The following is a 57671-nucleotide window of genomic DNA, read 5'->3' as shown; positions in this document are numbered from 1 at the left end:
GAAGTAGCTCAAGGACAAGCAGAAATTGGAGTAGAATTTGGAAATCTAGTTGAAGCAGCAGATAATGTTCAAATTTACAAATATATTGTAAAGATGGTCGCTCATCTAAATGGAAAAACTGCTACTTTCATGCCAAAACCTTTATATGGTGATAATGGAAGTGGTATGCATGTGCATATGAGTCTTTGGAAAGATGGGATAAATTTATTTTATGATAAAGATGGGTATGGGAAATTAAGTCAATGTGCTATTAATTACATAGGTGGTATTTTAGCCAATGCTAGGAGCGTTGCTGCCTTTACAAATCCAAGTTCAAATTCATATAAAAGAATAGTCCCTGGCTTTGAGGCTCCTTGTATTTTAACCTATTCTTACCAAAATCGCTCGGCAAGCTGTCGCGTGCCTTATGGGATCAATGAAAAAAGCGCTAGAGTAGAAATAAGATTTCCAGATAATACTGCAAATCCTTATCTCGCTTTTACAAGCTTACTTATGGCAGGACTTGATGGTATTAAAAATCAAACAAAACCTGTCGGGCCAATGGATGAAAATCTCTTTGCTTTAACCTTAGATGAAATTAGAGAAAAAGGTATAGAACAACTCCCTCATACTTTAAGAGGCTCACTTGAAGCACTAATTCGTAAAAATACCTTCTTAAAACCTGTAATGAGCGATGTTTTTATAGATGATTATCAACATATGAAATTTGAAACTCAAGTTTGGCCAGTAGAAGCTAGACCTACTGCTTATGAATTTAAAACTTGCTATTCTTGTTAAATTGATGCCAATTTAGGCATCAATTTAAAATACTATTGTTTTATTGTTATAAATAAAAATCCTATCATCAAAGACAAAATCTAAAGCTTTTGATAAAACATTTTTTTCGACATTACGGCCCGCTTGCTGCATCATCTGCCAAGAATACTCATGTGTTACAGGAATGACATCTTGAGTGATGATTGGACCTTCATCTAAATCATTATTCACAAAATGCGCAGTTGCTCCAATAATCTTAACACCTCGCTCATAAGCTTGTTTGTATGGATTTGCTCCTATAAAAGCTGGTAAAAAAGAATGATGGATGTTAATGATTTTTCCTTCAAAATGCTGCACAAAAGAAGAAGATAAAATTCTCATATATTTAGCTAACACTATATAGTCAAATTCATATTGATTTAAACATTCAAGTATTTTTTCCTCATGGTTTTCTCTAGTTAAATTTTGAGCTTCTATAGTATGAAAAGGGATATTAAATTTATCCACTAAAGGCTTTAAAATATCATAATTTGCTATTACAGCTTTAATATTAGCATTAAATTCATTGCTAAAATGACGAATTAATAATTCTCCAAGACAATGTGTTTCTTTAGTAGCAAAAATAATAATATCTTTTTTTCTTTTTTCGCAAATTTCTACCAAAGAATCACTTGGTAAAACTGCTTCTAAAGTTCCTTTAAAAGCTTGTAAGTCAAGCTCTCCTTCTAAGTGAGCTCTAAAGAAAAATCTTTCCTCGCCGACAAATTCATCATTTTTAACAATATTTATCCTATATTTAAAAATCACATCTGAAATTCTATAAATCAAACCTTTTTCATCACTACAAGAAATTTTTAAAATATACTCTTTCACACTAACTCCTTTAAATATTTTTTAATTTCTTCAAGCTTGCTCTCATGAAGCTTTACTCCAAGATCTTTTCCAATATAACCTTGTTTTATTAAATCTTTAGCACAAATTTTATTTTCAAATTTTTTATTAAATAGGTTTATTTTTTTAGCTTGTTTAATGCGTTCATCATTCCAAAGACCTAGCCAATCACAAAGTCTAAATTCTAAAGCAATTGTAGCCAAATCAAAATCACTTATTTTATCTAAAATAAATTTTTGTTCGCTTTTTTTTAAAAATTCTTTTTTAATTTTAGTTTTTTTAAAAAAATCATCTTTTGAAATTTGAAAAAAATTTAAATATAAATATAAAAACAAAGCCTCATCTTTGACGTATTTTTGACTCATACTAAGTAATGTTTTAAAATTTTGATCATTATAACTTTTATAATAAAAAATTTTATCTTCTAAATTTAAAATTTGAAAAAATTCATAAGCTTTGTCTAAATTTGAAGTTTTAAAAATTTTATAAAGCTCTTCATTGATTCTTTCTCTTGAAAGATCGCTAATATCCATATTTTGCATTAAAGCTAAAGTAGTATCAGCTATATTTAAATCAAAACGACACGCAAAAGAAATAGCACGCAAAATTCTCAAACTATCTTCTATAAAGCTTTCATCATTAATATGTCTTAATATTTTTAAATTCAAATCTTTCAAGCCATCATAAAAATCATAAAATTTATAATCAAAAATATTGATCATCAAAGCATTAATAGTAAAATCTCTTCTTTTTGCACCATCTTTTTCATCATTACAAATTTTAACTTCAAAACCTTTATGACCTATAGAAGTTTTATTTTCATATCTTGCAAGCGCAAGATCAAAATTTTTATATTTATATACAAAAAAACTTTTTCCAAAACCTTTTGCGCCAAGTTGTGCCATTAATTGATCAAATTTTAAAGGGTCTATATCGTAAATTTCTATATCATAATCATTACTAGGTAAATTTAAAAAAGAATTTCTTACACAACCTCCTACCAAATATGCTCTTTTAGTATGAGGTTGTAAAATTTTTTTGATACTTAAAAAATCGTTGTTATTTTTTAAGTCTATCTTCAATTTTTGCAAGCAAAAACTCTAAAAAAGTTATAGTTATATCTAATCTCTTTTCTAAATGTTCATCTTTTGTGTTTTTTAAACCTTCAAATAATACTAAAATTCTTTCTCTAAGATTTTTTAGAAAAAACTCTTCATTATTTTGTACAAATTCTTCTTCTTTAGCAAGCTCTTCAATTTTTAAGATAGATTTTTCTTCAGCAATTTTTACTTCCAATTGATCAAGTTCTTGCATAAGTTCTTGTGTTACTTTGTTAAGTTCTTCTTTGATTTGCAATTCTTGTCTTTTTGGCTCTTCTTTAATTGAAGAAATTTCTTCCACCATAGGAGTAAATTCATCATTTTTGATGTTTTTATTATCAAGTTCTAAATTTACTTCACTAATTGCTTTTTTTGCTAAATCTTCAATATTCATAGTTTTATTAACCACCTTTTAAATTCATTGATTTCTTCTTCACTTTTCATATTTACAAAAAAATCAAGCATTTCATAATTTAAATCTTCATGATTAGAACGCAATCCACTCAATCTTCTAATCGCATCAATGGCATTTTTATTTTGCGGATCTTGTTTTAAAATATTTTTATAAATCTCCAAAGCTTCGTCTTTTAAACCTTGCGCCTCATATATAGAAGCTTCTGTTACTGTATATCTCATGTAAAAAACCTATAAAATTATAAAAATTTATAAATCTTATCTAAAAAGTATTTAATATAATTTTAATTTTACTTGATCATCTTTGCATTGTAAGCTAAAAATATAAAAACATTTAGCAAAATTCCAACAAAAATCAGCAATAACAAACTAAGATCAAAATTCCCAAATTTATCATGAAAAACACCTATAATCCAAGGTGCTTGGGCTGCTATTAAATATCCTATTCCTTGTGACATCGCAGAAAGTTTTGCCGCTATAATAGAATTTGCACTTTTGGTCGTAATAAATAATAATATTATGGTAAAAACTCCACTAGAAGCGCAGCCTATAAAAACAGCCACTATATATAACATTATTTTTGCATCAAAAAAGAAAATAATAATAAAACTCAAAAGATACGAAAAACTTAATAAAATAATATATTTTTTATCATGGAATTTTAATTTATTCAAAATCATAGGTGAAAACAAAGCTATGGGCAAACCAATAATTTGTGATAATAATAAAATATTTGAACCAAAGCCAATATCATAACCTTTTTGACTAATCATCACACTAAGCCAAGCAAAAAGACTATAAGATAAAAAACTCTGTAAACCCATACAAATAGTAATTTTCCAAGCCGTAGAATTTAAAAAAACATTTGTTTTATTATTTTTTTTCTTTTTAGAGCGTAATAATCTCTTATTTTTTAAATGTGGAATACAAAAAAATAAAGCAACAAAAGCCAAAATACTCCAAGAAAACATAGCTTGAGGAATATTAAAAATTTGAAGCAATGGTAAAGAAAATGCTACTCCTATAATAGAAGAAAAACCCAAAAAAAGACCATATAATCCCATTATATTAGAAGATTTTCTAGGAAATTTTTCTTTAATAAAACTAGGCAATAATACATTAGCAATAGCAATGCCGCTACCAAGCAAAAATACTCCAGAAAATAAACCAAAAATTCCACCATGACTTCTAATTATTTCACCAAATATGATTAAAATTAATGCGTAAAACAAAGCTTTGATTTGAGAAAAAAATGTTGCACAAAATGATATAAATCCAAATGCTATCAAAGGCAAAGCCGTAAGCATACCTGCCAAAGCTGAATTAATGTTATAATATTCTTTGATATATTCGATCATAGGGCCTATAGAAGTTATAGGTGCTCTTAAATTTAAAGCAATGGCTATTACAACCAAAATATTAATCCAAAAGATTTTTTTATAAGAAATTTGCATTGTTAGATTAAAAATTAGTTATGGTGATTAAGAATATTTTTGATATATTTTTGTTTTTCATTTTTCAAATCATCCTTTGTTTTTTGCTGGTGGTTAGTTTTAGCAATCTCATTTTCTTTGGCAAAATAAACATAATCGATGATAAAAATGGAAGCTATAATCACAAATATAGGAATTAAAAATACCATGCATTAAAACTTTTTATAAATACTACCATAATACTCTAGCTTATCTTTTTTAAGTTTTTCATTAAAATCATCTGCTTGAAAATTTGCTTTTAAAATTTTTTCTCTTTCTTCATCTAAGTCTTGATAGGAAAAAACCATATTAATGCTTATAATATCATCAAGTTTTTCTAAATTTTTATAAGCACTTAATTCGTCTTCTAAATTTTCACTTTCTATTATCACAATAATTTTATCATCTTGAACTAATTCTACACTACAAAATGAAACTTTTTCAATTTTTTCTTTAATTTTTTCGATTTTTTCTTTTTTACTTACAATCAAAACACTAGAAAGATTCATTTATACTCCAAAATATTATTGTATTTTCATAACCTGCACTAATAAATTCATAATCATTTAAAAATATAAGATATTCTAACAAAAAATCCTTATTTTGAAATGTTTTTATAGTTTGTAAGGTATTTGTATCAACAAGTTCTATAGTATTTTTTTCATTATCTCCAAAAATAGCCATACTAGCATTTAAATTTAAAGCACAAGTATATATCAAAAAATCCTTCTCTAGGCTTTTTTCTTCACCATTTTTTATAATACCTAATTTTCTATCAGTCCCACAGCTAACTATGGTGTTATTTTTAAAATCTAATTGATAAATATTATCTTTATGTATATTTTTATAATTTTTCACAATTTGAAATTTTTTTAAGTCAAAAACTATAACTTGACCACTTTCAAAACCAGCAACCAAAGTATTTTTATCGTCATTTAAAACAATATCACTTAAACTTGAAGTAGAAAAAGTAAATGTTTTAATAGTCTTTTTTGTTTTTAAATCTAAGATTTCAATACCAGATGCTAATAAAGCCAATAAAATAGTATCTTCATCTAAAAACAAAGCTTTTTTGACTCCATCATTTAAGAGTTTGAAACTTTCCAATTGATTGTCTTTATAAATATTTATATTTTTACTACCAAAATTTCCTTCACTTAAAATCAATATACTATCGTTTAAAAAATCTATACTATAAATTCTAGCATCAACATTTTCTTCATAAAAATTTTTAATCTTAGCTAATTGAGCAATGGTGTGAATTTTTTTATCTTTAATGGAGAAATTCAAAATTTCTCCATTATCAAGTCCTATAAGTAATTTTCCATCTATTAATTTTAAAGCGTTTAAATTGGAATTTAATTTTAATTCATATGAAAACGCATAAATACAAACTAAAAAGAGGAAAAATACTACTCTCATGAAAATTATTTTACTCCTTCATTTAATACATCTAAAAGATTAGATTTTTTCTTTGATTCTTCATTTTTAAATTGAGCTTTAAAACTATTTCCTACTAAAGATTTTGCATCGCTTTGTGGTACATGACATTGAGTGCAATTAAACCTAGCTTCGCTTATCATATCTTTAGTAGATTTGTTTTTTCTAAAATCAAAATAATGACTCTTAGGAAGAGGCGTAGCGCCGACATCTTGAGCAACTGATCTATCATGACAACTCAAACAAATATTGTTGTCTTTGGTAATTGGAAGCATATCCTCTAAAGTATGTGGAATCAAAGGAGGTGCATTTTCAAATGATCTTTCTATTAAAATAGCTTCTCCTGCAGATGCTTGAGAGTATTTTGCATCTAATAATTTCACATTCTCACTTTCCAAACTCGTTCTTCTTAAACCCAAATCTTTTGAATCAATACTATTAACAGCAAATCCACATGCGCTTATAAAAACAGCTGCTGCTAAGGACAAAAAGATTTTATTTTTCATTTTCTCTCCTTAAATTTATTATACTAAAACCTAAAGCATCATCACTACAAACATCAATACATCTTCCGCATCTTATACACTCGCCTAATGTTATATCTTGATCTTTTTTACCTATCATCCAAAGCACTTGTTTTTCAGGACACACACTGATACACTTATAACACTTTGTGCATTTTTGCAAACTATATCTTACTTTTAAAAGTGAAAAACGAGATATCAAGGCCCAAAAAGCACCCAAAGGACAAAAATAAGAACATGTAAATCTAGGACTTAAAAAAGCATCGATGCAAAAAATAATCAATGCCATAAATATCCAAGAAATTCCACCAAATATAATCCCTCTTTGAATAATGCCTATATAAGAAAATTCTTCAAATACAGGAAAAGATAAAATAAAAGAAAAAAGCAATACTAAAAACAATATATAATAACGCAAATTTTTATTTACATTGATCGTTTTTATCGGAGTAAGCTTAAATTTTATTCTAACAAAATTTGCAAAATCTGTTATGATATTTACAGGACAAACCCAAGCACAATATGCTCTTCCAGCAAAAATAGCATAAAAACAAAATATCACCAAAGCTCCACTTAAAACTGCTAAATCTACTTGCAAACTTGCCAACATAAGTTGCAAAAGTGCAAAAGGATCACTAAGTGGTATGGTTGAAAATAAAACCGAAGAGCTTAAATTTCCTTTTAAGATAAAACTACATGCACTTAAAGAAAATAAAATCAAAATAGAAAATTGCACCATTCTTCTTAAAATAAGATATTTCATAACAATTCTCCATCATTGAGATAATCTTTAGCTTTATTTTTATCAAATTTTTTCTCTGTATTTACATCTTGCAAACGCTTCTCATCCTTTTCATCCCAACCTTTAATGTAGTTATTTCCAGCTTCCCCTAAAACAAATTCTCTAGGTAAAATTTTAATAGCTGGTTTTTGAGTAATGCAAACTTTTTCACAAAATCCACACCCTACGCAAACTTCATGATCAACAACAGGAAGTAAAAATGCATGCTTTGCTGTCCTATCATTACGCTTTGATTCTAATTTTAAAGCTTTATCTATCAAAGGACAGGCTCTATAACAAGCATCACATTGAATTCCCCAATAAGCTACACAACTTGCACTATCAATAATAGCTATACCCATTTTTGTTTTATAAATTCCATCTTTTTGCTCTAAATATTTATGATCTAGTGCATCAGTAGGACAATCCCTAATACAAGGGATATCTTCGCACAACCTACATGGATTTTCCCTAGCTATAAAATAAGGCGTACCATTTGCAGGTTTTTCTTGCAAAGTAGCTAATTTTAAAATATCATAAGGACAAGCTTTCACACAAAGGCCACATCTTATACATTTTGACAAGAATTTCCTCTCATCATCTGCTCCAGGAGGTCTTAAAAAATATCCTTGAACAGAGCTGATAGCTAAACTTGCTAAAAATGCACTGCCGCTGCCTATGCATAAAAGTTTAAAGCTAAAAGCTAAAAATTCTCTTCTACTGCTCATTATTATGCTTTAGTAATTTTTACTGCACACTTTTTAAAATCAGTTTGCTTAGATAACGGACAAGTTGCATCAAGCGTAACCTTGTTTATATACACATTCTCATCAAACCAAGGCACATACACAAGTCCTTTAGAAGGCCTATTTCTACCGCGTAAATCCACTCTTGCCTTTACTTTGCCACGGCGTGATTGCACCCATACTATATCACCTTGAGCAATTTGCATTTTTTCAGCATCATCTTCATTCATATAGCAAAGCGCTTCAGGAACTGCACGGAAAAGTTCAGGAACTCTCATAGTCATTGTCCCACTATGCCAATGCTCTAACACCCTACCAGTACATAACCAAAATGGATATTCTTCGCTCGGTCTTTCTGGTGCTTTCATAAATGGTCTAAAGAAAATTTTTGCTTTATTTTTTAAACTATATTTTTCTTGAGTTTGTGGAGCTAGCAAATCGCCTTTTGATAATTCTTTAGCAAATTCACCATAAAAAGCAAAATCTGAATTTGGAGCAGCTTTTTTCGCATAATAATCAAATTTTGTATTAAATCTCCATTGAGTTTCTTTGCCATTTACAACAGGCCATCTTAACCCCCTTACTTTATGGTAAGTATCAAAATCGGCTAAATCATGTCCATGACCTAAACCAAATTTGCGATATTCTTCCCATAGATATTTTTGAACAAAAAATCCATATCCATCAAATTCTTTACCATCACTTCCGATAACTTTTCTCTCATCGCCATTTACTTCACTATTGTCAAATCCTTTTGCGATAGGATCTTTTGCTTTGAAAGATTTTGCTTCTTCATTGGCGAATAATACATCATATAAGGTATCATCTTCACTATAACCCATAGCTTTAGCTTCTTCTAATACACTTGGTAAAGTCAATTTATCATTTACCTTAGTCTCATCCCAAATTTCTTTTAATTTAAAGCGTTTAGAAAATTCCATTAATTGCCACAAATCACTCATAGCTTCACCTACTGGTAAAACTTGTTGTTTCCAATGCTGAGTTCTTCTTTCAGCATTACCATAAGCACCCCATTTTTCATAAATCATAGCACTAGGTAAAATTAAATCAGCAACTTTTGCACTAATACCTGGATAACAATCACTTACAACTATAAAATTATCCATATTTCTAGCGGCATTAATCCAGTGATTTGCATTTGCAGTATTTTGCCATGGGTTATTTACTTGAACCCATACAAATTTAATCTTGCCATCTTCTAAATCTCTCATTATATTAAGATAAGGAGCACCTGGCTTTGGATTAATAGTTTTTGCAGGAACTTTCCAAATTTTTTCTGAAATTTCTCTATGTTTAGCATTCGCTACAACCATATCAGCAGGCAAACGATGAGAAAATGTTCCTACTTCTCTTGCTGTTCCACAAGCGCTTGGTTGACCTGTCAAAGAAAAAGCCCCACTTCCTGGTTTTGCTTGTTTTCCAAGTAAAAAATGCACCATATAAGCTTGCTCATTTACCCAACTACCACGAGTGTGTTGATTAAAACCCATAGTCCAAAAACTAACAACTTTTCTATTTTTCTCTATATATAAATTTGCTAATTCTTGTAATTTTTTCTTAAATTCATCAATGCTTTCATCTTCATTGCCTTTAGCAACCTTTGCTACATAATCAAGAGTGTAAGGCTCTAAAGCTTTTTTAAATTCTTCAAAAGTAATTTCCCAATGCGCATCAGGAGTATTTTGGTGTTTCATTTCAAATTTATCACCCGCTTTCACACCTAAATACGCTAAAGAAACAGCCTCTTCTTCATCTAAAATAATAGAATTTTGTTTAGCCACGGTATCTTTTTCACTAGCTTTGAATTTAGGATGATTTGGATTATTTCTCATACCATAACCAATATCAGCATAACCTGTAGCAAAAACACAATGTTTTTCAACAAATTCTTTATCCATAGCTTCAGGGTGATTATAAACAATTTCTCTTGCTATATAATTCCAAATAGCTAAATCTGTATTTGGTTTAAAAATAATTTCCATATCAGCTATATTAGAAGTTCTATTGGAAAAAGTCGATAAATTTACAATTTTAACTTTATCTAAATTGCTTAATTTTCTATCACTTACTCTTGACCATAAAATCGGATGCATTTCTGCCATATTAGCACCCCAAGTAATGATAGTATCAGTAAGTTCTATATCATCATAACAACCAGAAGGCTCATCAACTCCAAAAGTTTGCATAAAACCAACAACAGCACTCGCCATACAATGTCTAGCATTTGGGTCTATATTATTTGATCTAAAACCAGCTTTTACAAGTTTAGCAGCAGCATATCCTTCTTGTATAGTGTATTGACCACTTGCAAAAACTCCAACACCTTCAACACCTTTTTCTTTATAAGCTTTTTTAAATTGTTTTTCCATTTCATCAAAAGCTCTTTGCCAAGAAACTTGCTGAAATTTCCCATTTTTATCGTATTCTCCTTGTGCATTTACACGAAGCAAAGGAGTAACTAAACGATCTTCACCATACATAATTTTTGCATTAAAATAACCTTTAATGCAATTTAACCCACGATTTACAGGAGCTGCAGGATCGCCTTTTACAGCAACAATTTTACCATCTAAACTTGCAACTAATATTCCACATCCTGTACCACAAAATCTACAAACAGCTTTATCCCAACGCCATTTGTTTTCGGTATTTGCAAGTACACTACTTGGAACACTAAGACCCGCAACACCGCAAGCACTTGCAATAGCAGTATTTTTAATGAAGTCCCTTCTGTTCATTGTTTTACCTCATTTATTTTTTTGTATTTGCATATTTTTTACAACATGCAAATACAATATTACTACAATTATTTTAATTTTTTATTAGAAAGAAAGAATATTTAAAAATATGTATATTTAAGAGTTTTTTAGTATTTTTTAAAAAAATATGCATATTAAAACGCTATTAAATTTTAGCGTTTTAATTGATTTACTATTCCAAGCATATCATCACTTGTGGTGATCGCCTTTGAACCTGCTTCATAGGCTCTTTGACCTGTAATTAGATCAGTCATTTCTTCTACAAGTTGGACATTGCTAAGCTCGACAAAGCCGTGCTTAATAGGAGAAAAACCATTTTCACCCGCAATACCAGCAATAGGAGCTCCACTTGCATCAGTTTCTACTAAAAGATTATCTCCAAGAGCATGTAATCCCGCAGGATTGATAAAATTTACAAGCTCAATTTGGCCTATTTGGGTTTCAGCAGTATTTCCTGGCTGCATAACTGAAACAGTTCCATCACTTGCAACATTTATAGCAGTTGCATCTTCTGGTATGGTCATTTCAGGTAAAAGTCTATAGCCATCTGAATTTACGATATTTCCTTCAGCATCTTTTGTAAATTGCCCATTTCTAGTATAAGCTATAGTTCCATCAGGCATTTGAATTTGGAAAAATCCATTATTTCCAGCAATTGCCATATCAAGACCTGCAGTAGAAGTTTGTTTTAAACTACCTTCACTAAAAATCTTACTAATAGCAGTCACCCTTGAACCAAGACCTACTTCTATACCACTTGGATGCTTGGTAGTGCTTGAAGTTGAAGTACCTGCGTATTTCATAGTTTGATACATCAAATCTGCAAATTCTGCACGAGATTTTTTATAACCAACTGTATTTACATTTGAAATATTGTTTGAAGTAACATCAATTTGAGTTTGCTGTGATACCATCCCTGATGCTGCTGTGTATAATGATCTTAACATTTTACCTATCCTTAGTTTTATTTAGAGCTTGCTAATTTGTTAATAGCTTCTTGATTTAAATCATCCATATGAGAAGTCATAACTTTTTGATACATCTCAACCATTCTATTTGCTTCTATCAAGCCTACCATTTCAGTAACTGGATTTACATTAGATCCTTGAGTAAAACCTTGTTTTACGGCATTTGAATTTGGCAAATCTCTGATTTTATTTAAATCAACCCTATACATATTATCGCCATCTTTTTGTAAGTCTCTTAAATCATCTACTTGAGCTACAAATAATCTTGCGATATTTTGATTAGAAGCACTTATTATTCCATTTTTATCAACATTAATAAAAGAAGTGGAATCTCCTATGCGTATACCATCATTTTCAGGATTATTAAAATAATCACTGCTTAAAACTCTATATCCTTGACGATTTACCAAATATCCTTCCTCATCAAGCTGAAAATTTCCATCTTGACTCAATCTTATTTCTCCATTGTTGGTTTTAATAAGATAAAAAGTATCTTCTCTTGTTAATGCAAGATCCAAAGGATTATGAGTCATCTTCATAGAGCCTACGCTAAAATTTGTATATACATGATTGATTTGAGGAACCCTATCTATAGTAGTATTTACAAATCTAGCAGCATCTCTTGTGTGATTTTGTATAGGCAACTCATCTTGAGTTTCTTTGAAAATCCTTTTAAAATCTGCGATTACAACATTATCTTTTTTATAACCACTAGTATTAACATTAGCAAGGTTATTGGTCACCACATCAAGACGATTAAACTGCGTAACCATAGCTCCAGTAGCTTGATAATATCCATTTTGCATCGTTTTTCCTATCTAAAATCTAAATTTTCCAATCAATAAAGCAATATATGTTCCAAAAAATATTTATTTGTTTTTAATCAAAATTTAGGAATAATATTTAGTTTTATATAAAAATCGTCCCAAAGGATATTTTATGGCTAGTGAAGCAACTACCCTAGAAGAATTATTTAAAGAAAATTCTAAAGATTATATCACATATGAAAAACTTGTCAAGTATTTAGCAAAACTTCCAAACGCAACAAGTGCAAAAAAAATTCGAGATTTAATGAATAAATACAAAGTAGAATTAATATCTTCAGCAGAAATTGCAAAAAAACGCAATCTTGAAGAAGCAAAAAAATTACAAGAAGAAAAACAAAAATTACAAGATACTAGCTTAGAAAATGAATTTGATTTAGCAAATGAAAATGATTTATTAGAATGGAGTAGATCTGATTCTCCAGTAAGAATGTATCTAAGAGAAATGGGACAAATTTCTCTTTTAAATAAAGACGAAGAAGTTGAAATTTCTAAAAAAATTGAACTTGGAGAAGATATTATCATAGATGCATTTTGCTCGGTTCCTTATTTGATTGATTTTATTCTTGATTATAAAGAACCATTAATTAATAGAGAAAGAAGAGTGAAAGAGCTTTTTAAAAGTTTTGAAGATGATGATAAGAATGAAGATGATAAAAATGAAGAAGAAATAGATTCTGAAGAAGAAAATGAAAATGAAGAAAATGAAAATAATTCTGATAAAAAAGTTAAAAAAACAAACAAAAAAGAAGATGAAAGAACTTTAAAAGTCATAGAAAGCTTTAAAGCTTTAGAAAAAGCAAAAAAAGAATGGCTTAAAACTATTTCAACTATAAATGCAGAAAACAATGAAGATGAATTGCTGGACAAGCTTATTATAGCTTTTAAAAAAAATATATTAAAAGAAAAACTTATGGATTTAGGACCAACTTCAAAATTAATCTCTGAAATTGTCAAATCAATGGAAACTGCTTTAAAAAGCGATGAAGAATTTGACAAAGAACTAAAACGCTTAGAATATCGCTTGCCTATGTTTTCGGATGAATTAAAACAAAGACATCAGGATATTTTAAAAGATATTACAAAACTTAATAAAGAAGAAATAGCCGAACGTGCTTTAGAAACTACTATGGTTAGTACTTATATGGAAATTAAAAAACTCATACAAACCAAAGAAGCTAGTCAAAATTCATTTGATTTAGAAAAAGATCAATTAAAAGAAATTTTAGAACAAATCAAGCGTGGCAAGAAAATTTCTGATGAAGCAAAAACTAGAATGGCTAAATCAAATTTACGCTTAGTTGTGAGTATTGCTAAAAGATATACCAACCGCGGATTACCATTTTTAGATTTAATCCAAGAAGGCAATATAGGCCTAATGAAAGCTGTGGATAAATTTGAATATAAGCGCGGATATAAATTTTCAACCTATGCTACTTGGTGGATAAGACAAGCTATATCAAGAGCAATTGCAGATCAAGCAAGAACCATTAGAATTCCTATACATATGATAGAAACAATCAATCAAATCAATAAAATCATACGCGAATATTTGCAAAAAGAAGGCAAAGAACCAGATGTAAGTATTATTGCAAAAGAAGTAAATTTAAGTATTGATAAAGTTAAACAAGTGATTAAAATCACCAAAGAGCCAATTTCTCTAGAAGCTCCTATTGGCAGTGAAGATGATGGCAAATTTGGAGATTTTGTTGAAGATAGGACTTCACTTTCTCCGATGGATCACATATTAAAAGATGATTTAAAAGAACAAATTGATGAAGTATTAGATCAATTAAACGATAGAGAAAAAGCCGTCATTAGAATGCGTTTTGGTTTAATGGATGATGAGAGCGATAGAACCTTGGAAGAAATAGGCAAAGAACTTAATGTCACAAGAGAAAGAGTTAGACAAATTGAAAGTTCAGCTATTAAAAAATTAAAACATCCAAAAGTTGGTAGAAAATTAAAAAATTACATCGAAGGATGGAAATAATTCCTTGTAATTTTACAAGGAATTAATTGTCTCTAAAAAGTTTTGTTGCTAAATGTGTTGCTCTACTTTGATCTGTATCTTTTTTAAGTGTATTGAAAATTCTGCTGATGTATTCTTCTAAAATTTGTTGAGAATTATTTATTTTTTCTTCTTTGCTGGTGTGAATTTTTTGATACCTTCCATTGTTATCTAGCTCATAAGCTAAGTCATTATCGCTAAGTTGTAATTTTAAAATTTGAGCCAATTTTGCACGAGAATGTTCATCAAATATAGGAGTCATAAGCTCTAAGCGTCTTTCTAAATTTCTTGGCATCCAATCAGCACTTGATATAAAATAATTTGGATGAGTATGTTTAAAATATAAAATTCTAGCATGTTCTAAATATTTTCCTACTATACTTCTAACTCTAATATTCTCACTATATCCTTTAACTCCAGGTTTTAAGCAGCAAATTCCACGCACAATTAAATCAATTTTAACACCTTTATTTGAAGCTTCATACAAAGCTTTAATTACATCAGCATCAACCAAGGCATTCATTTTAGCAATGATTACTCCTTCATTAGCATAACTTGCTTCAGTATTAATCATTTCTAAAATTCTTTCTTTAATTTGTTTTGGACTCATGGATAATGTCTTCAAGCGACGACTTTTGCTATACCCTGAAAGTATATGAAAAAAAGTTGTAGTATCTTGGGAATATTCTTCTTTTGAAGTAAAATAACTCACATCTGTATAAATTTTTGCCGAACTTGCATTGTAATTTCCTGTGCTAAAATGATTATAAATTTTTAATTTATCACCTTCTTTTCTTATAACTTGAGCAAGTTTAGCATGCACTTTAAAACCAGTAATTCCATATATCACATGTGCTCCAGCATTTTCTAAGGACTTAGCCCAATGCAAATTATTTTCCTCATCAAAACGAGCTTTAAGCTCAACCATCACAGTAACTTGCTTTCCTTCGCTAGCTGCATCAATCAAAGCTTGAACAATGTTAGAATTTTTTTCCACTCTATAAAGCGTCATTCTTATAGAAATAACTTTAGGATCTTTACTTGCTTCTTTTATAAATTGATATACTGGCTCAAAGCTCTCATAAGGTTGAAAAATCAATACATCTTGTTTATCTATAGCTTTAAATATAGATAAATTCTCTCCAAATGGGGGTAGAATTTTTGGAGTATACAAAGGGCTTAATAAATGAGCAAATTCTTTATTAGCAACGATTTGCCATAATGGTGATAAATTTAAAAGTATATCATATTCATAAATATCTTTATGAAATATATTCATATGAGAGCTCAAAAATTCTATTAATTGCTCATCAGTGTTTTTTTGAATTTGCAAACGGACAAAAGCTCCTTTTCTGCGAAGCTTTAATCCTTGCTCTAAAATCATCATAAAATCATCTGCTTCTTCTTCTTCTATTTCCATATCTGCATTTCTAGTAACTCTAAAAGCAGCTGATGACAACATCTTATATCCTGGAAAAATATGCTCTGTATGATGACGAACTATACTTTCAATTGGAACATAAACATTTGAACTCACTTGACAAAATCTAGGCAAAACTCTAGGAATTCGTATCATTCCAAATTTTAAAAGCTCAGGATGCATAGGATCGCAAAGTTTTACAGCCAAAGAAAAAGATAAATTATTTAAATGTGGAAAAGGATGTGTAGTATCAACAGCAATTGGAACTATCACAGGAAAGATATTTGAAAAAAATAATTCATCACATTGTTCTTTTAAATTTTTATCCAATTCTTCATAAGATTTAATAAACAAATTTTCTTTTTCTAACTCTGATGTAACTTCATAAAAATATTTTTCAAGTAAAAATTGTTCTTCATGCAAATATTTCCTTATAGCTTTAAGTTGAGCTAAAGGAGACATCTCATCATTACTTGATGTGCTAACTCCAGCCACAAAAAGTTGTTTTAAGCCTGCCACCCTAATCATATAAAATTCATCTAAATTAGTGCAATATATAGCTATAAATTTAAGTTTTTCAAACAAAGGTAAATTTTTAGAACATTGATCTAAAACTCTAGAATTAAAAGCCAACCAAGATAATTCCCTATTAATATACATAGATGATTTAATTTGCATTTTATTTACCTTTAATTTTTAAAGATGTATTTTAAAATAAAAATATATTATATATCAATAAAACAAACTACTATATTTTTTATAAAAACTATTAAATTTTAAAATACACTCCATATAATGTAATATTAAACAAATAATTAAGATAATTTATATCATTAAATAAATATTAAATAATATTTGGATAAATTTAAAATACAATCAAAATTGTATTTTAGTTATCAGGAGGAATTTTGGGAAGTAAAAGAGTATTTTCAAAACTTTTTAGCATTTTCTTGATTTTACTTTTTATTTTATTTGTAGTTGGTTTTTACACTTTTTATAATGCTAAGGGTATTTCTTATCTTAGCAATGCTAGTGAATCTTGTAACAATTGTCATATCATGAATGAAGTTTATAATGATTATCTAGCTGCTCCACATTCTAAAAAAGTAAATGGTGAAGCAAGAGCAACTTGTATTGATTGTCATTTACCGCATAACTTTATAGATAAATGGATCGCTAAAGCTCAAAGTGGTTTAGGACATGCTTATGCTTTTACCTTTAAATTGAATGAATTGCCAACTAACTTAACTGCAAATGAAAAAAGTAAAAAAATGGTACAAGATAATTGCATTCGCTGTCATTCTGACTATGCTAGTGTAGCTATCAATGCAACAACTATGATTAATCCTCACAAGGATATTTCTTTAAGCTGTGTTACTTGCCATAATGGCGTAGGACATAAACGCGGATTTTAATTTTTAGGAGTTATGTATGAATAAAAAAAATCTTTTATACTTAGGTATAATTGTTTTAATTGTTTTGATTTGTGCTGTTTTATGGCTTAATAATGATATAAGCAAAAAACAAAACGAAAGTGTAGGCGGAGTTATAAGTAAAAATTTCGTTGAAATGAGCGATGAAAATCCTTCTTTTACCGAATGGGGTAAAAATTTTCCTGATTATTTAGATATGTATCTTACTACAGAAACTCAACAACCATTTGAAACAAATTTTGGCGGAAATTTAGCTTATTCAAAACTAATTCGTTATCCTCAACTTACCATACTTTGGGCAGGATATCCTTTTGCTCTTGATGCTAACGAAGAAAGAGGACACTTTTGGGTGCAAATTGATCAAATGGATACAGCAAGAAATAATAAAGATTTTCTAAACGCACATGGTTTTGCTAAATTTAATGGTCAGCCAAGTGCTTGTATGAATTGTCATAGCGGATGGTCTACTTGGCTTATAAAAAACGCACCAGGTGAAAATGAAAAAGAAAAATGGATAGCATTTAACTCAACCAAATATTGGACCTCTATCAAAAATATTCCAGCAATAAATGGATACGAAGAAAATTCTAAAGAACATAGCGGACCTCATGGTGGTAAAAGAATGGGAGTAACTTGTGCTGACTGTCACACTCCAAACAATATGAGCTTAAGACTTACAAGAGTGGCAGCAATTAATGCTTTAATAGAAAGAGGCTATGAAAGAGATCCTGAGCAAGGAGTGAAAGCATCAAGAGAAGAAATGCGAACACTAGTTTGTTCTCAATGTCATGTGGAATATTATTTTAGACCAACAGGAGAAAAAGTAAAAATTACTGGCGAAAGTATTGCTAATGATTCTAGTAAAAAATGGTGGGATGGTACTCAAAAAACTTATGATGAATTTGATTCATGGAGAGATGGAAATAAACCAATAGAAATTCAAGTAGATGGCTTAGAATTAGTCTTCCCGTGGAGCGAGTGGAAAAAAGGACAGCCATTTAGAATTGAAATGCTTGATGAATACTATGATAAAATTAGAAGTATTTTTGACAAAGACTGGTCACATAAATTAACACAAGCTCCAATGATTAAAATTCAACACCCAGAGAGCGAACTTTATAGCGGTGGCGTTCATACAGCAAATGGCGTGAGTTGTGCTGATTGTCATATGCCTTATATAAGAAAAGGTGCTAAAAAAATGACTCAACATAATATCACTTCACCTTTAAGCGATATCAATGCAGCTTGTAAGTCATGCCATACTCAAAGTGAGGATTATCTTAAAGCACAAATTAAAGATATTCAAAATTCAATCGCTTATGATTTAAGAACTGCTGAATATTCTATAGTTAGCTTAATCACAGATATTAAAACTATGCGTGATAAACTAGGACAAATGTCACAATATCAAGAAAATGGCAAAGCAGATGCGAAAAAAATCAATAATGTCCTTAAAGAAGTTTTAGAACTCCATAGAAAAGCACAAATGAGAGTGGATTTTGTTGGTGCTGAAAATTCTACAGGATTTCACAACCCAAGAGAAGCTTCAAGAATGCTTTTACAAGCTATAAATATGGCAAGAATGGCACAAACCAAATTAGTAGAAATCGCAAATGCGAATGCGATTAAAGATTTTAAAACTTCAAATTTAGGTTTTGAAGATATACAAAAATTCAATCCTGGGCAAATTCGCTATAAGGTAGATTTAAATGGACATAAAGCAGGTGATCGTTACTATGAGCATAATAATGTTAATGGAAATCCTTCTCAAAAGCTTTTGGATAATGATAAAAATCTACAGCCATACAATTATAAAGTCGTAGATAAATTATAATTTCAATCCCGTTTATAAACGGGATTGCTTCAATTTATTTTTTAATTAAGCTTACATCTTCGCCTTTTAAAATTTGATTCATAGTATTCATAGCGCACATTTTTCCACACATAGAGCAAGAATTTAACTCATCAGGCTTTCTTTCATTAAACATTTTTTTAGCCTTTTCTCCATCTATTGCAAGTTTAAACATCTTCTCCCAATCAATTTCTTGTCTTGCTTTACTCATTTCATCATCTATCTTTCTTTCTTTAGGGAGTTTAGCTATATCTCCAGCATGAGCTGCTATTTTTGTTGCCACTATACCATCTCTTACATCTTCTAAATTTGGAAGTCTTAAGTGTTCGGCAGGAGTTACATAACAAAGCATATCAGCTCCAGATGCAGCAGCCACAGCTCCTCCTATAGCCCCACTTATATGATCATATCCTGCGCCTATATCTGTTACCAAAGGCCCCAAAACATAAAATGGAGCTTCGTTGCAAATTCTTTTTTCTATTTGCATATTTGCTTTTATTTCATTTATAGCCATATGTCCGGGCCCTTCTATCATAACTTGTACATCTTGTGCCCATGCTCTTTTTGTAAGCAATGAAAGTTCTATTAATTCAGCTATTTGAGCACCATCACTTGCATCATGAGTACAACCTGGTCTTAGTGCATCGCCTAAAGATAAAGTTACATCATATTTTTTGCAAATTTCTAATAAATCATCATAGTATTCAAAAAATGGATTTTCAGCATCATTCATTTGCATCCAAGCATAAAGAACAGAACCTCCTCTAGAAACTATATTTGTAATCCTATCGCATTCTTTAAATACTCTTGCCGCACGAGAATTTATACCAGCATGAATTGTCATAAAATCAACTCCACTTTTTGCATGATGATAAACAACATCTAAAAAATCTTTAGCTTTAATATCCTTTAAGTCTTTTTCTAAAAATCCAACCGCATCATACACAGGAACCGTTCCTATCATAGCTTTTGAAGTAGCTACTAGCTCATCTCTAAAACGACTAGTTTTACCATAATTACTAAGATCCATTATAGCTTCTATATTAAATTTATGCGCCAAATGAACTTTTTGCATTTCTTCGCTATAATCTATACAATCATTTGAAACACCTAAATTTACATTCACTTTGGTACGAAGTCCAAAACCTATACCATTAGGATCTAAAGCTTTGTGGTTTATATTTGCAGGAATTATAATTTTTCCACAAGCTATATTTTCAAGTAAAAAATCCTGACCAACTTGCTCTTTTTGTGCAACTATTTGCATTTGTTTTGTAAATATACCTTCTTTGGCATAAGACATTTGAGTTTTATTCATGATTTATCCTTAAATAAAATTGGATAAATGAAGGGGTAAAATAAGCAAAAAAACATCTGTAATAAATCTTCCCAACGCTAGCATTATCTAGTTCTGGTTCGGTCTAAGCTTTTAGCTTACTCTCAGCCTGTATCACAAGCTCCCGTCATTTACATTTTAAGTATAGCGTAGAAAATTTAAATTTTTTAATTTTTGAGTTTATTTTTTGCTTGTTTGCTAAATTTGAGCAATTCTTCAGTAGTTTTAATATAAAATGGAATTTTACCTATGCAATATTTTAAAATCTCACAAGCTGCTAAAGCATCGCTTAAAGCTCTGTGGTGAGGGTATTGTATATTTAAAATTTCTTTTAAAGCTTCAAGTCCATATTTTGGACTTTCAATGCATTTTTTTGCAAGATCTATAGTGCAAATTTTTCTATTTAACAATACACCAAAACCATTTTCATACATAGCCTTAGATAAAAAATTATAATCAAAACGAACATTATGCGCCACAAAAATAGAATCTTTCAAAAATAATTTAAATTCACTCAAAACTTGCTTTAAAGAAGAAGAGTTTTGTACCATTGCCGTTGTGATACCTGTTAAATCTGTGATATTTTCTGGAATTTCATCTACTTTGACAAAACTTTCAAAACGACCTAATTCTTGAAAATTTTGAATTTTTATCGCACCAATTTCTATAATTTTTCCGCTTTTAATACTTCCAGTGCTTTCTATATCTACTATACAAAAAATTTCATCTTTTATTTTTGTGCTTTTTGTATTTAAACAAATTTCATTATTTTTGTTTAAATTTACACCAAGACCTAAAAGCTCTAAAGTGTGTATATCAAAATCATAACAAGATAATTCTTCAATTTTTTCTAATTCTTTAACAACCCAAGTAAATGGTTTATTTTCTTTGCTTAGCTTATTAACTAAATCATCAATTTGCTGTTGGCTCAAAATTCACACTTTAAAGAATTTATAGCAGTTTTTTTATCTTGTGAAGAAAAAATATAACTCCCTACAACTAAAATATCTGCTCCAGCTTCATCTAAATCAGGTGCATTTAGCCCATTTACTCCACCATCAACCTCTATGAAAACTTTTAAATTTTTTCTATCAATCATTTGTCTTAAACAACGAATTTTTTCATAAACTAAAGGCAAAAATGATTGTCCTCCAAAACCAGGATTAACACTCATCAAAAGCACCATATCAACAAATTCTAAAATATGCTCTATGTTAGAAACAGGAGTGTGTGGATTTAAAACAATAGCAGGATGAATTCCATTTTTCCTTAAATATTCACAAACTCTAATAGGATGATTTTCAGCTTCAATATGAAAACTAATAAATTTTGGCTTCAATGGTATAAAAAAATCTATAAATTTATTTACATCATTTACCATTAAATGGACATCCAAAGGAACTGAACTAACTTGGCTAATATTTTTTAATACACAAGGACCAAAAGTAAAATTTGGCACAAAATATCCATCCATCACATCAATATGCAATAAATCAGCTCCAGCTTGGCACACTTCTTTAATTTCATTTTCTAAATTTAAAAAATTTGCTGAAAGCAAACTTGGTGCTACATACATCAATATTCTCCAATAAGCTAGTAAATATTAATTTTAGCATACTTAATATCAATATTTTCTTTATTTATTTTTTTAATATTTGATTTTTTTAAGCTTAGTTTGGATACAATTTCAAAAATTTTATAAATACAAAAAATAAGGAAATATCAAGATGTCAAGAATTTGTCAAATTACCGGAAAAGGACCTATGGTAGGTAACAATGTAAGCCATGCAAATAATAAAACCAAAAGACGCTTTTTACCAAATTTAAGAACTATTCGTATCACCTTAGAAGATGGAACTACAAGAAAAGTTAAAGTAGCAGCTTCAACTTTAAGAACTCTTAAAAAACAAAACAACAAATAATTGCCAACTATCACGCATTTAAAGAGGAATTAATATGTCTTTTTTAAAAAAGCTTCAAAAATTCCTCAATTGGTCTCCCTCTCCAAAACCCGCAATCAATCTTAACGACGAACTTTATGAACAACTTAAATTTTTAAGAATTCCATTAATTGCTGTCGTTATTATGACCCTCATTGGAACTTTTGGATATATGCTCACTAGCAATTTTAATCTTAATGATGCCATATATCAAGCAGGGATGACTTTCACAACATTAGGATATGCTGAAATAAATCCCATATCAACAGCAGGAAGAATTTTCACTATTTTATATGTATTATCAACATTTACTATTTTTACCTTTTGCATGGGTTTGGTTATAGAAATAGTAAAAAAAGGGGTTTTATCTAAAATTATAAAGGAGAGAAGAATGCTTCATAAAATTGCAAGATTGAAAAATCACTTTGTTATATGCTACCATAATGATTTTACTATAGAATTGGCACAGCAATTTAGAGAAAATCATATTCCTTTTGTTGTAGTTGATGAAATAGAAAATTTTAGTGAAATAGCAGAAAAATACGACTACCCTTATTTTATAGAAAGTGCACCACATACAAATCTTGCTTTTTTAAAAACCAATCTTTCTAGTGCAAAAGGAGTGATTACTCTAAGTAGCAATATTGCAGATAATATTGCAATCATAGCTTCTGTAAGATTATTTGAAAAAGAATTACAACGCATTAATCCCTATTTTATATTTGCAAGATCAAGCAATGAAGATGAAACGGAAAAATTAAAAAAACTTGGAGCAAATTCTATAGTATCTGCCACAAAACTAGTAGCTCAAAGACTCAGTGCAATGTCTGTAAGACCTGATATGGAAAATCTTTTAGAAAACTATCTTTATAAAAAAAATAGTCCTATTGATCTTGAAGAAATTAAAATCCCAGATGACTCTTGGGTAAGATTTAAAAGATTAAAAGAAATTCACCTTAGAGATATGGCCAATGTTAGCATAGTTGGAATTATCGAAAATAAAAAATTCATACCTATGCCAAAAGGCGATATGCTTATTGGAACAGGAGCTAGATTATTAATAGTTGGGACAGCTGATAGTATAAAAATAGCTAAAAAAATTATCAAGAACAAACAAAAACCTAATGAGTTAAAATATATTTAATTTTTTTAAGTTATAATCTAAACTAAAACAAAAAAAGGAAAACCTATGTTACATGAATATAGAGATTTGATCACTCAATTAAAAGGTAAAGATATGCACTTTGACAAACTTTTTGAGGAGCATAATAAACTTGATCATAAAATAAAAGATGCAGAAGAAGGCAGAATTCACTTAGATAATTTAGAAATCTCAAATCTTAAAAAAGAAAAATTAAGATTAAAAGACGAATTAAATACTTATTTGTCAAATTATAAATAAATTAGAGCATATACGATGTTTAGCAATAAACAATATCTAGACACTATTGAAAATTTAAAACAAGAAATCAAGGCTTTAAAGGAAAAAAATCACAAATTAGAACTTCAAAATAAAGAATTGCTAGAAAAACAAAACATAGAAAATGGCAATACTCAAGATAATTCTTTTGAAAGAAAAATATTAGATTTGCTTTTTGAAGGCACTTTAAAAGGCATTAGCAATGTGCAAGTTGATATGCAAAACAATGTCAATAAGGCAGATATTATTTCTGAGCACTCTATTTCTTCCTCAAATGACATGCAAGAATTAAATTCAACTACACATTCTATCATCTCTTCTTTGCAAAGTATTATAGAATCAGCAAATCGCTCTCGAGATACTGCAGGAAATTTACATAGAAGCGTTGATGAAATTACTAATGTAATTGGTTTAATTAAAGATATTTCTGATCAGATCAACCTTTTAGCGCTAAACGCTGCAATCGAAGCAGCTCGTGCTGGAGAGCATGGCCGTGGATTTGCTGTTGTTGCTGATGAGGTTAGAAAATTAGCCGAAAGAACGCAAAAAGCAACCGCTGAAGTAGAAATGAATATAAATTTATTAAAACAAAACGCTAATGAAATGCACTCTCAAAGCGAACAAGTAGAAAAAGTATCTTTAGAATCTAATGAATATATAGTTCAATTTTCAAATAAATTTACCCAACTAATCGAAAGTGTTAATTCCACTAGCTCAAATGCTAAACAAATTACTTCAGAAATTTTTATTTCTCTTGCAAAATTAGATCATATTATGTTTAAACTAAATGGATATAACGAAATTTTACATGTTTCAGGTAAAACTCTTTCTGATCATTTAAGTTGCAGACTTGCAAAATGGATTGCAGGTATTGGAAAAGAAAGATTTTCGAGCGGTAGAGCTTTTGGAAAATTAAATATTCCTCATCAAAAAGTGCATGAAAATATCAATCAAGCCATAACCTTAGCACATAATGAGCAAATAACAGATCATTTACTTCAAAATCAAATTTTAGACAAATGTTCTAATGCTGAAAAATCTTCTGAAGATTTATTTGCAATTTTTAAAGAAATGCTAGAAGAACGAGAAGAAAATCTAGCAACTACAAATAAAACCACTAATTAAGGATAGATTTTCTATCCTTAAACCATAAATATGCAAATTCTAACAATGGAGTTTTTATAGGATTTGCTTTAGAAAACTTTTCAAATTCATCTCTTTTAATCCACACTGGTTTAATATCTTCTCCATCTATTCCTCCGCCATTTCCGACTTTATCCTCTTCACTAATACTTGCAAAATATAAAAATTGCCTATTTACACCTGAGCCAAAACCTGCATAATATTCACCTATAAATTCTACACTACTTGGATGATACCCTAATTCTTCCACACACTCTTCTTTAGCAATTTCTTCTAAGCTAAGTTTTTTATCCACCAAACCTGAACATAATTCTACACTATAGCCCATATTATCTATGGTGATATTGTTGCGTTTTTGATAATCCCATAATGGAATTCTAAATTGTTTGACAAATAAAAAAGAATCTTTTTGCGTATGATATAAAAATACCGATACACTATCCATAGCTTCTATAAAATCCCAAGTATATGTTTTTTCGTCTTTGCCTTGATAAGAATATCTTTTTGGAGTAATATATTTTGAGTGAGTAAATCTTTCTTCTTTTAAATTTTTCATAATAAAAGCCTTAAAATGATTTATTTTATTATATTAAAAGAAGAATAATTAAAAATTACAGATGGCCATCTAAAAAGATGGCCATTGAAGATAAAATGGGTAGATTACATCATTCCACCCATACCTCCCATTCCACCCATGCCGCTCATATCAGGCATAGCAGGTTTTTCTTCTTTTATTTCACTTATAGTAGCTTCTGTTGTAAGCAACATACTAGCAACTGAAACAGCATTTAATAAAGCTATTCTTTCAACTTTAACAGGATCTATAATACCTGATTGTATCATATCTACATATTCACCTTTTGCAGCATCAAAACCTAAATTTTCATCTTTGCTATTTTCAACACTATTTACAACTACTCCAGCATCAAAACCAGCATTTTCAGCTATTTGTCTTAAAGGTGCTCTTAATGCTCTTTCAACTATAGCTGCGCCTATAGCTTCATCACCTTGTAAATTTAAATTAATTTTTGATTTTGCTTTTATAAGTGCCGCTCCACCGCCTATCACTATACCTTCTTCAACAGCAGCTTTTGTAGCGCTTAGAGCATCATCAACTCTATCTTTTTTCTCTTTCATTTCTGTTTCAGTAGCAGCACCAACTTTAATTAATGCAACTCCACCACTAAGTTTTGCAAGTCTTTCTTGTAATTTTTCTTTATCATAATCACTTGTTGTTTCAGCTATTTGAGTTTTTATTTGATTAATTCTAGCATCTATATTTGCTTTTTCGCCAGAACCATTTACTATAGTAGTATTATCTTTATCTATGATAACACTTGAAGCTTGACCTAAATCTTGTAAAGTAGCACTTTCTAATGTTCTTCCAAGCTCTTCTGAGATAACCTCACCACCTGTTAAAATAGCTATATCTTCAAGCATAGCTTTTCTTCTATCGCCAAAACCAGGAGCTTTTACCGCTGAAATATTCAAAACACCTCTTAACTTATTTACCACTAAAGTTGCCAAAGCTTCACCTTCTATATCTTCAGCTATTATTAAAAGAGGTTTTCCTGTTTTTTGAATTTGCTCTAAAATAGGCAATAAATCTTTTAAATTTGTTATTTTTTTATCAAAAAGCAAAATGTAAGGATTTTGCAATTCAACCAACATTTTATCAGCATTTGTTATAAAATATGGACTTAAATAACCTCTGTCAAATTGCATACCTTCAACTACATTTAATTCATCATTTATAGATTTTGCCTCTTCAACTGTTATAACACCATCTTTACCAACTTTTTCCATAGCATCAGCTATTAAATTCCCTATTTTTTCATCAGAATTTGCTGAAATTGTAGCAACTTGAGCTATTTCTTTTTTATCTTTTACTTCACGAGATAATTTTTTAAGTTCAGCTACTATAGCTTCGCAAGCTTTGTCCATACCTCTTTTAACTTCAATAGGATTTGCTCCAGCTGTTATGTTTCTTAAGCCTTCTTTGAATATAGCATGAGCTAAAACTGTAGCTGTTGTTGTTCCATCTCCTGCTTGATCAGCAGTTTTGCTAGCAACTTCTCTCACTAAAGAAGCACCCATATTTTCTAAAGAATCTTTTAATTCTACTTCTTTAGCAACACTTACACCATCTTTAGTTATAGTAGGTGCACCAAAACTTTTTTGTATCAAAACATTGCGACCTCTTGGTCCCATAGTAACTTTTACTGCATCGTTTAATTTTTTAACACCTTCATAAAGTTTATTTCTTGCTTCGTCTGAAAAAAATATTTCTTTTGCCATTTTTACATCCTTATTTTAAAATTCCTAAAATATCATCAGTATTTAATACTAAATATTCTTCATTGTCAAGTTTTATTTCACTTCCACCATATTTAGCAAATACTACTTTATCACCTGCTTTTATATCTTCTACTTCTTTACTCACCGCAACAACTTCGCCATTTAGCGGTTTTTCTTTAGCATTATCTGGTATAATAATGCCAGAAGCAGTTGTTTTAGTTTCTTCAACGCGTTTAACTAATACACGCTTTCCTAGAGGTTGAAAATTCATGTTTTTCCTTTCAATGTATTATTAGCACTCTTTATATTTGAGTGATAAAATTATACATAAAACAAAGTAAATTGTCAATAAATTAAATAAAATATATCATATAAGTTTAGTTTATATGACTAAACTTATATGATATATCAATATAAAGGTTTGAAAATGAAAAAGATTTTCTATGTATTTTTGGGAATTATGTGTTTTTTATTATTGGGTATTTATACTCTGCTTTTTACAGCTGTAGGTAATAGCTTGTTAAAACCTCGTTTAGAAACAATGATCGCAGAAAAAAGTGGAATAAATATTCAATTTGATCAATTTCAAATTCGTTTTTCTACTTTAAACATTAAGGCAAATATAGATGATAAATTTTTTGCTGACGTCAAAGGAGATATATCTCCTTTTAGTTTAGGTTTTGATTTAGATTATATTATAGGTTTACAAAATCAATACATAAAAGAACTCAATTTAGACAACAAACAAGATCTTACTTTTAAGGGTAAAATCCTTGGAAAAAGTAGCGATTTTATAGTAAATGGAAAAGGATTTTTATTTAATTCTAATCTCAATTTAAATGCAAAACTTGTTAATTACAATGTAGAAAATTTAGAACTTCTAGGCAAAGATATCGACATAGCTCAAATTTTAGATTTTACAAGTTTGCCTCGATATGCTCATGGTAAAATCAATCTCTTAGCTACAATAACCACGCAAAATTCAAAACCAAATGGAAATGCATTGATAAATTTTTATACTAGTTCCATTAATAATAATTTAATTTACAAAGATTTTAATCTTACTTTACCTAAACAAAGTTTTATAAAAGGAGAAATAAAATCTTTAATACAAGATAAACTTATCATTTCAACAAATACAATTTTAAGCAACTTTTTTAATTTAAACACAGATAAAAGCGTTTATAATTTAGCTAGCAATATCTTAGAAAGTGATTTTAATATCAAAATAAATGATTTTGATCAATTTTCAAGCATTCTTAAAACAAAATTGCAAGGAAAAAGCCAAATCCAAGGTAATCTAAAATTAACTAACAATCAATTGCAAGAATTTAATGCAACCCTTTTAGGATTTGGTGGAGAATTAAAAGCTATATTTGCTGATAATATCTTAAATATAAACACAAATACCATAGAAATTGATCAAATTTTAAAAACATTTTCGGTTCCAAGCGTTGTTGATTCTAAGTTGGATTTTTCTTTAAATGCCAAAGGTTTAGATTTTAAAAATTTCAATGCTCTGGTAAAACTTGATAATGCAAAAATCAATACTGCTGAATTTAAAAAACTAAGCGGATTAGATTTTCCTCAAACTAATTTTAATTTGCAAGCCAAAGCTGATGCTAAAGATTTTATAATAGCCTACAAAGCTACTTTAAATTCAAACATAGTCACAATTTCAAATTTAAATGGCACATATAATCTTAATGACAAAGATTTAAAAATAGATTTAAATGCTTTTGTGGATAATCTTAACAAATTAAAAGTCTTAACAAAGCAAGATTTAAATGGTCCTTTAAATATCAATACTAAATTAAATTTACAAGCAAACACTATTAAAGATCTTGATGCTAACATCGAAATTATGCAAGGAAAAATCAATGCAAAATCTAATGGAAATAATCTAGAAGCTACTATAGATAATGTTAAATTAGAGCAAATTTTTCCGCTCATAGGACAACAAATTCTAGCTTATGGCGATATTGATGCTAATATAAAATTAGATTCTTTAGATTTTAATAATATAAATGGAAAATTTAATGCAAATATCGATTCAGCTTTTAATGAGTTCGAACTTTCAAAATTACTCAAAAAGCAATTTCCTAAAAATACCTCAGCAAAAATTAATTTAGATGGAAATATCAAAAATTCTTTACTTGATTTTAATGCAAAAGTAAAATCATCTTTTGCTAACATCGATAAATTCCAAGGAAAATTTGATTTTAATAAGCAATCTTTGCAAAGTATTTATGAAATTTCATTGGATGATTTTTCTAAACTTGGATTTTTAGTTGATAGAAAATTACAAGGAAATGCCAAATTTAATGGAAAATTAAATTTTGAAAATCAACTCATTGATGCAAACATAATCAGTCAAAAGATCTTCAATGGACAACTCAATGCAACGATAAAAAATAATATCATAAAAGCAAATATTGACAATGTAGATTTATCAAATTTAGCTCAAAGCTTAGATTTTCCAGATTACTATGAAGCAAAATCCAATGTAAAGATCAATTATAATCTCTTAAAAGAAAATGGAGAAGTTTTACTTGATCTAAACAATGGAAAATTAAAAAAGAATTTAATCACTAGCGCTTTAATGATTTTATTACAAAAAGATATTACTGAAGATGTTTATAAAAACGGCAAAGCAAGCGCAATTATTAATAAAAATATTATAGATTTAAATCTTGATTTATTCGCAGATCGTAGTAAAATCAATATCACTAATGGAAAAATCGACACAAAAAGCACTCGTTTAAACATACCTTTTAATATCATCATCGATAGAGCTAATTTTAAAGGTGTTATAAAAGGAACAACGCAAAAGCCTAAAGTAGATCTTAATGCAGGAAGTGTTATAAAATCTATCACAAATACTCTAGGAGGAAATACAAATGATACAGCCAAAAACACAGGAAAAAAAGTAGATCAAGCTATCAATAAAATATTTAACAAAATTTTTTAATCTAGCCTCAAAAAAGGCTAGATTTTTTAAAATAAACCAAATTTTCCATCTTTTTTCTTAAATAAAACTCTCATTTTAGCATCCATATCATTAAATACTAAAAATATATCTTTACTTGCTTTTAATTTCTCCAAAGCTTCATCAATCTCTAAAGGTTTATAAAGCTCAAGCTCCATAGAAACGATTTCATCCTCATCCACTATACTAGGTAAGGCAAAATTTTGTTTTATTTCATCTTGATGTTTATGGGTAATATTTTTATCATGCAATCTTCGTAAAACTTTAGAAATTCTATCAATTGCCAAATCTATAGCTGCATATAAATCTTTATCTTTTTGTTTTACTACAACGGTATTAATTCCTGCTAAATTGATACTAAATTCAGCCCAAAATCCTTTTTTTCCATGTCTCTCATCTGCACTTATAACACAACGAGCAGAAATTACATCAAGATTGTATTTAGCTAATACATCAAAACTTTTTTCAATATATTCTTTAATAGACTCTGTAAGCTCAAATTGCTTTCCGACTATACTTGTATTCATCACTTCTCCTTTTTTTGAAGTTAAATACATTATAGCACTTTAAAAGTAAAGATAAAAAATTAAATAAATAATAAATTTAAATTAATAAAGGCTTTAATATCCTTTGACCATTATCTGAGAGTTTTTTTCCTTGAAAATGTTCTTTACAAAAATAAACAATCATCGCATGAAAAATTTGGTAAAGCTCAAAAAGTTCATATTGTTTTTGTAGTAATTTATTTAAATAATCTTGGTTTGCTGCTATATCTTGTCTTAAAAATTCATTTAAACTTTCATAATTATCTAGTTCATATCCCAAATAATATGTAATTTTTGCACTATAATTATCCACAACTAAAATCTCACGCTTGCAAACATAATTTAAAATTCCATCCACGCTTTCATTACCCAAGCCTTTAATTTTTAAAAGCCATTGTCTATTTACTTGTATTTTAAATTCATTTAAAGATTCATAATCATTAAAAAATTTTTGAGTAAAATTTTTAATATATTTTGCTTTGGTATTGTAAAAACCACTAGGTTTTATTAAAAGTGCTAGAGTTTGGGTGTCTAAATTTTGCAAATCTTCAAGTTTAGTAATATTTGCATTTTTTAAATTTTCTAAAGCTTTTAAAACATTTTTCCAATTTGTATTTTGGGTTAAAATTGTAGAAATTAAAATTTCAAATTCACTTAAATTACTATTTGATAACCATTCAAAATCTTGAAATTTTACATTTGCTAGTATAAAAGTTTTAAAAATTTCATATCCACTCATGATACATTTTTCCTAAGATGGGTAAGTATAGTTTCGATAATATCATCATCGTCTTTGCTTCTAGCTTTAATCACTTCTTTGCTCTCATCATCTTTTACAAAACAAATATTTTGTTCAAAATTACTAATAGTTTTATAGTTTTTACTAGCTAAAATTTTAATTATTATTAAATCTAAAAATTGTTTAGTATAAATGTCTAATTTTCCAAAGCGATCATTCATTTCGCCTTCTATCTCATACACTTCATTTACACTGGTACATTTACTAAGTCTTCTATAAAGCTCTAATCGCAAACGATCTTCACTAATATAATCACTATTTATAAAAGCATTGATATTTAATTTTAAATCAATTTTTTTCTCTTTAATAATCTCATTTTTACTTAGCTTATTAATTTCATCTTCAAGCATTTTAAGATACAAACTATAGCCAATTTGCTCTATATGCCCACTTTGATCCACGCCTAATAAATTCCCACCACCTCGAATTTCTAAATCATGATAAGCTAAAATTGATCCTGAGCCTAAAAAAGAATTACTTTCTAAACTAGCAAGTCTTTTTAGAGAATCTTTAGTGATTTTTTCTTTATCTTCAATTAAAAAATAACAATATCCTTGTTTAAAACTACGCCCTACTCGCCCTCTTAATTGATGCAAATCAGCCATACCAAAACGATCTGAATTTTCAACTATAATGGTATTTGCATTTGCCAGATCAATACCACTTTCAACTATAGAAGTACAAAGCAATAAATCATATTCTTTGTTTTCAAATTTAAGCATTTGCTCTTCAGTGGTTTTAGCATCAATTTTAGAATGTAAAATTAAAATCTTTAAATCTGGAAATAAATTCAAAAGATATTTTTTACTTTCATTAATACTTGCTATGTGATTATGTATATAAAAAATTTGCCCTGCTCTTCTTAATTCTCTAGAAATTGCCTCTTTAATTAAAGCATCATTACTTTCTCTTACAAATGTTCTTACATCTAAACGATCTTGAGGTGGGGTTTGTAAAACACTATAAGATTTTACAGAGCTTAAAGCTTGATTTAAACTTCTTGGTATAGGTGTTGCTGACATTGAAAGAATATGAGAATTTTTACTAAGTTCTTTTAATTTTTCTTTTTGTTTTACGCCAAATTTATGCTCCTCATCAATCACAACTAAACCTAAATTTTCGCACTCTACACTTAAAAGCGAATGGGTACCAATTACCACGCATGGTTTTTTTTCTTTTAAAATTTGTAAAATTTGTTTTTTTTCTTTTGAGCTTGTAAAACGATCTAGTTTAAAAACATCAATTTCAAAAGAATCAAACCTTTTTTTTAAAGTTTTATAATGCTGTGAAGAAAGCAAGGTAGTAGGCACAAAAAATAATGCTGTAAAATTACTCTTAACACAAGTAAAAATAGCATTCATGGCAATTTCTGTTTTTCCAAAACCCACATCGCCACTTAATAATCTATCCATCACACGAGAACTTTTAAGATCTTGACTAATTTCTTTACATACTACTTCTTGATCTTTAGTGTATAAAAATCCTGCCTTGTTTATAAATTCATCTTGCAATTTTTCGGATATATTTAAAACTTTAGCTTTAATTAAAGCCCTAGCAGCAGCTAAAGAAACAATATTTGAAGCAATTGCAAAAAGTTTTTCTTTGAGTTTTTCTTTGAGTTTTAAAAAGGTTCCTTTTCCAAGTTTATCTAGCGCAGGCACACCGCTACTTGCACCTATATATTTATCAATCATATACAAATTTTCAACAGGCAAAAGCAATTTATCATTATTTAAATATCCCAAAGCTACAAATTCTTTTTGAGCACCGCTAATAATGATTTTTTCAAGTCCTAAAAATTTAGCTACGCCATAATCTTCATGCACTACATAATCACCCACTCTAAGCTCATCGATGATCAAACTTGCTTTTTTAATTTTTTTGTGTTTTTGTTTTTGATTAAGTGAGATAATCATATCATCTTGGGTAATTAAATTTAATCTAATATCGCTTATTTTTAAAGTAATATTTGAAGTTTTTTCTATATGCAAAGCCTTAAACAATACTTCATTTTTAGCCAAAATAAGAATTTTTTTATCTTTATGAAAGGAAAAAAAATCTTGGTTATAAACACTAATTAAATCTTTGCAAATTTTAGCTTGTGGTAAAACTTTTTGATTGACAATGCTAATATCTGCTTCAAAATCTTCAACTTGAAATTTTTTAATACTTACAAAATTTAAATTCAAATAATCATAAAAATCATCAATACACCAAAATCCTAAAGAATTAACATCATTAATAATACTTTGGCTTTCAAAATTTTGAATTTTTTCTTGCAAAATATCATATTGTTCTTGAGTAAAATTACCTAAAAAAGGGCAAATTTCTATACTAGATAATTCATTTGGTATAGATTTTTGCGTATTAATATCAAAATATCTAATACTTTCTATCTCATCTGAAAATAATAAAATTCTATAAGGTTGTTCTTCATTAATAGCAAAAATATCGATAATTTCACCGCGAATAGAAACTTCGCCTTTATCTTGAACTATATCTACAAATTCGTATCCACTATGCAAAATATCTTCTTTAAATTTTTCTAATCTAATGAGAGAATTCTTCTTTAAAGCTATATTTTTAAGATTATTTTTCCCAGGTAATTTTTGTAAAATAGTTCTAATTGGAGAAATTAAAATTTTTTTATGGATTTCTTTATGGTATGAATTTAAAACTTTGCAAATCTCAAATAATTCTTTTGAAAAGGAACGCAAATCACTTCCAAAATGCGCTCTAAAGTCAGGTAAAATAAAAGTTTTAAAATCCAAATACAAGCAAACTTGAGCTAGTTCATCTGCTTCTTTATCATCTTCACAAATTATAAGTTCAGTTTGATTTGCTTGTAAAAATTCATATAAATTAGCTTGCATTTTGTGATTTTTCTTCTATTACATTGACCATTGTTGTTTCTTCATCTTTTTCTATGATTTTACTACTTCCGTTAAATTTACCACCATTTTCTATACTAAGTTGCTTTACAACGATATTTCCATTTAAAATACCACCTGATAAAATTTCTAAAGAATCAACACTCATCTCACCTTCAAAAAAACCATTAATAACAATTTTATTAGCCTTTACTTGTCCTTTTAAAACACCACTTTTACCTATAACAATCACATTAGATGAATGCACTACTCCTGTGATTTCTCCATCTAAATGAAGCATAGAATCAAAATAAAAATTTCCCTCTATTCTTGCACCGCTTGAAATGACTGTAGTTTCGGATACTGAAGCAATAGGGCCTTTATTAAAGATTGCCATGGAACTCTCCTTTCTTGTTCAAAAATTTGTTCATAATTTTTATAATTTAAATCTATAAAAATTTTTGGATCTAAAAGTTTATTGATAAATCTAACTTCATAATGCAAATGCGGACCAGTAGAAAGTCCAGTATTACCTGTATAGCCTAATAATTGTCCTTTTTTAACAAATTCTCCAGCTTTGACAACATCTTGGCGTGTCATATGAGCATACACAGTCTTAAAGCCAAAATTATGGATTAAAATCACAGAGTATCCATACCCATTATTACTATATGCAGCATATTCAACCACTCCATTTGCAGGAGCATAAATTGGTGTTTTTAAAGGCGCTCTTAAATCAATCCCAGGATGGAATTCTTTTTTATTTAAAATAGGATGATGGCGCCAACCAAAGTCTCCAGTAACACCATTATCAGCTATAACATGACCATTTGGAATTTGAGTTAAGAATAAATATGCTTGATCATTGGTTAATTTTACTTTTTCCAATCTTTCGGGTATATCTAAACTTTCATCTTGCTTTAAACCAAGATTGTCTTCAATATCAGCAAGTTGAGTTTGCAACTCATCATATAAGGCAGTTTTTTCTTCTAAATTTTTTTGCATACTTTCATTTTGAGAAAACAATTTAGTATTTTTTGCACTTAAAGTTTCTTGTTCTTTTAGAAGTTCTGATCTTTTGGTTGCTAAATAATTAATATACAAAGCACCTAAAACTATCACTATAAAAACAAAAGAAGTAAAATAAATAATCACTTTTTTAATAATTTGACTTAACAAAAAGTGTCTAGAACCATTAACATCTGTTATAGTAAGTGTAAATTTATCTTTCACGATGCCCTCTTAAAAAATTTTCAACTAACAAAAAAGAACCAAAAACTAAATACAAATTATCATTTTTTATATGATCGAATTTTTTATATTTAATACCCAATGTTCTTAAACTTTCAATCAATTTTTCTCCAGCTAAAGGTCTATTTCCAGTTTCATAATCATAAATTTCAACTATTTTTATAATAGGTTTTAAAGCTTTTAAAATACCATGAAAATCTTTATCCATAAAACAATTATAAACCAAATGAACTTTTTTTTCCTTGAAAATTGAAGCTAAAGCTAAAGCAGCCATTTCATTATGACCTACATCGACAAAAATATTGTCAGAAATTTGCTCACATCTCCCTTTTAAATCAAGCTTTGAAAGATTTTGAATACTTTTGATTAAACCAGCCTTATCTTTATTTAAAATTATCGAAAAGCTTTCCAATGCAAGCAATAAATTATCTTGCAAAAAATAAGCCAAATTATGTTTTTTAGTGTATTCTTGTGTGATATTTTTTAAATCTTTATCTTGAAAAAAAGAAGCAATTGTAAGTTTTGAATTTTTTAATAAAGCTATATGTTTAGCCAAATTTAAGACGATCAAATCTTGGTTAGATGAGATTATAGCCTTATATTTCATAGCTTTTAATTTAGTTCTTGCGATATTTTTGAGTGTTTTTCCAAGAAGCTCTTGATGATCAAAACCAATATTAGTAAAAATCGTAAGCTCTTTGTCAAAAATGCTCGTAGCATCATACTCACCACCAACCCCTGCTTCAAAAACTACATAATCACATTTTTCAAAGAGAACCAATGCCAAAAAAGTCGCATATTCAAAATAACTAAGTCTTGACAAATCTTGCTTCATTTTATCTTCTAAAATTTTATGTGCTTGCTCTAAGCTCTCATCATTTACTATAGCACCATTTAGCCAAAATCTTTCATTAAATTTAAATATATGAGGACTAGTATAATGACCTACTAAAAATCCCTCTTGTTTTAAAAGCATAGCTAAAAATCTACCTGTGCTTCCTTTGCCATTAGTGCCAATGATTTGGATATTTTTGGTTTTGCAAAATATATTTTTATATTTTTCATACATAGCAAACATAAAAAATCTACTGATTTTTTTATAAAATATTTCTTTTTTAGCAAGGGCTTGTTTAAATTTCATTGCATACTTTTATCGATTAATTCTTTTAATATATCTCCATCTGTAAAACTACTTTTTTCTATGTAAGATGTTGATAAATTTAACTTAACCACTTCATCTTTATAAATAAATTTATAATCATCTATCATTTTCAAAGCTTTTTGAGTAAAAATTTGTGCATATTCTAAATCCTTACCAGGAAGTATAATCAAATAAGAACTTTCATCTAAAATCCAAATTTCTTCTGTATTTTTACATAAGCTTTTTAAAACTTTTTTAAATTTTTCTCCAATTGTTTTAAAGCTATCAATTCCATAAGTATCAATAACTCGTTCAATATGATTAATTTTAAAAAAACACAAAGCATAATTAACCGCATATAAATGATAATTTTCATCTAGTTTTTTTAACTCTTGCGCTAAATTCCATTGCTCTCTTTGCTCATCATCACTTGTTGCATGAATTTGAGTTTTAATTTGAGCTACTTGTTCATTGGCTTGTAAAAGTTTTTCTTTTAAAACATCAAAATTAATTTGCACATTGCCATTTTCATCTTTAGTTAAAGTATTTATAAATTTAACATCTTCTTGAGTATTATCATAAAGTTTAGAAACCATTTGATTTAAATTTTCTAAATGCTTATTAAAGAAAGAAAGATTTTTTTGTATATAATTTCTATCTATAGTATCTTTTTTTTGTATCATCAAACAAAATTCATGGACAAATTCTTTTCTTGCAATTAATTTTGGATTTTCTTTTAATTGTTCTTTGAAATTATTTATCTCTTTGCTTTCTCCAAATAAAGGATCTAAAGCTATAAGTAGTAATTGTGCTTGTTTTTCATAAGAGCGTTCTTTTAATGCAAGGATTAATTTTTCCACCAAAGAGTGAAAATCTAAAAAATTTTTAATATTAAATTCATCAAGCTTTTTTAAAAGTTCATTATCTTCATAGTTTTTTTCAAGTTCTTTCCATTTTGCTCTTAAAAGATAAATAGTTTCAATATCCATTGCTTGCGATAAACGATGTAAGGAATTTTGAGCTAATTCTTTGATTTTTTTATCTTTACTTATGCTAAGTTGCTGGATAATTAATTCTAATAAAGCATACACATCTTCATATTTTCTACTAGTTTGCCTATTAAGTCTTGATACTAAAAATGCTAAAAATTCATCAATGGTGTGGATCTTTTTTTGTTTTAATTCTTGCTTGTATATATCATCTAATAAATTAATATACTTTTCAATTCTAATTTTACTTGAACTTGCTACACCTGATCTTTTAGCACATTCTTCAAAAATTTCACTATAATTTTCAGGAGTTGGATGGAGCTTTCTTTCTTTTAATTTTATCAGTGTTTCTTTTGCAATCTCATTAATATGACTTGCCATTTTTATTTATAACCTCTAATTGTTACAATAGAAACAAATTCATCAAAAGCTTGCCTTGATGCATTTTTAATTGCTTCAAATCTAGCTTGATCGCTAATAATCGAATTTGGATTTATATCAAAATAATAACTACCTTTAGTATTTACAAGTTCTTCTTTGCCATCTTTATAACGCAATTTAAACTCCAAAAACAATTCTGCTTTATAATTAACAACATAACCATTTTTATCATAAATCATAGGAGTAAATTTTAAATCTTTCATAGTAACAATAATTACACTATCAGCCTCACCTTCACTTGTAATGCTTCGTCCAAGTTTATTAAGCATTGATTCTCTTAAAACATCAGCAATATAAACACTATTTTGTGGATCTTGTTTACTGATATTGATTTGTAAAAATACATTTTTTCCTAATGTTTTTCCAGCCATATGAGAAGATGGAATATACCCGCAAGCTGTTAAAAACATAACTAAAAATGTAAAAAATATTTGCTTCATTTAACAACCAAATTTACAAGTTTTTTATCAATATAAATTTCTTTAAGCAACTCTTTATCAAAAATCCATTTTGAAACATTTTGCTTAGCCAAAGTTAAAATTTCATCTTTACTTGTTTGTGAAGAAATTTCAATTTCTCCTCTTTTTTTACCATTTACACTAATTGCTATGGTAAAACTATCTTTGATAAAAACTTCTTCTTTAATATCTAAAATTTTAAAATTTCCACATTTAAACAAATGCTCACTAAGTTCAAAGCAAACATGAGGGATAATAGGCTCTAAAATATTTAAAATAATATAAAAAGCTTCTTTTAATAATTTCTCATTTTGTATTTGACTTAAAGCATTTAATGCTTCCATACAAGAAGCAATTAAAGTATTAAAAGCAAAATTTCCCTCATAAACTTCAAAGGACTTTTTCAAAGCTTCATAAACTTTCATTCTTGCGTATTTTTCGTCTTTATTTAAATCACTATGAACTATATCTTCTAAATTTCCAGGGGTTAAATTTATAGCTCTTTCATAAAGTCTATTGATAAATTTAAATGCTCCTTCTAAAGCACTATCATTCCATTCTAATTCTTTAGCAGGCGGAGCTGCAAAAAGTATAAATAACCTTGCACTATCTGCTCCATATTTTTGGATGATATAATCAGGATCTACAACATTTCCTTTTGATTTGCTCATTTTAAAACCATCTTTAGTAACCATACCTTGAGTTAAAAGCCTACTAAATGGCTCATCATCCTTTAAATATCCTAAATCCCTTAAAGCTTTTTGGAAAAATCTAGCATAAAGTAGATGAAGTATCGCATGTTCTATACCACCAATATATTCATCAACACTCATCCAATAATCAACACTTTTTTTATCCACAGCTTTCTCTTGCCAAGTAACACTATCACTTGCAAAACGCGCAAAATACCAAGAACTTTCAAAAAAAGTATCTAAAGTATCGCTTTCTTTTTGGGCTTTTTTACCACATTTTGGACAAGTGCATTTTTTCCAATCCTCATGCTTATCAAGCGGATTACCCTCTCCATTGATCACTACATCTTCTGGTAAGGTAATGGGTAAATTTTTTATTTCTTGAGCTACTATACCACAATCTTGACATTTAATCATCGGTATAGGAGCACCCCAATATCTTTGCCTTGAAACTCCCCAATCGCGAATTTTAAAATTAGTAACCTTTTTACCAATTCCTAGTTCTTGCATTTTAGCAATAATCTTTTCTCTAGCTTCATTGCATTCTAAATTATCAAATTCAGCACTATTGATTAATCTTCCTTCTTTAATAGTATGACATTCTTTATCATTGTCATCTTTAAAGATTACTTTTTTTATATTAAGCTTATATTCTTGTGCAAATTCATAATCTCTTTCATCATGAGCTGGCACACTCATAACAGCCCCGCTACCATAATCACTTAAAACAAAATTAGCAACCCATAATGGAATTTTTTCTCCGCTTAAAGGATGAGTTGCATAAAGATTTAAAAAATACCCTTCTTTTTTTGAAGCTTGTCTTTGGCGAGGAGTTTGATTTTGTATATTTTGAATTTTTTCTATAACATCTTTTTCTAAAAGATTTTTTGCAATCAATTCATTAACAATTTCATGATCAGGCGCTAAAGCAATATAAGAAACTCCATATATAGTTTCTACTCTTGTGGTAAACACATTGACTTTTGTTGCGCTTATTCTCTCATCTTGTAAAGCAAAATCAAAGCTAAGTCCTTCGCTTTTGCCTATCCAATTTTCCTGCATTGTTAAAACTTGATTTGGCCATCTACCTTCTAATTTTTTAAGATCATTTAAAAGCTCATCTGCATAAGCAGTAATTTTAATGTAATATCCTGGCATTTTTTTTCTGACAACATCATGCCCGCAACGCCAACATTTTCCATCTTCTACTTGTTCATTTGCTAAAACTGTTTTATCATTTTCACACCAATTGACTTCAGCTTCTTTTGTATAAATTAATCCTTTTTCGTACATTTTTATAAAAATTTCTTGTTCAAATTTAGTATATAAAGGATCAGAAGTAGCTAGCATTTGTTTATTGGAAAATGAAAAACCTAGTGAAAATAATTCTTTTTTCATATAATCAATATTTTCATAAGTCCATTTTTTAGGATGAATTCCATGTTTTATCGCGGCATTTTCAGCAGGCATACCAAAACTATCAAAGCCTATTGGATGTAATACATTGTATCCTTTTTTTCTATAATATCTAGCAATAGCATCTCCAATGGAATAGTTTCTAACATGACCCATATGAATTCTACCACTAGGATAAGGAAACATAGATAATACATATTTTTTAGGTAAAGAAAAATCATTTTTAGGCTCAAAATACGCACTATCTTGCCATTTTTGCTGCCATTTTTTTTCTATTTTTGCTGCTTCATATGCCATTTTTTCTCCTAATTATCATCCTCTATATTTTTAACAGAATCTACTATAACTAAAATCATAGAAAATATATTAGCCAATAATGCGCCTATTGCTAAAGTATAAACCATAACACTTGCTTCTGGATTGATTTGGGTTATCGCAAAAGCAGGAATTAGATGCAAATCCGCAACCAAAGAACTAGCAAATAATTCAGCTGCTAAGAAATTTCTAACACCAATTTTTAATAAAGTAGAAATCAAATTCACACAAGCTGCAACAAACAATGCAACATCATTTTGATCATATAAAAAACCTGCTATTGTTGTTAAGCTCATTAGAGCAAAAAAGATATAAATAACCTTACCCCAATTCATCTTAAACTCTTCCTTTTTCATACATAGATCTTAGTTTTTCTTTCTCTTGTCTTTTTTTGATTTTCTCTAATTCTTTTTGGCGGTACTGCGCAACACTAAATTTAAACCATAAAAGTGCTGGACTTGCTACAAATATAGAACTAGCAGTTCCTGCTACAATACCTACTATCATAGTTAGTGCAAAACCTTCTATCATACTTCCACCAAAAAAATACAAAACTACAACCGTAATCAAAGTCAAACCCGTAGTAAGTGTTGTTCTTGATAAAGTTGCAGATACTGATTCATTTATAATCAAATCAAGTTTTGAATTTTTACTTGTCTTAATACCTTCTCTAATTCTATCAAAAATAATAATAGTATCATTTAAAGAGTATCCAAGCACTGTTAAGACTGCTGCTAAAATATCTAAATTTACATCTATTTCAAATAATGCTATAGCACCTAAAGTGATCACAATATCATGAATTTCACAAACTATTGAAGCCATCGCAAAACGCCATTCAAATCTAATAGCAAGATAAATCAATATAGCAATCAAAGAAATACCTACTGCCATTAAACCTTTATTTCTTAATTCATCTCCAACTTTTGGTCCCACTATATCCACACGACGCACTTCAAATTTACCCGTATCTTGCAGTAAATTCGCTATACTAAGTCCAATATCAGAACCCAAACTATCACTGCTTCCAGAAAAACGAATGATTATTTCATTTTCACTGCCAAATTCAGTAACGCTTGCACCTTTTAACGCTTCATTGTTAAATAATGCTTGTCTAATATCTGCAATAGGAGCTTTTTGTTCATATTGTAATTGGACTAATGTTCCACCAGTAAAATCTATACCAAAATTTAACCCTTTGGTAAATAAAATAAAAATTGAACTAAAAAATAAAATAAAAGATATAGAGATTGCCCCAAATCTCATTTTCATAAAATCATAAACATGCTTTTGACTAAAAAATTGCATCAAGGTCTCCTATATCCAAACCACAATCTTGTGTTGTCGCTTTTTTCCATTCGGTTCATAAACATTTCAAACATTCCATGAGTTCCTATAATAGAAGTAATCATTGAAACCAAAATTCCTATGCTTAAAGTTACCGCAAAACCTTTTACAGCACCAGTTCCATATGCATATAAAACTATAGAAGTAATGAGTGAAGTAATATTTGCATCTAAAATAGCACTCATTGCATGTTTATATCCACCTTCTACACTTTGCCTTATACTTAAACCTTCTCTTAACAATTCTCTTATTCTTTCATTGATGATAACATTAGAATCCACAGCCATTCCCACTGTTAAAACAAGTCCGGCCATACCAGGTAAAGTAAGTGTAGCTCCAAACATTGCCATCACTGCAATAATCATCAAAATATTTGCGACCAAAGCAATATTAGCAAAAATCCCTGCTATACCATAATACATAACCATAAAAGCTATCACTAAAATAGAAGCTCCAGCTAAAGCAATCATGCTCATTTTTATACTATCAGCCCCTAAAGATGGTCCAACACTTCTTTTTTCAAGCATTTTCACAGGAGCCAAAAGCGCACCACTTCTTAAGGCAATAGCCACATCATGTGCTTCTTCTATAGTAAAACTACCGCTAATTTGGCCACTACCCCCGCCTATTCTCTCATTGATTCTTGGAGCTGAATACACCTTATTATCTAAAACTATAGCTAAGCGTTTTCCTACATTATTTCCTGTATAATCTCCAAATTTTTTAGCACCTTCTGAATTTAAAGTAAAATTAATGACAGGTAAATTATTGCTTTGTCCAAAACCTACTTTTGCATCCGTTAACATAGAACCATCAAGAATTGGGATAGATTTAACAAGATATTTTATTTGTGGATTTTTGACATCTTCTATAATCAAATCTCCATATTCAGCTGCTTGTGATGGAGTAAGGTTATTTACTTGATCTATTCTTACATCATCTACTTCCATTAATTGCAAATGTGCAGCTTTTGCAATAAGCTCTCTAGCTCTTACTTCATCTGTAGCTGTTTTTATACCTGGAAGTTCGACTAAAATTTTATCTTCTCCAGATCTTGCAACATTTGGTTCTGCAAGACCAAACTGATCAAGTCTATTTCTAATAGTCTCAACTGCTTGTAATATAGCTTGTTCATGAGTAAGTTTAATTTCTTCTTGTGTTAAAGATATTTTATAATGGAAATTTTGATGATTGATTGCTAAACCCTTAATATCTTTTAATAATAAGTCGATTTTAGGTGCATCATTTTCATCTAAAAGAGAAAATTCTATACTATCATCATTAATCTTAATCTTATCAACAATAATATCTTCTTTATTAATAGAATAGCTAAGCGAAGAAGCAATCGATTTAATTTTAGATTTAACCGCTTCATCGACTTCAACGCCTAATAACATATACAAACCACCTTGCAAATCAAGGCCTAAATTTATCTTAGTTCCATTTTGGGTTTGCATAAAAGAAGGTATAGAAAAAATTAATCCTACAAGAAAAACTATAAGAAAAATAATACTTCTATAAGTAATTTTTCCACTACGCATCAATTTTCTTTGCTATAAAATCTCTAGAAATTTTAACAATTACATTTTCATCATTAAGCTTAACTTTGATAAAATCCTCTTCTGGTTTTACCACTTCGCAGATTATCCCACCGCTAGTGATGATTTTATCACCTTTTTCTAAAGATGAAACCATTAGCTTATGATCTTTTGCTTGTTTTTGTTGTGGTCTAATAACCAAAAAATAAAAAATTGCAAAAAGTACAATGAGAGGCAACAATGAAGTCCAAATATTTCCGTTTTCTGCCATTTCTTCCCCTTTTTTTAAAATTCATAAACTCTAATTCTACCATTTTTAAAATAATAAAAGCCTTTTTTTCTGCGCTTTTAATTTCAAATTGTATTTATTTTTCTTTTTTTGAAAATTTATTTTTAGAATTTATTAGTCCTTTTTTGAGTATTTATGGATTAGTGTTACTACTAAGAAGTAAAAATAAAATGTCTTACTTCTTCACTGGATTTTTCATAGGAATTTTGTGGTTTTGGTGGATTGGCTTATCTTTAATTTACTTTAATCTTTCATATTTAATTCCAATTGAAATTTTAATTATTGGAATTGTCTATGGTTTTTTATTTTTCATATGTTATTTTTTAAAATTTGATTTTTTAAGACTTTGTGGGATATTTTTATTAAGCTTTATACACCCACTTGGTTTTGATTGGCTAAATTGGGGAATTTTAAGCATTTATGGTGTTTTTGAAGCAAGCTATAAAGGAGTAATTGTCATATTTTTAATAGCTTATTTTTACTATGAAGGATATATTTCAAGATATTATAAAATGGCTATTATTTTAATACTTATTTTAATAGGTGCTCAATATGAACAAAAATATGCTCAAGATATAAATTTAAATTATAAATTAGTACAAACTAATATTTCTCAAGATCAAAAATTTATTCAAGAAAATTTACAAGCACATTCTAATATGATTATCGACGAAATTTTAAAAGCTATAAAAGAAAAAAAAGAACTAATTATTTTTCCAGAAACTGCATTTGCATTTGCGTTAAATAAAAGTCCATATTACATACAAGCATTAAAAGAATTATCACATAAAATCATCATTATAGTAGGAGCAATTAGCACAACTGCTACTAATACCTACAACAGCACTTATGTTTTTAACAATGGTGATATAGAAATTTTTAACAAATATTATCTAGTTCCTTTTGGCGAAGAAATTCCTATTTTAAAAAATTTATTTAAGAAATATTTTTATGATTTAGATGAATTTTCAAAAGGTGAAAAACTAAATCAATACTCTTTAAATAACAAAATCATAACTAATGCAATATGCTATGAAGCAACAAAAGAAAAACTATATCAAAATTCTAATATCATTATAGCCATATCAAACAATGCTTGGTTTAATCACTCAAGCCAATATAAACTTCAAAATCTTTTATTAAAATTTTATGCAAACAATTATAATGTAAATATTTATCATGCAACAAATGGAAAAGAAAGTATGGTGATTAAGCCTAAAGAAATATTGCTATTAAAAATAAAAGAAAAATTTTTAAACAAATGAAGCCTAAGGCTTCGTTTTATAAAGATTTAAATTCATCCACTGCATCAAGTTTTTCCCAAGGATAATCAGCTTGTCCTACTTGACCACGAGCAGCAACATCTGCATATAAAAATGTATCTTTGCTTGGTTTATCAAGATTAAATTTATTTTTAATCCAATTTGGAGTTAATGGAAAAGTTTTCATTACAAAATCACTTAAAATATCATCATTTAATCTGGTATTTGTACCCATGCAATCAACACTTACAGAAGTTGGTTTTGCAACACCTATAGCATATGAAAGTTGAACTATACATTTTTTAGCAAGCCCTGCTGCTACTATATTTTTAGCAAGCCATCTTGCAGCATACAATCCACTTCTATCAACCTTTGTGTAATCTTTACTAGATTGAGCTCCACCGCCTATTGGAGCATATCCACCAAAACTATCTACTATAAGCTTTCTTCCTGTTAAACCACTATCGTGTAAAGAGCTGTGATTTACATATTTTCCAGTTGGATTTATCAAAATTCTTGTTTTTTCTAGGCAAAAAAGCTCTTTTGGCAAATTTGTATCTAAAATTAACTTCATTATCAAAGCTCTTAAATCTTCTATTTTCATACTTTCTACACAAGGAGCTGAAACTACTATAGTATGAATACTTTGAGGTTTGCAGTTTTCGAAATTTTCTTTAGTTACATAATCAATAGTAACTTGAGTTTTAATATCTACCCCAAGCTCATGAGGATTTTTTTTAGCATATGAATAAACTTTATCACAAAGCATTCTTGCATAAGATATCGCAGCTGGCATGTATTCGTTTGCTTCATTACTTGCAAAACCAAACATTATACCTTGATCTCCTGCTCCTATTTCTCCATCTTCTTGATCAACGCCTTGGTTTATATCAGGACTTTGCTCATTTAAAAAAACCATAACATCTAGATCATCAGGATGCAAGCATTGTTTTTTACTAAAATGCGGATGACCATCATACCCAATTCCTGCCAAAGCTTTTTTTACTATACTCTCATAATCTTTTTTTTCTAATTTGTGTTTAGATTTAATTTCCCCACCAATTACAACCTTATTACCTGCAACAAAAACCTCACTTGCAACCCTAGAATCTTTGTCATTTTCTAAAAAAGCATCAACTATAGAATCAGCTATAATATCAGCACATTTATCAGGATGACCAGCACTAACAACCTCTGAAGTAAATAAATACATTGTTTTCCTTATAAAAATTTCAATTTTACAAAGCACTTATTTTAACAAAATTTAACTTAAAAATCAAAAACTTTAAGCTTTACTTTGATAGAATAAACTATATTCAAGTAAGCAAAACAACAAAGGTTTTAAATGAATTTATTCTCTTGTATAATCAAGCGCTATAAAGATGGAAATTTAATTTTACAAATTTGTATAGGTATAATTTTAGGAATAGTAATTGGTTTAATATCAAAAGATTTAGCTGTTTTTGCAAGTATATTTGGAAATTTATTCACAGGAGCTTTAAAAGCTATTGCTCCAATTTTAGTATTTATTTTAATCTTAACCACAATTTGCACTAAAGAATTCAATCATGGAAGTTCTAAAATCAAACATATTATTTTATTATATATTTTTGGTACTTTTTTGGCTTCATTAAGTGCTGTTAGTATTAGTTTTATTTTCCCTGTTGAACTTGTATTAACTGATATTCAAAAAGCTTCTAGCTCTACTCCAGCTAATATCAATGAAGCTTTTAAAACTTTGTTATTTCAAATGGTGGATAATCCTATACATGCTTTATCTTCTGGAAATTATTTAAGTATTTTAGTTTGGGCTATAGGTGGAGGTTTTGCTCTAAGACATTGTTCTAATCAAGCCAAACAAATTTTTACAGATATAAACGAAGGGGTTTTAAAAATAGTTAAATTTATAGTCAAACTTGCTCCTTTTGGGATATTTGGACTTGTTGCTAATTCTGTAGCTCAAACTGGAGCAGATGGCTTGTTAAGTTATGTAAAATTACTTATTGTTTTAGTAGTAACTATGTTTTTTGTTGCTTTTGTGATTAATGCTTTGATTGTATTTTTATACACTAAAAAAAATCCTTATCCTTTAATTTTTATTTGCCTAAAACATAGTGCCGTATTTGCATTTTTTACTAGGAGTTCTGCTGCAAATATACCTGTAAATATGGCACTTTGCTCTAAATTAAATATTAATAATAGTCTTTATAGTATCTCTATTCCTTTGGGAGCTACTATTAATATGGCTGGAGCAGCCGTTACTATAGCTATATTAAGCTTGGCCGCAGCTCATACTGTAGGTATTGAAATAAATTTTTTACAAGCTATTTTGTTAAGTATTTTAGCAACTTTTGCAGCATGTGGTGCTAGTGGAGTAGCTGGAGGATCACTTCTTTTAATACCTCTTGCTTGTTCATTATTTAATATTGATTATAATATTGCCATGCAAGTAGTTGCTGTTGGATTTATCATAGGAGTTATTCAAGATAGCGTAGAAACTGCTCTTAACAGCTCTACAGATGTTTTATTTAGTGCTATTTGTTCTGATAATGAGCTAAATTTAAAAATTTAAGGAGTTCTCATGAGGCATTTAATTACCACAAAAGATTTCAGTAATGATGAAATTTTAGAACTTTTTAAACACACTAAAGAATATTTAGATGAAAAAGAACGCGATGATTTAAAAGACAAAAGTGTTACAACTATATTTTTTGAAAATTCTACACGAACCCAATCAAGCTTTGAAACAGCAGCACGAAGATTGGGAGCAAAGGTGTTAAAATTAGATGTTTCAAGAAGCAGTTCTAGCAAAGGCGAAACTCTTTTTGATACAGCAGCAAATCTTGATGCTATGGCTCCTAGTGCAATAATAATAAGACATAAAAATTCAGGAGTACCTCATGCTCTTGCAAACTATACTCATTGTCCTATTATAAATGGAGGAGATGGAAAACACGCTCATCCAACCCAAGCTTTGCTTGATCTTTTTACCATAATGGAACATTTTAATTATGATGTTATTGGAAAAAAAATTGCCATAGTTGGAGATATTAAAAATTCCAGAGTCGCAGCTTCAAATTTAGAATTACTTCCTAGATTTGGCATAGATATTTCTTTGATTGCTCCACCTCATTTTATGCCAAATTATCCTATAAAAAAATTTTACAAATTAAAAGATGTGATTGATGATGTTGATATTATTATGAGTCTTAGAACTCAAACTGAAAGACACAATGTCCCAACTTATGCTTCATTGCAAGATTATGCTAATGATTTTTGCATCACTAAAGAGCTTATAAAAGATAAAAATATTATCATTTTACACCCTGGACCTGTGCATCGTAATATCGACATTAGCGATGAAGTCATAGCTGATAAACGCTCAAAGGTTCTTGCACAAGTAAAAAATGGAGTTGCTATAAGAATGGCTGTATTAAAAAAATTAATTTTAGAAAGATAAATTATGCAAAATTGGGATTTAAATGTTTTATTTAAAAACGAACAAGAATTAAATTCATATCTAGATCAAACAAAGAAAGAAGTACAAATTTTTAGACAAACTTACGAAAATAAACTTTCTACTTTAAATAATGAAAATTTTTTAGCAAGTTTGCAAGAATATGAAAATTTAATTTTAAAAATTTCTCATATTTTAACCTTTGCTTATCTAAATTTTGCCCAAGATACCACCAAAGGTTCATTTTATGCTAAATATGAAAATTTATGCAAAAAAATAGAAGAAAATCTGCTTTTTTTTGAATTAGAATTTTGCCAATTAGACAAAGAAAAAAATCAAAAATTGATAGAATTTTGCAAAGATTATGCTTTTTATCTAAATAATCTCATCAAACATAAAAAACACAACCTTTCTCAAAAAGAAGAAAGAATCATATTGCGTTTATCAAATACTGGAGCTAATGCTTTTTCAAGATTATTTGATGAAACTTTTAGTGCATTAAAATTTAAATTTGAAGGCAAAAAACTTAGCGAAGAAGAGATTTTAAGTAAGCTTTATGATGCTAATAAAAGCGTTAGAAAAAAAGCTGCAAAAAGTTTTAGTAAAGTCTTAAAAAAACAAAACAAACTTTTAGTTTATATATTTAATATGATCAAAACTGAACTTGCAAGTATTTGCGAATTAAGATCTTATGAAAGCCCTGAAACTCCAAGGCACATCAAAAATCAAATTTCAAAAAAAAGCGTTGATGCTCTTATTATGGCGGCTGAAAATTCTTTTGATTTGGTTGCTAAATTTTATAATGCTAAGAAAAAAATTCTTGGCTATACAAAGTTAAAAGATTATGATAGATATGCTCCAATAGGAAAAGATATGAGCGTAGAATTTGATAAAGCAAAAGATATAATCTTAAAAGCTTTTAATGGATTTTCTCCAGCATTTTATAATATTACCAATAAAGCTTTTAACGACGGATGGATTGATGTTTACCCAAAAGAATTTAAACAAAGTGGAGCTTTTTCTCACTCAAGCACCCCGCTAAGCCATCCTTATATATTGCTAAATTATACCAATCAAAGACGCGATCTTTTTACCTTAGCTCATGAGCTTGGACACAGCATTCATCAACAACTTTCTTATAAAGTTAGTTTTTTAAATCAAGATACACCACTAACTACAGCTGAAACTGCATCTGTGTTTGCCGAAATGTTAATTTTTGATTATATAAAAGACAATTTAAACAAAGAAGAGCTTTTATCCTTATATGCAGCAAAGATTGAAGATATTTTTGCTACCTTGTATAGGCAAATTAATTTTACTACTTTTGAAAGAAGATTTCATGCCACTCAAGGTGAACTAAGCGCAGAAGAATTAAGTAAAATTTGGATAGAAGAATCCCAAAAAATGTTTAAAGATAGCGTTGAGTTAAGTAAAAATTATGCTTTATGGTATTCTTATATACCTCATTTTATCCATTCTCCATTTTACTGCTATGCTTATGCATATGCTCAACTTTTAGTGCTTGCTTTATATGGTTTATATAAAAGTAAAAAATGTGAAAATTTCGTTGAGCTTTATATCGAGTTTTTAAGTAGCGGTGGTAGTAAAAGTCCAAAAGAGTTAGTATCTATGTTTGGTTTTGATATAGAAAGTGATGAATTTTGGAATATAGGTTTAGAGCAAGTTAAAATTTTAGTGGATGAATTTTTAAGGTTAAGTGATGATAGATAAAATTTTAAATGATAAAAATTTCATTGATTTAATGGAAAAAAGTATATATGAATGTTTGCAAATTTTAATCACACAAGATATAGAATTTAGCATACTTGTAAATACAAAATTTGTGACTTTAGAGCCTGCTTTACCACAAGATCTTGATGTGGTAAGTAAAAATCCATATTGTGTTTTTGCACTAGGAGGATATACTTTTAAGTCTATAAAATTAAACAAAGAAAATATGGAATTTCACGCAGGATTTGGGCCAGATGATTTTGCTACATTTGTTAAAGTTGATTTAGGTGCAATAGCTCAAATTCAAGTAGAAGATAATATCATTTTTGTAAATTTTTCTAATTATTTTAAAAAGAAAAACGAAAACAAACTTAAAGAAAAATCTATGAATGCTTTTTTAAATAATCCACAAAATAAAGATTTACTAAAAAGATGAATTTATTAGAAGGCTTAAACCAAAGTCAAAAAGAAGCCATATTGCATACAGATGGTGCGATGCTAATACTTGCAGGCGCAGGAAGTGGTAAAACAAAAACAATTACAACTAGACTTGCTTATTTGATTGATCAAGTAGGAATTCCAGCCCATCACACCCTTACACTCACCTTTACAAACAAAGCTGCTAATGTAATGAAAAATAGAGCTTTAGCTTTAATTAAAAATGAAAATTTACAAACCCCTTTGCTTTGTACTTTTCATAAATTTGGACTTTTATTTTTAAGATTATATAGCGAAAGAATTTCAAGAGCTAATAATTTTGTAATCATAGATAGTGATGATAAGAAAAAAATTCTAAAAGACTTAACCAATGAAAATTTAAAAAGTTCATTAGCTACCATAGGAGCTTATATATCTAATTTTAAAAATCAAAGCAAAAGTGCCCAAGAAATTCAAAAAGAACTTGAATTTTTAAAAGATGAAAAAAGCAAAAATTATGAAGAAATTATACACACTTACGAGCAATATGAAAATTTTTTAATACAAAATAATTTCATGGATTTTGATGATTTATTAATGCTCACAAATAAAATTTTAGAAGATGAAGAATTTGCTAAAGAACAAAGTAAAAAATATGCTTATATAACCGTGGATGAATACCAAGATACTAATGCTTTACAATATCAAATTTTAAAAAAATTATGCTCAAGTCATGAAAATATTTGCGTTGTTGGAGACGATGATCAAAGTATTTATGGATGGCGTGGAGCTAAAATAGAAAATATCTTAAATTTCCAAGAGCAATTTTGCAATGTAAAACTTATCAAATTAGAACAAAATTATCGCTCTACTAATGCTATCTTACAAGCTGCAAACGAACTTATAGAGCATAATAGAAAAAGATTAGGTAAAACACTAATTTGCACAAAAGATAAAGGCGAAGAGATAGAAGTCTTACAAAATGATGATGAAAAAATAGAAAGTTTTAAAATAGCAAAGGAAGTTTTTAAACTTTTAAAATCCAATATCAACCCAAGTCAAATTGCTATACTTTATAGAGTCAATGCTCTTTCTCGTGCCTTAGAAGAAGCTTTTAGTAAAGAAAAAATTCCTTTTAAATTGCTAAGTGGAATTAGATTTTATGAAAGAGCAGAAATTAAAGATATCATTTCTTATTTAAGATTGTTATCTAATTTTAATGATGATTATTCTTTTAAACGCATCATTAATAGACCTAAAAGAAATTTTGGTAATGCGACTTTACAAAAATTACAAGATTATGCTTTAAATAATAATTTATCATTATTTGAAGCACTTTATGCTTTAGTTGGCAATGGATTTTTTACTAAAAAAACAGACAATGAAGTAGAAAAATTCATACTAAGTATGCACAAACTCAAAGAAAAAGAAAATTTATTAGAAATCGTCACTTCTTTAGAAAATGAATTTAAATTTAAAGAATTTTATAAAGACAATCCCGAAGGAGAAGACAAACTCCTAAACATAGATGAATTTTATGCGAATTTAAAAGATAAAATTTCTCATGGAAATTATTCTAATTTAGATGATATTTTAAATGAGATTTCATTATTAAACGAACAAGATGGCTTAGATCAAGAAAGTATTTGCATTATGAGTATCCATGCTAGCAAAGGACTTGAATTTGATTATGTGTTTATAGTGGGATTAGAAGAAGGTTTTTTTCCACTTACTAGCGAATCAAGCAACATAGAAGAAGAAAGAAGACTTGCTTATGTAGCCATTACAAGAGCAAAGAAGAAGTTGTATTTAAGCTATGCAAATTCAAGATTTCATAAAGGCAGCAGGACAAAACTAGATAAAAGTAGATTTTTAGGTGAAAGTAATGTAATCAAAAAAGAATTAACTTTTGATAATAATCAAAAATCTTACAAAAAAGGTGATCTAATAAAGCATAAAATTTTTGGCATAGGAAGAATTACAAGTGTGAGCAAATTAAATAATGAAGAAAAATTAACTATAAATTTTGGCGGAATTGAAAGAATGATAATGTCAAGTTTTGTGGAAAAAATCATATGAATAAACTTTTTGTAGCTTATAAGCCAAGCGGATTAAGTTCTAATGCTTTTTTAACCAAACTTAAGAAAAAATACAAAAATAAAAAAGCAGGTTTTTCAGGAACTTTAGATCCTTTTGCAAAAGGTGTTTTATTAATCGCTTTTGATCAATACACAAAATTATTTCGATTTTTTAACAAAAGTCCTAAAATTTACAAAGCCACGCTTTGGCTTGGAGTGCATTCTAAAAGCTTGGATAATCAAAATATCGAACAAATTTCACTCATAAAAGCTTTTGATCTTTCAAAATTACAAAAAATACAAAATGAACTTTTAGGCAAAATCGATTACACTCCTCCAGTATATTGTGCAAAAAAAATTAATGGTATAAGATCATATGAGTTAGCAAAAAAAGGTCTTCAAAGCAATCTAAAAACAACTCAAATGGAAATTTTTCACTCAAAAATTTTACATTATAATCATCCTTTTTTAACTATGGAAATTTCAGTTAGTGAAGGTGGATACATTAGATCTTATTGTGAGTTATTTGCAAGAAAATTAAATATTAATGCGACTTTAAGTTCCTTAGAAAGACTCAAAGAGGGAGATTTTTTTTATGAAAATGAAAAAGAATTAAATGCATTAGATTATTTAAATCTTAGAAAAAATACGATAAAATACCCACAAAAATTACACAATGGACAAAAAATCTTTTTAGACGATTTAGAAATTCAAGAAGAAGGTTGCTACCTCTTAGAAGAAGCTGATTTTTTTTCTATTATAAATATTAAAAATAATCAAGTAGAGTATTATTTAAATAAGGTTTTAAAATGTTAATTTTATCAAGAAAAGAAAATGAAAGCATACAAATTGGCGATGATATAGAAATAAAAATAGTCCAAACAGGAAAAGGCTATGCTAAAATAGGCATTGAAGCTCCAAAAACTTTAATGATTTTAAGAAAAGAATTAATCGAGCAAGTTAAAAGTGAAAATTTACACTCTATTAGCGATGAAAATATCAAACTTGATGATCTAAGCAAAAAGCTTAAAAAATGAGAGCTTACGCAAAGGCAAATATTTTTTTAAAAATTACTGGATTTGATTTAAGATCATACCATTTAATCTCTTCTCGTTTTATACTTTTAAAGCATTTATATGATGAGTTAAGTTTTAGTGATGAAAAATACAAAGATGGTTTTGAAATTATAGGAAATTTTAATCAAGATACCATCATACACAAAGCTTACCAAGAACTTGAAAATTTAGGGTTTAAAAACGAGCTTGGTGAATTTTTTAAACACAAAAGCTTAAAATTAATCAAAAATATCCCTATAGGCGGTGGCCTTGGAGGTAGTAGCACAGATGCTGTGACATTTTTACTTATGATAAATGAAGAGTTAAATTTAAAATTATCTAAGCAAACATTAAAACAAATTTGTCACAATCTAGGATCGGATTTGATCTTTTTTTTACATGGCTATGAAAGCGCAAATGTCAGCGGATGTGGAGAGATTATAAAAGAATTTGAAGATGATTTGCCTTTATTAAATTTTACTTTTCCATCTTTTTCTTGCTCAAGTGCTGAAGTTTATAAAAGTTTTGATGAGCTAAAATATAATTTAGATGAAAATTTACAATTAGCCAAAAAATTCACTCATTTAAAAACTACTCAATTGTTAGAATTTGAAAATACCGCACTAAATGATTTGTTTGCTCCTTGTGTAAAAATTTATCCTAAAATGCAAGAATTTTTTTCTCAAGGGTATTTTTTAAGTGGAAGTGGAAGCAGTGTTTTTAAGGTTTTATAGATGAAAAAAATCATTGTTAAAAACAAAAAAGCCTTTCATGATTATGAAATTTTAGAGAAATTTGAAGCTGGTATAGTTTTAAAAGGCTCAGAAGTAGTAGCCTTAAGAGCATCTAGAGCAAATTTAAAAGACTCTTTTGTGCGTATAATCAAAGGAGAAATTTTCTTGCTTAATGCTCATATTTCCCACTTAAATACAACACATGCTTTTTACAAACACGAAGAAAAAGGAGCAAGAAAGCTTTTAATGCATAAAAAGCAAATTGACAAACTTTTTGGGAAAATCAGCACCCAAGGTTTTACCATTGTGCCAATAGAGCTTTATTTTAATGAAAAAAATAAAGTCAAAGCTTTAATAGCTCTTGCAAAGGGAAAAAATTTACATGACAAAAGAGAAGCTTTAAAGAAAAAACAAGCCGATCTTGAAGCAAGAGCTGCAATGAAAAATTATTAGATAAAAAAGGATATTTATGAAAAAAAAGATATATTTATTTTTGATAAGCATTTTTGGTATTTTAATCAGTGCTTGTTCAAGCCAAACTACCATAGAAGATGATTTTACTTTTAAAGAATTTAAAACCGGCGAAGAAATAATTTTACAAAGTGTAAATGGCGGAGAAAAAACCTTAATTAGAACCGAAAATGGTTTTGCTATTAAAGGCGAAGAAAATAAAATTTTAATGTTTGATTTTTTTGGTACTTTTTGCACCCCTTGCCAAGAAGAAGCACCTCATCTTACTAGCCTATGGCAAAAAAATAAAGAAAATTTTACAATTATAGGCTTAAGTCATTTTGAAAATGTGAGCGATCAGGTTGTAAAAGATTTTGCGATTAATTATGGTGCATATTATTTTTTAAGCAACTCCAAAGAAAATGATAGAATCATAGCACAAGCTCTAAAAGACATCGACTATCAAAATATGGAACAACTACCATTTAAAGTAGTTTTAAAAGATGGAAAGTACCAAGATTTAACAGATTTTTGGAATAAAAACACAAAAAGTTATGTGAAGTATTATCTTGGAAAGGTTTCAAGCCAAACTATGCAAGAAGATATTGATAGGATACTCAATGAGTCTAAAAAATGAAATTTTAGAACAACAAAAATTAGCCCAACCAAAACTATTTAAAGTTTTATTGTTAAATGATGATATTACAACTATGGAATTTGTTGTGGATGTTTTAATTAATATTTTTCATCATGATTTTGAAAAAGCAAGCGCAATCATGCTAGAAATTCATCACCAAGGAAGTGGAGTTTGTGGAATTTACACAGAAGAAATTGCACTTAGCAAAAAACAACAAGTTGATATAGCAGCAAAAAATAATAACTTTCCACTCCAAACAAGGATAGAAGAACAATGAAATATCAAGAATCAATCGACTCTTTTATACCAAATGCGCGACATCTTAGCATCATCAATCGTCACGAATTTATCACTTGTGAACATTTGCTTTTTGCTCTTGTTAAGCTTAGTAGTGATTTTAAAAATGTATTAGAAGAAATTGGAGATGGGGAATTAGAAATTTTTGAAAATGAACTAAAAAGTTATTTAGCTAAAAATAATGAAGTGTTAAAAAAAGAAATTGAGCCTGTTTTTTCTATCATATTAAATAATATTTTGCAAAATTTAACACAAAAAAATCAAACTAGTGTTTTGGATTTTTTAATCGCCTTAAGCAAAGAAGAAAAAGCTTATTCTTACCATATTTTAAAAAAACACTTAATTGATAAAAATAAATTAAAAGAACTTTTGCAAAATGCTGAATTTGAAAACATAAAAACCCATACAACAGAACTTGTAGAACTAGCTAAAAAAGGCAAAATTGATCCTGTAATTGGTAGAAAATTTGAACTTGAAAGAATCATACAAATTCTAAGCAGACGCAAGAAAAATAATCCTATCTTAGTTGGTGAACCTGGCGTTGGAAAAACAGCTGTTGTAGAAGGTCTAGCTTTAGCTATTGCTCAAGAAAAAGTTCCAAATCATTTAAAAAATGCAAAAATTTACACTTTAGATATGGCTAGTTTGCTTTCTGGCACTAAATACAGAGGTGATTTTGAAAAAAGATTAAAAGATATTATCAATGAACTTGAAAAAATTCCAAACGCTATTTTATTTATAGATGAAATCCATACCATAGTTGGCACAGGAGCTAGCAACGAAAGTCATGCTGATATGTCTAATCTCTTAAAACCTGCTTTAAGTAATGGCTCTATCAAATGCATCGGAGCTACTACTTTTATAGAATATAAAAATACTTTTGATAAAAACAAAGCGCTAAGTAGAAGGTTTGCTAAAATTGAT

At 28.6% G+C, this 57671-nt stretch carries 56 protein-coding genes, 1 pseudogene and 1 riboswitch (2 of these 58 cut by a window edge); of the genes and pseudogenes, 23 read left to right on the top strand and 34 right to left on the bottom strand.

Annotated features, from left to right (window positions below):
- Positions 1-777, top strand: partial view of a type I glutamate--ammonia ligase gene (glnA, locus tag FPD38_RS01350; protein ID WP_147555005.1) — the 3' portion only. 654 nt of this gene lie to the left of the window's left edge; 777 of the gene's 1431 nt are visible here — the last part of the coding sequence; its start codon lies beyond the left edge, outside the window; it ends in the stop codon at positions 775-777.
- 24 nt (positions 778-801) lie between these two features.
- Here the strand turns inward: glnA and purU are convergent, their stop codons facing one another.
- From purU to FPD38_RS01285, 13 genes are all read right to left on the bottom strand, one after another.
- Complete coding sequence (gene purU, locus FPD38_RS01345; protein ID WP_147555004.1) at positions 802-1629, bottom strand: formyltetrahydrofolate deformylase; 828 nt, start codon at positions 1627-1629, stop codon at positions 802-804.
- Positions 1626-2738: a tRNA nucleotidyltransferase/poly(A) polymerase family protein gene (locus FPD38_RS01340; RefSeq protein WP_147555003.1), complete on the bottom strand. Its 1113-nt coding sequence runs from the start codon at positions 2736-2738 to the stop codon at positions 1626-1628. Before FPD38_RS01340 ends, purU begins: the two co-directional genes overlap by 4 nt.
- Positions 2707-3141, bottom strand: coding sequence for an effector protein CiaD (ciaD, locus tag FPD38_RS01335; RefSeq protein ID WP_147555002.1), 435 nt, complete (start codon positions 3139-3141; stop codon positions 2707-2709). The genes FPD38_RS01340 and ciaD overlap by 32 nt, the downstream gene beginning before the upstream one ends.
- Positions 3138-3383: a hypothetical protein gene (locus FPD38_RS01330; protein ID WP_147555001.1), complete on the bottom strand. Its 246-nt coding sequence runs from the start codon at positions 3381-3383 to the stop codon at positions 3138-3140. The genes ciaD and FPD38_RS01330 overlap by 4 nt, the downstream gene beginning before the upstream one ends.
- A 68-nt stretch (positions 3384-3451) precedes the next feature.
- Positions 3452-4615, bottom strand: a complete 1164-nt coding sequence (locus FPD38_RS01325; RefSeq protein WP_147555000.1) for an MFS transporter — start codon at positions 4613-4615, stop codon at positions 3452-3454.
- A 191-nt stretch (positions 4616-4806) separates the two neighbouring features.
- Positions 4807-5142: a chaperone NapD gene (locus FPD38_RS01320; RefSeq protein WP_147554999.1), complete on the bottom strand. Its 336-nt coding sequence runs from the start codon at positions 5140-5142 to the stop codon at positions 4807-4809.
- Positions 5129-6055 (bottom strand): WD40 repeat domain-containing protein, encoded by a 927-nt coding sequence (locus FPD38_RS01315; RefSeq protein ID WP_147554998.1) that lies wholly within the window; start codon positions 6053-6055, stop codon positions 5129-5131. Before FPD38_RS01315 ends, FPD38_RS01320 begins: the two co-directional genes overlap by 14 nt.
- A 5-nt stretch (positions 6056-6060) precedes the next feature.
- The gene (locus FPD38_RS01310; protein ID WP_147554997.1) at positions 6061-6579 is read right to left on the bottom strand and encodes a nitrate reductase cytochrome c-type subunit; all 519 of its coding nucleotides are present in this window, start codon (positions 6577-6579) and stop codon (positions 6061-6063) included.
- Positions 6569-7360 carry a quinol dehydrogenase ferredoxin subunit NapH gene (gene napH / locus FPD38_RS01305; protein WP_147554996.1) on the bottom strand — a complete coding sequence of 264 codons (792 nt, stop codon included), beginning with the start codon at positions 7358-7360 and terminating at the stop codon, positions 6569-6571. Before napH ends, FPD38_RS01310 begins: the two co-directional genes overlap by 11 nt.
- The gene (gene napG / locus FPD38_RS01300; RefSeq protein ID WP_147554995.1) at positions 7357-8106 is read right to left on the bottom strand and encodes a ferredoxin-type protein NapG; all 750 of its coding nucleotides are present in this window, start codon (positions 8104-8106) and stop codon (positions 7357-7359) included. Before napG ends, napH begins: the two co-directional genes overlap by 4 nt.
- 2 nt (positions 8107-8108) lie before the next feature.
- The gene (napA, locus tag FPD38_RS01295; RefSeq protein WP_147554994.1) at positions 8109-10883 is read right to left on the bottom strand and encodes a periplasmic nitrate reductase subunit alpha; all 2775 of its coding nucleotides are present in this window, start codon (positions 10881-10883) and stop codon (positions 8109-8111) included.
- A 173-nt stretch (positions 10884-11056) separates the two neighbouring features.
- Complete coding sequence (flgG, locus tag FPD38_RS01290) at positions 11057-11851, bottom strand: flagellar basal-body rod protein FlgG (protein WP_039665727.1); 795 nt, start codon at positions 11849-11851, stop codon at positions 11057-11059.
- 17 nt (positions 11852-11868) lie between these two features.
- Positions 11869-12678 (bottom strand): flagellar hook-basal body protein, encoded by an 810-nt coding sequence (locus tag FPD38_RS01285; protein WP_147554993.1) that lies wholly within the window; start codon positions 12676-12678, stop codon positions 11869-11871.
- Between the two features lie 133 nt (positions 12679-12811).
- Here FPD38_RS01285 and rpoD point away from each other — a divergent pair, with 133 nt between their 5' ends.
- Entirely contained in the window at positions 12812-14689 is a 1878-nt protein-coding gene (gene rpoD / locus FPD38_RS01280; RefSeq protein ID WP_147554992.1) for an RNA polymerase sigma factor RpoD, read from the top strand.
- Positions 14690-14711: 22 nt separating this feature from the next.
- Here the strand turns inward: rpoD and FPD38_RS01275 are convergent, their stop codons facing one another.
- Positions 14712-16805 carry an RNA degradosome polyphosphate kinase gene (locus FPD38_RS01275; RefSeq protein WP_147554991.1) on the bottom strand — a complete coding sequence of 698 codons (2094 nt, stop codon included), beginning with the start codon at positions 16803-16805 and terminating at the stop codon, positions 14712-14714.
- A gap of 230 nt (positions 16806-17035) precedes the next feature.
- Here FPD38_RS01275 and nrfH point away from each other — a divergent pair, with 230 nt between their 5' ends.
- A complete protein-coding gene (nrfH, locus tag FPD38_RS01270; protein ID WP_147554990.1) occupies positions 17036-17542 on the top strand; it encodes a cytochrome c nitrite reductase small subunit in 507 nt (168 codons plus the stop codon).
- Between the two features lie 16 nt (positions 17543-17558).
- The gene (locus FPD38_RS01265; protein ID WP_147554989.1) at positions 17559-19394 is read left to right on the top strand and encodes an ammonia-forming cytochrome c nitrite reductase subunit c552; all 1836 of its coding nucleotides are present in this window, start codon (positions 17559-17561) and stop codon (positions 19392-19394) included.
- 34 nt (positions 19395-19428) lie between these two features.
- Here the strand turns inward: FPD38_RS01265 and thiC are convergent, their stop codons facing one another.
- From thiC to rpe, 3 genes are all read right to left on the bottom strand, one after another.
- On the bottom strand, positions 19429-20730 hold the full coding sequence (gene thiC / locus FPD38_RS01260; protein ID WP_147554988.1) for a phosphomethylpyrimidine synthase ThiC: 1302 nt from the start codon (positions 20728-20730) through the stop codon (positions 19429-19431).
- A gap of 51 nt (positions 20731-20781) precedes the next feature.
- Positions 20782-20886, bottom strand: a riboswitch (TPP riboswitch).
- A gap of 29 nt (positions 20887-20915) precedes the next feature.
- The gene (locus tag FPD38_RS01255; protein WP_147554987.1) at positions 20916-21680 is read right to left on the bottom strand and encodes a 3'-5' exonuclease; all 765 of its coding nucleotides are present in this window, start codon (positions 21678-21680) and stop codon (positions 20916-20918) included.
- A complete protein-coding gene (gene rpe, locus FPD38_RS01250) occupies positions 21677-22324 on the bottom strand; it encodes a ribulose-phosphate 3-epimerase (RefSeq protein WP_147554986.1) in 648 nt (215 codons plus the stop codon). The genes FPD38_RS01255 and rpe overlap by 4 nt, the downstream gene beginning before the upstream one ends.
- A gap of 151 nt (positions 22325-22475) precedes the next feature.
- On the opposite strand from rpe, the gene rpmB reads away from it, so the two are divergent.
- From rpmB to FPD38_RS08400, 5 genes and pseudogenes are all read left to right on the top strand, one after another.
- Positions 22476-22670: a 50S ribosomal protein L28 gene (gene rpmB / locus FPD38_RS01245; protein ID WP_147554985.1), complete on the top strand. Its 195-nt coding sequence runs from the start codon at positions 22476-22478 to the stop codon at positions 22668-22670.
- Positions 22671-22704: 34 nt separating this feature from the next.
- The gene (locus tag FPD38_RS01240) at positions 22705-23832 is read left to right on the top strand and encodes a potassium channel family protein (RefSeq protein ID WP_147554984.1); all 1128 of its coding nucleotides are present in this window, start codon (positions 22705-22707) and stop codon (positions 23830-23832) included.
- A 45-nt stretch (positions 23833-23877) separates the two neighbouring features.
- The gene (locus tag FPD38_RS01235; RefSeq protein WP_147554983.1) at positions 23878-24090 is read left to right on the top strand and encodes an HP1242/YdcH family protein; all 213 of its coding nucleotides are present in this window, start codon (positions 23878-23880) and stop codon (positions 24088-24090) included.
- Positions 24091-24495: 405 nt separating this feature from the next.
- Positions 24496-24783: pseudogene (locus tag FPD38_RS08405) on the top strand (methyl-accepting chemotaxis protein); the annotation flags it as partial.
- A 99-nt stretch (positions 24784-24882) separates the two neighbouring features.
- Positions 24883-25233 carry a CZB domain-containing protein gene (locus tag FPD38_RS08400; RefSeq protein ID WP_229239568.1) on the top strand — a complete coding sequence of 117 codons (351 nt, stop codon included), beginning with the start codon at positions 24883-24885 and terminating at the stop codon, positions 25231-25233.
- Here FPD38_RS08400 and FPD38_RS01225 read toward each other — a convergent pair.
- The 3 genes from FPD38_RS01225 to groES all read right to left on the bottom strand — a co-directional run bounded on the left by FPD38_RS01225 (position 25226) and on the right by groES (position 27820).
- Positions 25226-25807 carry an NUDIX domain-containing protein gene (locus FPD38_RS01225; protein ID WP_147554981.1) on the bottom strand — a complete coding sequence of 194 codons (582 nt, stop codon included), beginning with the start codon at positions 25805-25807 and terminating at the stop codon, positions 25226-25228. The genes FPD38_RS08400 and FPD38_RS01225 overlap by 8 nt on opposite strands.
- 104 nt (positions 25808-25911) lie before the next feature.
- On the bottom strand, positions 25912-27549 hold the full coding sequence (gene groL, locus FPD38_RS01220) for a chaperonin GroEL (RefSeq protein WP_147554980.1): 1638 nt from the start codon (positions 27547-27549) through the stop codon (positions 25912-25914).
- A gap of 10 nt (positions 27550-27559) precedes the next feature.
- Positions 27560-27820 (bottom strand): co-chaperone GroES, encoded by a 261-nt coding sequence (gene groES / locus FPD38_RS01215; RefSeq protein WP_039665742.1) that lies wholly within the window; start codon positions 27818-27820, stop codon positions 27560-27562.
- Positions 27821-27976: 156 nt separating this feature from the next.
- On the opposite strand from groES, the gene FPD38_RS01210 reads away from it, so the two are divergent.
- Entirely contained in the window at positions 27977-30520 is a 2544-nt protein-coding gene (locus tag FPD38_RS01210; RefSeq protein WP_147554979.1) for a hypothetical protein, read from the top strand.
- Between the two features lie 26 nt (positions 30521-30546).
- Here FPD38_RS01210 and hpf read toward each other — a convergent pair whose 3' ends face one another.
- The 13 genes from hpf to yajC form a co-directional block, all read right to left on the bottom strand.
- The gene (gene hpf, locus FPD38_RS01205; protein ID WP_147554978.1) at positions 30547-31065 is read right to left on the bottom strand and encodes a ribosome hibernation-promoting factor, HPF/YfiA family; all 519 of its coding nucleotides are present in this window, start codon (positions 31063-31065) and stop codon (positions 30547-30549) included.
- 76 nt (positions 31066-31141) lie between these two features.
- Positions 31142-31822, bottom strand: a complete 681-nt coding sequence (locus tag FPD38_RS01200) for an endonuclease III domain-containing protein (protein ID WP_147554977.1) — start codon at positions 31820-31822, stop codon at positions 31142-31144.
- Positions 31819-34755, bottom strand: a complete 2937-nt coding sequence (gene mfd, locus FPD38_RS01195; RefSeq protein ID WP_147554976.1) for a transcription-repair coupling factor — start codon at positions 34753-34755, stop codon at positions 31819-31821. The genes FPD38_RS01200 and mfd overlap by 4 nt, the downstream gene beginning before the upstream one ends.
- Positions 34745-35149, bottom strand: coding sequence for a bactofilin family protein (locus FPD38_RS01190; RefSeq protein WP_147554975.1), 405 nt, complete (start codon positions 35147-35149; stop codon positions 34745-34747). The genes mfd and FPD38_RS01190 overlap by 11 nt, the downstream gene beginning before the upstream one ends.
- Positions 35077-35988 carry a M23 family metallopeptidase gene (locus FPD38_RS01185; protein ID WP_187153079.1) on the bottom strand — a complete coding sequence of 304 codons (912 nt, stop codon included), beginning with the start codon at positions 35986-35988 and terminating at the stop codon, positions 35077-35079. The genes FPD38_RS01190 and FPD38_RS01185 overlap by 73 nt, the downstream gene beginning before the upstream one ends.
- A complete protein-coding gene (locus FPD38_RS01180) occupies positions 35975-37144 on the bottom strand; it encodes a Mur ligase family protein (protein ID WP_147554973.1) in 1170 nt (389 codons plus the stop codon). Before FPD38_RS01180 ends, FPD38_RS01185 begins: the two co-directional genes overlap by 14 nt.
- Positions 37141-38514 (bottom strand): nucleotidyl cyclase domain-containing protein, encoded by a 1374-nt coding sequence (locus FPD38_RS01175; protein ID WP_147554972.1) that lies wholly within the window; start codon positions 38512-38514, stop codon positions 37141-37143. Before FPD38_RS01175 ends, FPD38_RS01180 begins: the two co-directional genes overlap by 4 nt.
- A 2-nt stretch (positions 38515-38516) precedes the next feature.
- On the bottom strand, positions 38517-39014 hold the full coding sequence (gene lptE / locus FPD38_RS01170; RefSeq protein ID WP_147554971.1) for an LPS assembly lipoprotein LptE: 498 nt from the start codon (positions 39012-39014) through the stop codon (positions 38517-38519).
- The gene (gene leuS / locus FPD38_RS01165; protein WP_147554970.1) at positions 39011-41437 is read right to left on the bottom strand and encodes a leucine--tRNA ligase; all 2427 of its coding nucleotides are present in this window, start codon (positions 41435-41437) and stop codon (positions 39011-39013) included. Before leuS ends, lptE begins: the two co-directional genes overlap by 4 nt.
- 8 nt (positions 41438-41445) lie before the next feature.
- The gene (locus FPD38_RS01160) at positions 41446-41790 is read right to left on the bottom strand and encodes a DUF6394 family protein (protein ID WP_147555106.1); all 345 of its coding nucleotides are present in this window, start codon (positions 41788-41790) and stop codon (positions 41446-41448) included.
- Position 41791: 1 nt separating this feature from the next.
- Positions 41792-42763: a protein translocase subunit SecF gene (gene secF, locus FPD38_RS01155; protein WP_147554969.1), complete on the bottom strand. Its 972-nt coding sequence runs from the start codon at positions 42761-42763 to the stop codon at positions 41792-41794.
- Positions 42763-44343: a protein translocase subunit SecD gene (gene secD / locus FPD38_RS01150; RefSeq protein ID WP_147554968.1), complete on the bottom strand. Its 1581-nt coding sequence runs from the start codon at positions 44341-44343 to the stop codon at positions 42763-42765. Before secD ends, secF begins: the two co-directional genes overlap by 1 nt.
- Positions 44336-44611, bottom strand: coding sequence for a preprotein translocase subunit YajC (gene yajC, locus FPD38_RS01145; RefSeq protein WP_147554967.1), 276 nt, complete (start codon positions 44609-44611; stop codon positions 44336-44338). The genes secD and yajC overlap by 8 nt, the downstream gene beginning before the upstream one ends.
- On the opposite strand from yajC, the gene FPD38_RS01140 reads away from it, so the two are divergent.
- Entirely contained in the window at positions 44581-45894 is a 1314-nt protein-coding gene (locus FPD38_RS01140; RefSeq protein ID WP_147554966.1) for an apolipoprotein N-acyltransferase, read from the top strand. The genes yajC and FPD38_RS01140 overlap by 31 nt on opposite strands.
- Positions 45895-45910: 16 nt before the next feature.
- On the opposite strand, the gene metK is transcribed toward FPD38_RS01140, so the two are convergent.
- Positions 45911-47104, bottom strand: a complete 1194-nt coding sequence (metK, locus tag FPD38_RS01135; RefSeq protein WP_147554965.1) for a methionine adenosyltransferase — start codon at positions 47102-47104, stop codon at positions 45911-45913.
- A gap of 132 nt (positions 47105-47236) precedes the next feature.
- On the opposite strand from metK, the gene sstT reads away from it, so the two are divergent.
- The 12 genes in view from sstT to FPD38_RS01075 are tightly spaced (at most 16 nt apart) and all read left to right on the top strand, a layout consistent with a single transcriptional unit that may run on beyond the window.
- Entirely contained in the window at positions 47237-48463 is a 1227-nt protein-coding gene (gene sstT / locus FPD38_RS01130) for a serine/threonine transporter SstT (RefSeq protein ID WP_147554964.1), read from the top strand.
- Positions 48464-48472: 9 nt separating this feature from the next.
- Positions 48473-49351 (top strand): aspartate carbamoyltransferase catalytic subunit, encoded by an 879-nt coding sequence (locus FPD38_RS01125; RefSeq protein ID WP_147554963.1) that lies wholly within the window; start codon positions 48473-48475, stop codon positions 49349-49351.
- A gap of 3 nt (positions 49352-49354) precedes the next feature.
- The gene (locus FPD38_RS01120; protein ID WP_147554962.1) at positions 49355-51079 is read left to right on the top strand and encodes a M3 family oligoendopeptidase; all 1725 of its coding nucleotides are present in this window, start codon (positions 49355-49357) and stop codon (positions 51077-51079) included.
- Positions 51069-51515 (top strand): hypothetical protein, encoded by a 447-nt coding sequence (locus tag FPD38_RS01115; protein WP_147554961.1) that lies wholly within the window; start codon positions 51069-51071, stop codon positions 51513-51515. Before FPD38_RS01120 ends, FPD38_RS01115 begins: the two co-directional genes overlap by 11 nt.
- Entirely contained in the window at positions 51512-53575 is a 2064-nt protein-coding gene (locus FPD38_RS01110; RefSeq protein WP_147554960.1) for an ATP-dependent helicase, read from the top strand. Before FPD38_RS01115 ends, FPD38_RS01110 begins: the two co-directional genes overlap by 4 nt.
- Positions 53572-54390, top strand: coding sequence for a pseudouridine synthase family protein (locus FPD38_RS01105; RefSeq protein ID WP_147554959.1), 819 nt, complete (start codon positions 53572-53574; stop codon positions 54388-54390). Before FPD38_RS01110 ends, FPD38_RS01105 begins: the two co-directional genes overlap by 4 nt.
- Positions 54384-54611 (top strand): carbon storage regulator CsrA, encoded by a 228-nt coding sequence (gene csrA, locus FPD38_RS01100; protein WP_039665764.1) that lies wholly within the window; start codon positions 54384-54386, stop codon positions 54609-54611. Before FPD38_RS01105 ends, csrA begins: the two co-directional genes overlap by 7 nt.
- A complete protein-coding gene (locus FPD38_RS01095; protein ID WP_147554958.1) occupies positions 54608-55363 on the top strand; it encodes a 4-(cytidine 5'-diphospho)-2-C-methyl-D-erythritol kinase in 756 nt (251 codons plus the stop codon). Before csrA ends, FPD38_RS01095 begins: the two co-directional genes overlap by 4 nt.
- The gene (gene smpB, locus FPD38_RS01090) at positions 55364-55816 is read left to right on the top strand and encodes an SsrA-binding protein SmpB (RefSeq protein ID WP_147554957.1); all 453 of its coding nucleotides are present in this window, start codon (positions 55364-55366) and stop codon (positions 55814-55816) included.
- A gap of 16 nt (positions 55817-55832) precedes the next feature.
- The gene (locus FPD38_RS01085) at positions 55833-56450 is read left to right on the top strand and encodes a TlpA family protein disulfide reductase (RefSeq protein ID WP_147554956.1); all 618 of its coding nucleotides are present in this window, start codon (positions 55833-55835) and stop codon (positions 56448-56450) included.
- Positions 56434-56727 (top strand): ATP-dependent Clp protease adaptor ClpS, encoded by a 294-nt coding sequence (locus FPD38_RS01080; protein WP_039665768.1) that lies wholly within the window; start codon positions 56434-56436, stop codon positions 56725-56727. Before FPD38_RS01085 ends, FPD38_RS01080 begins: the two co-directional genes overlap by 17 nt.
- A protein-coding gene (locus tag FPD38_RS01075; RefSeq protein WP_147554955.1) for an AAA family ATPase crosses the window boundary here: on the top strand, positions 56724-57671 show its beginning. 1182 nt of this gene lie beyond the right edge of the window; 948 of the gene's 2130 nt are visible here — the first part of the coding sequence; it begins with the start codon at positions 56724-56726; the stop codon falls past the right edge of the window. Before FPD38_RS01080 ends, FPD38_RS01075 begins: the two co-directional genes overlap by 4 nt.

It is taken from the genome of Campylobacter volucris (assembly GCF_008011665.1).
In the GTDB taxonomy this organism is placed as follows: domain Bacteria; phylum Campylobacterota; class Campylobacteria; order Campylobacterales; family Campylobacteraceae; genus Campylobacter_D; species Campylobacter_D volucris_A.
Note: the sequence above shows the minus strand (reverse complement) of the source record. Positions and strands in the feature narration are given on the sequence as shown.

What these genes read in the sequence shown, in the direction of transcription:
- ciaD (WP_147555002.1), bottom strand. Translation starts at nt 3,141, where the DNA reads ATGAATATTGAAGATTTAGCAAAAAAAGCAATTAGTGAAGTAAATTTA.
- FPD38_RS01330 (WP_147555001.1), bottom strand. Translation starts at nt 3,383, where the DNA reads ATGAGATATACAGTAACAGAAGCTTCTATATATGAGGCGCAAGGTTTA.
- FPD38_RS01325 (WP_147555000.1), bottom strand. Translation starts at nt 4,615, where the DNA reads ATGCAAATTTCTTATAAAAAAATCTTTTGGATTAATATTTTGGTTGTA.
- FPD38_RS01320 (WP_147554999.1), bottom strand. Translation starts at nt 5,142, where the DNA reads ATGAATCTTTCTAGTGTTTTGATTGTAAGTAAAAAAGAAAAAATCGAA.
- FPD38_RS01315 (WP_147554998.1), bottom strand. Translation starts at nt 6,055, where the DNA reads ATGAGAGTAGTATTTTTCCTCTTTTTAGTTTGTATTTATGCGTTTTCA.
- FPD38_RS01310 (WP_147554997.1), bottom strand. Translation starts at nt 6,579, where the DNA reads ATGAAAAATAAAATCTTTTTGTCCTTAGCAGCAGCTGTTTTTATAAGC.
- napH (WP_147554996.1), bottom strand. Translation starts at nt 7,360, where the DNA reads ATGAAATATCTTATTTTAAGAAGAATGGTGCAATTTTCTATTTTGATT.
- napG (WP_147554995.1), bottom strand. Translation starts at nt 8,106, where the DNA reads ATGAGCAGTAGAAGAGAATTTTTAGCTTTTAGCTTTAAACTTTTATGC.
- napA (WP_147554994.1), bottom strand. Translation starts at nt 10,883, where the DNA reads ATGAACAGAAGGGACTTCATTAAAAATACTGCTATTGCAAGTGCTTGC.
- flgG (WP_039665727.1), bottom strand. Translation starts at nt 11,851, where the DNA reads ATGTTAAGATCATTATACACAGCAGCATCAGGGATGGTATCACAGCAA.
- FPD38_RS01285 (WP_147554993.1), bottom strand. Translation starts at nt 12,678, where the DNA reads ATGCAAAATGGATATTATCAAGCTACTGGAGCTATGGTTACGCAGTTT.
- rpoD (WP_147554992.1), top strand. Translation starts at nt 12,812, where the DNA reads ATGGCTAGTGAAGCAACTACCCTAGAAGAATTATTTAAAGAAAATTCT.
- FPD38_RS01275 (WP_147554991.1), bottom strand. Translation starts at nt 16,805, where the DNA reads ATGCAAATTAAATCATCTATGTATATTAATAGGGAATTATCTTGGTTG.
- FPD38_RS01265 (WP_147554989.1), top strand. Translation starts at nt 17,559, where the DNA reads ATGAATAAAAAAAATCTTTTATACTTAGGTATAATTGTTTTAATTGTT.
- thiC (WP_147554988.1), bottom strand. Translation starts at nt 20,730, where the DNA reads ATGAATAAAACTCAAATGTCTTATGCCAAAGAAGGTATATTTACAAAA.
- rpe (WP_147554986.1), bottom strand. Translation starts at nt 22,324, where the DNA reads ATGTATGTAGCACCAAGTTTGCTTTCAGCAAATTTTTTAAATTTAGAA.
- rpmB (WP_147554985.1), top strand. Translation starts at nt 22,476, where the DNA reads ATGTCAAGAATTTGTCAAATTACCGGAAAAGGACCTATGGTAGGTAAC.
- FPD38_RS01240 (WP_147554984.1), top strand. Translation starts at nt 22,705, where the DNA reads ATGTCTTTTTTAAAAAAGCTTCAAAAATTCCTCAATTGGTCTCCCTCT.
- FPD38_RS01235 (WP_147554983.1), top strand. Translation starts at nt 23,878, where the DNA reads ATGTTACATGAATATAGAGATTTGATCACTCAATTAAAAGGTAAAGAT.
- FPD38_RS08400 (WP_229239568.1), top strand. Translation starts at nt 24,883, where the DNA reads ATGTTTAAACTAAATGGATATAACGAAATTTTACATGTTTCAGGTAAA.
- FPD38_RS01225 (WP_147554981.1), bottom strand. Translation starts at nt 25,807, where the DNA reads ATGAAAAATTTAAAAGAAGAAAGATTTACTCACTCAAAATATATTACT.
- groL (WP_147554980.1), bottom strand. Translation starts at nt 27,549, where the DNA reads ATGGCAAAAGAAATATTTTTTTCAGACGAAGCAAGAAATAAACTTTAT.
- groES (WP_039665742.1), bottom strand. Translation starts at nt 27,820, where the DNA reads ATGAATTTTCAACCTCTAGGAAAGCGTGTATTAGTTAAACGCGTTGAA.
- FPD38_RS01210 (WP_147554979.1), top strand. Translation starts at nt 27,977, where the DNA reads ATGAAAAAGATTTTCTATGTATTTTTGGGAATTATGTGTTTTTTATTA.
- hpf (WP_147554978.1), bottom strand. Translation starts at nt 31,065, where the DNA reads ATGAATACAAGTATAGTCGGAAAGCAATTTGAGCTTACAGAGTCTATT.
- FPD38_RS01200 (WP_147554977.1), bottom strand. Translation starts at nt 31,822, where the DNA reads ATGAGTGGATATGAAATTTTTAAAACTTTTATACTAGCAAATGTAAAA.
- mfd (WP_147554976.1), bottom strand. Translation starts at nt 34,755, where the DNA reads ATGCAAGCTAATTTATATGAATTTTTACAAGCAAATCAAACTGAACTT.
- FPD38_RS01190 (WP_147554975.1), bottom strand. Translation starts at nt 35,149, where the DNA reads ATGGCAATCTTTAATAAAGGCCCTATTGCTTCAGTATCCGAAACTACA.
- FPD38_RS01180 (WP_147554973.1), bottom strand. Translation starts at nt 37,144, where the DNA reads ATGAAATTTAAACAAGCCCTTGCTAAAAAAGAAATATTTTATAAAAAA.
- FPD38_RS01175 (WP_147554972.1), bottom strand. Translation starts at nt 38,514, where the DNA reads ATGGCAAGTCATATTAATGAGATTGCAAAAGAAACACTGATAAAATTA.
- lptE (WP_147554971.1), bottom strand. Translation starts at nt 39,014, where the DNA reads ATGAAGCAAATATTTTTTACATTTTTAGTTATGTTTTTAACAGCTTGC.
- leuS (WP_147554970.1), bottom strand. Translation starts at nt 41,437, where the DNA reads ATGGCATATGAAGCAGCAAAAATAGAAAAAAAATGGCAGCAAAAATGG.
- FPD38_RS01160 (WP_147555106.1), bottom strand. Translation starts at nt 41,790, where the DNA reads ATGAATTGGGGTAAGGTTATTTATATCTTTTTTGCTCTAATGAGCTTA.
- secF (WP_147554969.1), bottom strand. Translation starts at nt 42,763, where the DNA reads ATGCAATTTTTTAGTCAAAAGCATGTTTATGATTTTATGAAAATGAGA.
- secD (WP_147554968.1), bottom strand. Translation starts at nt 44,343, where the DNA reads ATGCGTAGTGGAAAAATTACTTATAGAAGTATTATTTTTCTTATAGTT.
- FPD38_RS01140 (WP_147554966.1), top strand. Translation starts at nt 44,581, where the DNA reads ATGAAGTCCAAATATTTCCGTTTTCTGCCATTTCTTCCCCTTTTTTTA.
- yajC (WP_147554967.1), bottom strand. Translation starts at nt 44,611, where the DNA reads ATGGCAGAAAACGGAAATATTTGGACTTCATTGTTGCCTCTCATTGTA.
- metK (WP_147554965.1), bottom strand. Translation starts at nt 47,104, where the DNA reads ATGTATTTATTTACTTCAGAGGTTGTTAGTGCTGGTCATCCTGATAAA.
- sstT (WP_147554964.1), top strand. Translation starts at nt 47,237, where the DNA reads ATGAATTTATTCTCTTGTATAATCAAGCGCTATAAAGATGGAAATTTA.
- FPD38_RS01125 (WP_147554963.1), top strand. Translation starts at nt 48,473, where the DNA reads ATGAGGCATTTAATTACCACAAAAGATTTCAGTAATGATGAAATTTTA.
- FPD38_RS01120 (WP_147554962.1), top strand. Translation starts at nt 49,355, where the DNA reads ATGCAAAATTGGGATTTAAATGTTTTATTTAAAAACGAACAAGAATTA.
- FPD38_RS01115 (WP_147554961.1), top strand. Translation starts at nt 51,069, where the DNA reads ATGATAGATAAAATTTTAAATGATAAAAATTTCATTGATTTAATGGAA.
- FPD38_RS01110 (WP_147554960.1), top strand. Translation starts at nt 51,512, where the DNA reads ATGAATTTATTAGAAGGCTTAAACCAAAGTCAAAAAGAAGCCATATTG.
- FPD38_RS01105 (WP_147554959.1), top strand. Translation starts at nt 53,572, where the DNA reads ATGAATAAACTTTTTGTAGCTTATAAGCCAAGCGGATTAAGTTCTAAT.
- csrA (WP_039665764.1), top strand. Translation starts at nt 54,384, where the DNA reads ATGTTAATTTTATCAAGAAAAGAAAATGAAAGCATACAAATTGGCGAT.
- FPD38_RS01095 (WP_147554958.1), top strand. Translation starts at nt 54,608, where the DNA reads ATGAGAGCTTACGCAAAGGCAAATATTTTTTTAAAAATTACTGGATTT.
- smpB (WP_147554957.1), top strand. Translation starts at nt 55,364, where the DNA reads ATGAAAAAAATCATTGTTAAAAACAAAAAAGCCTTTCATGATTATGAA.
- FPD38_RS01085 (WP_147554956.1), top strand. Translation starts at nt 55,833, where the DNA reads ATGAAAAAAAAGATATATTTATTTTTGATAAGCATTTTTGGTATTTTA.
- FPD38_RS01080 (WP_039665768.1), top strand. Translation starts at nt 56,434, where the DNA reads ATGAGTCTAAAAAATGAAATTTTAGAACAACAAAAATTAGCCCAACCA.